Origin of the sequence: Cytobacillus sp. Bac17 (assembly GCF_024519925.1) — a bacterium.
In the GTDB taxonomy this organism is placed as follows: domain Bacteria; phylum Bacillota; class Bacilli; order Bacillales; family Cytobacillaceae; genus Cytobacillus; species Cytobacillus pseudoceanisediminis.
In genome coordinates this window covers 288,358-346,028 of record NZ_JALJRC010000001.1, presented here as the reverse complement: position 1 = coordinate 346,028, position 57,671 = coordinate 288,358, and the positions used below count along the sequence as shown (strand labels likewise).

General features: G+C 40.8%; 58 protein-coding genes, 1 pseudogene and 1 riboswitch (1 of these 60 running past the window's edge). Of the genes and pseudogenes, 46 read left to right on the top strand and 13 right to left on the bottom strand.

The genetic code is table 11. The features are described from left to right. The first annotated feature begins 35 nt into the window (after positions 1-35). Positions 36-142: riboswitch (SAM riboswitch) on the top strand. Positions 143-247: 105 nt separating this feature from the next. Both NR125_RS01745 and NR125_RS01740 read left to right on the top strand, forming a co-directional pair. Next, entirely contained in the window at positions 248-826 is a 579-nt protein-coding gene (locus NR125_RS01745; protein WP_009330520.1) for an O-methyltransferase, read from the top strand. Positions 827-850: 24 nt separating this feature from the next. Further along, positions 851-1,234, top strand: coding sequence for a PH domain-containing protein (locus NR125_RS01740; protein ID WP_009330519.1), 384 nt, complete (start codon positions 851-853; stop codon positions 1,232-1,234). A gap of 34 nt (positions 1,235-1,268) precedes the next feature. On the opposite strand, the gene pdxR is transcribed toward NR125_RS01740, so the two are convergent. Further along, a complete protein-coding gene (pdxR, locus tag NR125_RS01735) occupies positions 1,269-2,678 on the bottom strand; it encodes a MocR-like pyridoxine biosynthesis transcription factor PdxR (protein WP_256814665.1) in 1,410 nt (469 codons plus the stop codon). Between the two features lie 59 nt (positions 2,679-2,737). On the opposite strand from pdxR, the gene NR125_RS01730 reads away from it, so the two are divergent. Further along, complete coding sequence (locus tag NR125_RS01730; RefSeq protein WP_009330517.1) at positions 2,738-3,310, top strand: GNAT family N-acetyltransferase; 573 nt, start codon at positions 2,738-2,740, stop codon at positions 3,308-3,310. A 68-nt stretch (positions 3,311-3,378) separates the two neighbouring features. Next, positions 3,379-4,569 carry an aminotransferase-like domain-containing protein gene (locus tag NR125_RS01725; protein ID WP_009330516.1) on the top strand — a complete coding sequence of 397 codons (1,191 nt, stop codon included), beginning with the start codon at positions 3,379-3,381 and terminating at the stop codon, positions 4,567-4,569. Positions 4,570-4,696: 127 nt separating this feature from the next. Here the strand turns inward: NR125_RS01725 and NR125_RS01720 are convergent, their stop codons facing one another. Genes NR125_RS01720 through NR125_RS01710 form a run of 3 tightly spaced genes read right to left on the bottom strand, consistent with a single transcriptional unit; the run spans position 4,697 to position 5,756 of the window. After that, positions 4,697-4,978, bottom strand: a complete 282-nt coding sequence (locus tag NR125_RS01720; RefSeq protein WP_009330515.1) for a hypothetical protein — start codon at positions 4,976-4,978, stop codon at positions 4,697-4,699. A gap of 10 nt (positions 4,979-4,988) precedes the next feature. Further along, positions 4,989-5,378, bottom strand: a complete 390-nt coding sequence (locus NR125_RS01715; protein WP_009330514.1) for an SHOCT-like domain-containing protein — start codon at positions 5,376-5,378, stop codon at positions 4,989-4,991. 12 nt (positions 5,379-5,390) lie between these two features. Next, on the bottom strand, positions 5,391-5,756 hold the full coding sequence (locus NR125_RS01710; protein WP_009330513.1) for a DUF2089 domain-containing protein: 366 nt from the start codon (positions 5,754-5,756) through the stop codon (positions 5,391-5,393). Positions 5,757-5,984: 228 nt separating this feature from the next. On the opposite strand from NR125_RS01710, the gene NR125_RS01705 reads away from it, so the two are divergent. Beyond that, complete coding sequence (locus tag NR125_RS01705; protein WP_009330512.1) at positions 5,985-6,434, top strand: GNAT family N-acetyltransferase; 450 nt, start codon at positions 5,985-5,987, stop codon at positions 6,432-6,434. A gap of 143 nt (positions 6,435-6,577) precedes the next feature. After that, positions 6,578-6,754, top strand: a complete 177-nt coding sequence (locus NR125_RS01700; RefSeq protein ID WP_019381986.1) for a hypothetical protein — start codon at positions 6,578-6,580, stop codon at positions 6,752-6,754. Between the two features lie 115 nt (positions 6,755-6,869). Here NR125_RS01700 and guaC read toward each other — a convergent pair whose 3' ends face one another. Next, complete coding sequence (gene guaC, locus NR125_RS01695; RefSeq protein ID WP_009330510.1) at positions 6,870-7,859, bottom strand: GMP reductase; 990 nt, start codon at positions 7,857-7,859, stop codon at positions 6,870-6,872. A 347-nt stretch (positions 7,860-8,206) separates the two neighbouring features. Further along, a complete protein-coding gene (locus NR125_RS01690; protein ID WP_009330509.1) occupies positions 8,207-8,605 on the bottom strand; it encodes a nuclear transport factor 2 family protein in 399 nt (132 codons plus the stop codon). Positions 8,606-8,743: 138 nt separating this feature from the next. On the opposite strand from NR125_RS01690, the gene NR125_RS01685 reads away from it, so the two are divergent. Beyond that, positions 8,744-9,196 carry an SRPBCC family protein gene (locus NR125_RS01685; RefSeq protein ID WP_251266612.1) on the top strand — a complete coding sequence of 151 codons (453 nt, stop codon included), beginning with the start codon at positions 8,744-8,746 and terminating at the stop codon, positions 9,194-9,196. 87 nt (positions 9,197-9,283) lie between these two features. Beyond that, positions 9,284-9,934 (top strand): YdeI/OmpD-associated family protein, encoded by a 651-nt coding sequence (locus NR125_RS01680; RefSeq protein ID WP_217025214.1) that lies wholly within the window; start codon positions 9,284-9,286, stop codon positions 9,932-9,934. Positions 9,935-9,988: 54 nt separating this feature from the next. Here the strand turns inward: NR125_RS01680 and NR125_RS01675 are convergent, their stop codons facing one another. Then, entirely contained in the window at positions 9,989-10,447 is a 459-nt protein-coding gene (locus tag NR125_RS01675) for a hypothetical protein (RefSeq protein WP_217025212.1), read from the bottom strand. Between the two features lie 391 nt (positions 10,448-10,838). Between NR125_RS01675 and NR125_RS01670 the strand changes: the two genes are divergently transcribed. The 28 genes and pseudogenes from NR125_RS01670 to NR125_RS01535 all read left to right on the top strand — a co-directional run bounded on the left by NR125_RS01670 (position 10,839) and on the right by NR125_RS01535 (position 41,716). Then, positions 10,839-12,506: a M4 family metallopeptidase gene (locus tag NR125_RS01670; RefSeq protein ID WP_217025203.1), complete on the top strand. Its 1,668-nt coding sequence runs from the start codon at positions 10,839-10,841 to the stop codon at positions 12,504-12,506. A gap of 452 nt (positions 12,507-12,958) precedes the next feature. Then, complete coding sequence (locus NR125_RS01665; protein WP_009330504.1) at positions 12,959-13,555, top strand: TetR/AcrR family transcriptional regulator; 597 nt, start codon at positions 12,959-12,961, stop codon at positions 13,553-13,555. A gap of 43 nt (positions 13,556-13,598) precedes the next feature. Beyond that, entirely contained in the window at positions 13,599-14,516 is a 918-nt protein-coding gene (locus NR125_RS01660) for a macrolide 2'-phosphotransferase (RefSeq protein WP_009330503.1), read from the top strand. Positions 14,517-14,656: 140 nt separating this feature from the next. Continuing rightward, complete coding sequence (locus tag NR125_RS01655) at positions 14,657-14,989, top strand: rhodanese-like domain-containing protein (protein ID WP_034295663.1); 333 nt, start codon at positions 14,657-14,659, stop codon at positions 14,987-14,989. A gap of 105 nt (positions 14,990-15,094) precedes the next feature. Next, a complete protein-coding gene (locus tag NR125_RS01650; protein ID WP_009330501.1) occupies positions 15,095-16,144 on the top strand; it encodes a LacI family DNA-binding transcriptional regulator in 1,050 nt (349 codons plus the stop codon). 96 nt (positions 16,145-16,240) lie between these two features. Further along, the gene (locus NR125_RS01645; RefSeq protein ID WP_009330500.1) at positions 16,241-17,515 is read left to right on the top strand and encodes a Gfo/Idh/MocA family protein; all 1,275 of its coding nucleotides are present in this window, start codon (positions 16,241-16,243) and stop codon (positions 17,513-17,515) included. Positions 17,516-17,732: 217 nt separating this feature from the next. Continuing rightward, the gene (locus NR125_RS01640) at positions 17,733-18,983 is read left to right on the top strand and encodes an ABC transporter substrate-binding protein (protein ID WP_009330499.1); all 1,251 of its coding nucleotides are present in this window, start codon (positions 17,733-17,735) and stop codon (positions 18,981-18,983) included. Positions 18,984-19,039: 56 nt separating this feature from the next. Then, positions 19,040-19,993 (top strand): carbohydrate ABC transporter permease, encoded by a 954-nt coding sequence (locus tag NR125_RS01635; RefSeq protein ID WP_050807781.1) that lies wholly within the window; start codon positions 19,040-19,042, stop codon positions 19,991-19,993. 14 nt (positions 19,994-20,007) lie between these two features. Further along, positions 20,008-20,841 carry a carbohydrate ABC transporter permease gene (locus NR125_RS01630; protein ID WP_256814661.1) on the top strand — a complete coding sequence of 278 codons (834 nt, stop codon included), beginning with the start codon at positions 20,008-20,010 and terminating at the stop codon, positions 20,839-20,841. A 283-nt stretch (positions 20,842-21,124) separates the two neighbouring features. After that, positions 21,125-21,856 carry a GntR family transcriptional regulator gene (locus tag NR125_RS01625; protein WP_009330496.1) on the top strand — a complete coding sequence of 244 codons (732 nt, stop codon included), beginning with the start codon at positions 21,125-21,127 and terminating at the stop codon, positions 21,854-21,856. A gap of 126 nt (positions 21,857-21,982) precedes the next feature. Further along, on the top strand, positions 21,983-22,894 hold the full coding sequence (locus NR125_RS01620) for an ROK family protein (protein WP_009330495.1): 912 nt from the start codon (positions 21,983-21,985) through the stop codon (positions 22,892-22,894). A 36-nt stretch (positions 22,895-22,930) separates the two neighbouring features. Continuing rightward, complete coding sequence (locus NR125_RS01615; protein WP_009330494.1) at positions 22,931-24,100, top strand: SIS domain-containing protein; 1,170 nt, start codon at positions 22,931-22,933, stop codon at positions 24,098-24,100. 20 nt (positions 24,101-24,120) lie between these two features. Further along, positions 24,121-24,594 carry a PTS N-acetylgalactosamine transporter subunit IIB gene (agaV, locus tag NR125_RS01610; RefSeq protein WP_009330493.1) on the top strand — a complete coding sequence of 158 codons (474 nt, stop codon included), beginning with the start codon at positions 24,121-24,123 and terminating at the stop codon, positions 24,592-24,594. 20 nt (positions 24,595-24,614) lie between these two features. Then, a complete protein-coding gene (gene agaW, locus NR125_RS01605) occupies positions 24,615-25,391 on the top strand; it encodes a PTS N-acetylgalactosamine transporter subunit IIC (protein WP_192908521.1) in 777 nt (258 codons plus the stop codon). Continuing rightward, positions 25,381-26,256: a PTS system mannose/fructose/sorbose family transporter subunit IID gene (locus NR125_RS01600; RefSeq protein WP_071156505.1), complete on the top strand. Its 876-nt coding sequence runs from the start codon at positions 25,381-25,383 to the stop codon at positions 26,254-26,256. Before agaW ends, NR125_RS01600 begins: the two co-directional genes overlap by 11 nt. Before the next feature lie 22 nt (positions 26,257-26,278). Next, the gene (gene agaF, locus NR125_RS01595; RefSeq protein WP_009330490.1) at positions 26,279-26,701 is read left to right on the top strand and encodes a PTS galactosamine/N-acetylgalactosamine transporter subunit IIA; all 423 of its coding nucleotides are present in this window, start codon (positions 26,279-26,281) and stop codon (positions 26,699-26,701) included. Then, entirely contained in the window at positions 26,701-27,855 is a 1,155-nt protein-coding gene (gene nagA / locus NR125_RS01590; protein WP_009330489.1) for an N-acetylglucosamine-6-phosphate deacetylase, read from the top strand. The genes agaF and nagA overlap by 1 nt, the downstream gene beginning before the upstream one ends. Before the next feature lie 29 nt (positions 27,856-27,884). Then, entirely contained in the window at positions 27,885-28,715 is an 831-nt protein-coding gene (locus NR125_RS01585) for a tagatose bisphosphate family class II aldolase (protein ID WP_034295910.1), read from the top strand. After that, positions 28,702-29,655, top strand: coding sequence for a 1-phosphofructokinase (pfkB, locus tag NR125_RS01580; protein ID WP_009330487.1), 954 nt, complete (start codon positions 28,702-28,704; stop codon positions 29,653-29,655). Before NR125_RS01585 ends, pfkB begins: the two co-directional genes overlap by 14 nt. 33 nt (positions 29,656-29,688) lie before the next feature. Beyond that, positions 29,689-34,077, top strand: coding sequence for a TIM-barrel domain-containing protein (locus NR125_RS01575; protein ID WP_192908522.1), 4,389 nt, complete (start codon positions 29,689-29,691; stop codon positions 34,075-34,077). Positions 34,078-34,271: 194 nt separating this feature from the next. After that, complete coding sequence (locus tag NR125_RS01570; protein ID WP_192908523.1) at positions 34,272-35,048, top strand: SRPBCC domain-containing protein; 777 nt, start codon at positions 34,272-34,274, stop codon at positions 35,046-35,048. Positions 35,049-35,093: 45 nt separating this feature from the next. Continuing rightward, a pseudogene (locus NR125_RS01565) lies at positions 35,094-35,483 on the top strand (SRPBCC family protein); the annotation flags it as partial. A gap of 391 nt (positions 35,484-35,874) precedes the next feature. Beyond that, positions 35,875-37,056, top strand: coding sequence for a glycerate kinase family protein (locus NR125_RS01560; RefSeq protein WP_192908524.1), 1,182 nt, complete (start codon positions 35,875-35,877; stop codon positions 37,054-37,056). A gap of 1 nt (position 37,057) precedes the next feature. Then, a complete protein-coding gene (locus NR125_RS01555) occupies positions 37,058-38,512 on the top strand; it encodes an SLC13 family permease (protein WP_192908525.1) in 1,455 nt (484 codons plus the stop codon). Positions 38,513-38,697: 185 nt separating this feature from the next. Continuing rightward, positions 38,698-39,114 (top strand): Rrf2 family transcriptional regulator, encoded by a 417-nt coding sequence (locus tag NR125_RS01550; RefSeq protein WP_009330480.1) that lies wholly within the window; start codon positions 38,698-38,700, stop codon positions 39,112-39,114. Between the two features lie 90 nt (positions 39,115-39,204). After that, on the top strand, positions 39,205-40,104 hold the full coding sequence (locus NR125_RS01545; RefSeq protein ID WP_192908526.1) for an NAD(P)/FAD-dependent oxidoreductase: 900 nt from the start codon (positions 39,205-39,207) through the stop codon (positions 40,102-40,104). A gap of 244 nt (positions 40,105-40,348) precedes the next feature. Beyond that, complete coding sequence (locus tag NR125_RS01540; RefSeq protein WP_226280716.1) at positions 40,349-40,720, top strand: class I SAM-dependent methyltransferase; 372 nt, start codon at positions 40,349-40,351, stop codon at positions 40,718-40,720. A 600-nt stretch (positions 40,721-41,320) separates the two neighbouring features. Then, positions 41,321-41,716, top strand: coding sequence for a VOC family protein (locus tag NR125_RS01535; RefSeq protein WP_009330477.1), 396 nt, complete (start codon positions 41,321-41,323; stop codon positions 41,714-41,716). A 116-nt stretch (positions 41,717-41,832) separates the two neighbouring features. Here NR125_RS01535 and sstT read toward each other — a convergent pair whose 3' ends face one another. After that, on the bottom strand, positions 41,833-43,065 hold the full coding sequence (gene sstT / locus NR125_RS01530; RefSeq protein ID WP_192908527.1) for a serine/threonine transporter SstT: 1,233 nt from the start codon (positions 43,063-43,065) through the stop codon (positions 41,833-41,835). 295 nt (positions 43,066-43,360) lie between these two features. Between sstT and NR125_RS01525 the strand changes: the two genes are divergently transcribed. Both NR125_RS01525 and NR125_RS01520 read left to right on the top strand, forming a co-directional pair. Continuing rightward, complete coding sequence (locus NR125_RS01525) at positions 43,361-44,215, top strand: GRP family sugar transporter (RefSeq protein WP_009330475.1); 855 nt, start codon at positions 43,361-43,363, stop codon at positions 44,213-44,215. 19 nt (positions 44,216-44,234) lie between these two features. Continuing rightward, positions 44,235-45,020, top strand: coding sequence for a glucose-1-dehydrogenase (locus NR125_RS01520; protein ID WP_009330474.1), 786 nt, complete (start codon positions 44,235-44,237; stop codon positions 45,018-45,020). Positions 45,021-45,062: 42 nt separating this feature from the next. Here the strand turns inward: NR125_RS01520 and NR125_RS01515 are convergent, their stop codons facing one another. The 3 genes from NR125_RS01515 to NR125_RS01505 all read right to left on the bottom strand — a co-directional run bounded on the left by NR125_RS01515 (position 45,063) and on the right by NR125_RS01505 (position 47,340). Beyond that, positions 45,063-45,692: a hypothetical protein gene (locus NR125_RS01515; protein WP_192908528.1), complete on the bottom strand. Its 630-nt coding sequence runs from the start codon at positions 45,690-45,692 to the stop codon at positions 45,063-45,065. Between the two features lie 442 nt (positions 45,693-46,134). Beyond that, entirely contained in the window at positions 46,135-47,076 is a 942-nt protein-coding gene (locus NR125_RS01510; protein ID WP_192908529.1) for a nucleoside hydrolase, read from the bottom strand. Between the two features lie 138 nt (positions 47,077-47,214). Continuing rightward, entirely contained in the window at positions 47,215-47,340 is a 126-nt protein-coding gene (locus NR125_RS01505; RefSeq protein ID WP_019382015.1) for a hypothetical protein, read from the bottom strand. Between the two features lie 236 nt (positions 47,341-47,576). Between NR125_RS01505 and NR125_RS01500 the strand changes: the two genes are divergently transcribed. After that, positions 47,577-49,226 (top strand): catalase, encoded by a 1,650-nt coding sequence (locus NR125_RS01500; protein ID WP_009330470.1) that lies wholly within the window; start codon positions 47,577-47,579, stop codon positions 49,224-49,226. 132 nt (positions 49,227-49,358) lie between these two features. After that, positions 49,359-50,063: a gamma-glutamyl-gamma-aminobutyrate hydrolase family protein gene (locus NR125_RS01495; protein ID WP_019382016.1), complete on the top strand. Its 705-nt coding sequence runs from the start codon at positions 49,359-49,361 to the stop codon at positions 50,061-50,063. 48 nt (positions 50,064-50,111) lie between these two features. On the opposite strand, the gene NR125_RS01490 is transcribed toward NR125_RS01495, so the two are convergent. Then, the gene (locus NR125_RS01490; protein WP_019382017.1) at positions 50,112-51,005 is read right to left on the bottom strand and encodes a LysR family transcriptional regulator; all 894 of its coding nucleotides are present in this window, start codon (positions 51,003-51,005) and stop codon (positions 50,112-50,114) included. A gap of 142 nt (positions 51,006-51,147) precedes the next feature. Between NR125_RS01490 and ystJ the strand changes: the two genes are divergently transcribed. The 6 genes from ystJ to NR125_RS01460 all read left to right on the top strand — a co-directional run bounded on the left by ystJ (position 51,148) and on the right by NR125_RS01460 (position 57,506). Next, complete coding sequence (ystJ, locus tag NR125_RS01485) at positions 51,148-52,353, top strand: NADP-dependent malic enzyme (protein WP_034295647.1); 1,206 nt, start codon at positions 51,148-51,150, stop codon at positions 52,351-52,353. Between the two features lie 331 nt (positions 52,354-52,684). Further along, on the top strand, positions 52,685-52,981 hold the full coding sequence (locus NR125_RS01480) for a hypothetical protein (protein WP_009330465.1): 297 nt from the start codon (positions 52,685-52,687) through the stop codon (positions 52,979-52,981). A 179-nt stretch (positions 52,982-53,160) separates the two neighbouring features. Beyond that, positions 53,161-54,114, top strand: coding sequence for an ABC transporter ATP-binding protein (locus tag NR125_RS01475; RefSeq protein WP_009330464.1), 954 nt, complete (start codon positions 53,161-53,163; stop codon positions 54,112-54,114). Next, positions 54,111-55,628 carry an osmoprotectant update ABC transporter permease/substrate-binding subunit OpuFB gene (opuFB, locus tag NR125_RS01470; protein WP_009330463.1) on the top strand — a complete coding sequence of 506 codons (1,518 nt, stop codon included), beginning with the start codon at positions 54,111-54,113 and terminating at the stop codon, positions 55,626-55,628. Before NR125_RS01475 ends, opuFB begins: the two co-directional genes overlap by 4 nt. 116 nt (positions 55,629-55,744) lie before the next feature. Continuing rightward, positions 55,745-56,092 carry a hypothetical protein gene (locus NR125_RS01465; protein ID WP_009330462.1) on the top strand — a complete coding sequence of 116 codons (348 nt, stop codon included), beginning with the start codon at positions 55,745-55,747 and terminating at the stop codon, positions 56,090-56,092. A gap of 139 nt (positions 56,093-56,231) precedes the next feature. Beyond that, a complete protein-coding gene (locus NR125_RS01460) occupies positions 56,232-57,506 on the top strand; it encodes an L-cysteine desulfidase family protein (RefSeq protein ID WP_009330461.1) in 1,275 nt (424 codons plus the stop codon). Positions 57,507-57,556: 50 nt separating this feature from the next. Here NR125_RS01460 and NR125_RS01455 read toward each other — a convergent pair whose 3' ends face one another. Continuing rightward, a protein-coding gene (locus NR125_RS01455) for a LuxR C-terminal-related transcriptional regulator (RefSeq protein ID WP_226280763.1) crosses the window boundary here: on the bottom strand, positions 57,557-57,671 show its 3' portion. 23 nt of this gene lie beyond the right edge of the window; the window shows 115 of its 138 coding nt (coding positions 24-138); its start codon lies beyond the right edge, outside the window; it ends in the stop codon at positions 57,557-57,559.

The following is a 57,671-nucleotide window of genomic DNA, read 5'->3' as shown; positions in this document are numbered from 1 at the left end:
TGCAATACTTGGTTGAAAATAATATTTTATACAAATTCTTATCCAGAGAGGTGGAGGGACTGGCCCTGCGAAGCCTCAGCAACCCCTGATTATGTCAGGAAGGTGCTAATTCCAACAGAGTTGACGCTCTGGGAGATAAGAGGTCGTTTTTGATAATAAAGGCCTCTTATAAAGAGGCCTTTTTTTGATGTTCTTTTTAGGTTGATCTCGGTTTAGATAATAACGAAGAAAGAGGAGGAAAAACAAAATGGAAAACAGTGTTATACAGGTACCGGAAGCATATTCGAGAATATTACAGGATTCTGATGTGCTGGGTTTCGGGCAATCATGTGATCGAAAAACAGGGTTTTTACTAAAGGGGCTGGCTGCCTCCAAACCAGGAGGAAGCTTTTTGGAGCTGGGCACAGGTACGGGGGCATCTGCTTCCTGGATCATAGATGGGATGGATGAAAGCAGTAAGCTAACGACCGTTGACATAGATTCGACAGTTCAATCCATCGCGAAAAAAAACCTCGGGTATGACAGCAGAATTACATTTTGCTGTGAGGACGGAGCAGCTTTTATTCAAAACCTGTCGGAAAGGTTCGATTTTATTTTTGCAGATACGTGGCCAGGGAAATTTGAGCTTCTGGACAAAACCCTGGATCATTTAAATATCGGCGGTTTTTATGTGATTCATGATGTGTTTCCGCAGCAGAAATTGCCTGAAGAATTTCGGATCAAAGCCACTAAACTCCTGAAAACACTGCAGGACAGACCTGACCTGGACATTACAGAATTGGATTGGTCTACTGGGCTGATACTGGCAGTGAAGACAGCGGTTTGATAGTTTATTAAGGGGGGACGTTCCATGAGTAGCGTTAAAAATCAGGTTAAACATGTATTGTATGAAGGTGAAACCATTATTGAATGTCTAAGCTGTTCATTAGTGGCTCATTTCTGTTTAGCACCGCATCCAGGCTTCTTTGCGGCAACAAACAAAAGACTGCTGTTTTATGGAATTCCTGCATCAGGAACAACCAAGGATTTAGTTGAAGAATTTGCGTATATCAATTTAACTTCCATTGAAGAAAAAAGGGGAATCACCGGCAGGCATATTCATATGTACTATAACCAGGACTTGTATAAATTTCAGCAAATCCAGGGGATGAATATGTTTGATTTTATGGCAGCGGTTAAGGAAAAGATGTGTATGTTTGCTGCTTCGGCAAAAGAGCGTTATCCCGTAGGATAAACGCCCTTTTAAATTGTGGAATTTATAGCTTAGCTTAGTTGCTCAGACAACTTTTCCATGATTTAGTGATTAACTGGACTCCTCTCTCAATCTCGTCCATCGAGGGTGCGCCATATCCAATCATCACATGATGGTTTGGCTTGTGCAGCTGATACATAGGCGAAACAGCATCGATTTCAACACCTGCCGACTTTGCCAGTTCAATTGCTTTCGCTTCAGTCAATCCTTCGGGTAATTTCACGATGATATGCAAGCCCGCTGTATCTCCAATGATGTCAAAGTGGTCTCCTAAGTGTTTTGACAGGCTTTCTATTAAACAGCTCCGCTTGGATCGATATAACGTTCTCATTTTTTCTATATGAGATGTATAAAGTCCTTCTTCCATAAATTTTGCAGCAGCCTGCTGATCGATTCTTGAAACATTCGTCTTTTGGTAAGCATTAAATTTTTCAAAGTCTTGCTGCAGAGATACTGGCATAATCAGATAGCTGATCCGAAGTGATGGCAGCAATGTTTTTGAAAAGGTGCCAAAGTACAGTACCCGCCCGGTTGAATCCAAATGGGACAATGCCGGGATTGGTGCCCCTTTGTAGCGGAATTCAGAATCATAGTCATCCTCGATAATATAAGCGTCCTGTTTGATTGCCCAATTTAACAGCTCAATCCTTCTGGCAATAGACATAATTGTACCGGTAGGGTATTGATGAGCAGGTGTCGTATACAATAATTTTATTGGCTCTTCAGCATCAGGCACACAGCATCCATCCTCATCCACAGAAATCGGATAACAAGGCAGCTGTAATTGATCAAAAACAGATCTTGCCCGAATAAAACCTGGATCTTCAATCCCGATGGCTTTCCGCTTAAAAAACAAACAGACATTTAACAGCTGCGGCTGAAATCCGCTGAATAGATACACTTGTTCCGGCTGACAGGCTAGCCCTCTAGCTTGCTGAAGGTATTGTGCAATTTGAACACGCAAAGAATATTCACCCTGCCACGGGCCATTGCTGGCATTGGATTCCTTAAGCTCTTTTCGATAAAGTCTATTCCATTGTTTGTAAGGAAATGCAGAGGCATCTATCTGCCCATTTTTAAAATTAATGAGAAACTCTTGCTGATCTCTTTTCTCCAGGCCCATTGTATTAATCTGACTATAATGCATTTCATCCTGAATTTCAGAAACAAAATAGCCTTTGCGTTCTGCTGAATAACAGTACCCTTCACTCTGCAATTGTTCGTAAGCCATCTGAACAGTTATGATGCTTACGTTTAATTGTTCAGCCAGCCTCCGCTTTGCAGGAAGTCTTGCATGAGCTGACAATTTTTTATCTAAAATCGCCAGCCGAATTTGTTCATAGATTTCTTTATACTTTATTCCATTTTCCGAAAGCAGAATTTGAAGCTCCATCAAATCATTCCCTGGTATTATATTAAAATTCATTTTTGGTTATTTTTATCATACCAGAAATCGGTTTTAATTGATTCAAGGAGAGTGATAGCATGCGAAAATTAGAAAACAATGTTGTGCAGTTAATTCCTATGGAACTTGATCATGTTGAAGGAATTTGTGAAGCAGCTCAGGATAAACGAATATGGGACCATATGTCTGTTGATTTAACTGAGAAAGGCCGGGTCATTCATTATGTCAAAGATGCCATACAAAGACGGGAGCAAGGCACCGATTTTGCTTTTGTCATTATCCATAAAAATACAGGGAAGATCATTGGCGCTACTTGGTTTCTCGATATTTCAGCCCAGCATAAACATCTAGAAATCGGCTCCACTTGGATGAACCCTATTTATTGGCGCACGAATTTCAATACAAACTGTAAATATTTGTTATTGAAATACTGTTTTGAAGAACTGTCACTTAATCGCGTCCAAATCAAAACCGGACATGAAAACATCCGATCACAGAAAGCGATAGAACGAATCGGTGCGGTAAAAGAAGGCATTCTTCGAAATCATATGATAAGAAAAGAAGGGACTATTCGTCATACTGTCCTGTATAGTGTCATAAAGGAAGATTGGGCAAAAGTAAAAAAACTTTTCCAGGAGCACTTGCTTATATAGTTTTTGTGGAGCATCTCAGGCAAGAAGTTTATAATGAATAATAAAACTGCTGGAAGGGTGTGGATACAATGAGTGCTGGTTCTTTTTTTCCTGATAATATCAAAGGGGCGCTTCAGAATACTCCCCCTGGGGAGTGGATTCCGGAGATTCCAGATAAGTGTATACGCCTGCATTGCGGCTATCCAGCTCCTGCCCTTATACCTGATGAAGAGGTAAAGGCAGCTGTTAACAGTTTATTAGAGGAAGAACATGATTTGCCGCTCCATTATATAGGAAGTCCCAAAATAATAAAACTCAAGGAACAGGTTTTAAAGAGGTTGAAAGAGCGGGGGGTATCTGTTACGGAAAAAGAGCTTTTGATCACTTCAGGTGCCTGTCAGGCGATCGATTTGATTGCCCGCATTCTCCTGGATGAGGAGTCAATCGTGGCAATAGAATCACCTACTTATATGGAGGCTTTAGAAATTTTCCAAAATTACACCAAACATATAATTAGTATTCCTGTAGACAAGCACGGACTTCAAACAGGTGTATTGGAAGAGATTCTAGAGGATAGGAAGCAAAAAGGGCTTACTCTGCCGCGTTTTCTTTATACAATCCCAACCTTTCAAAATCCTACAGGCACTACGATGACAGGAGAGCGCCGGCAGCATGTATTGGAGCTTGCCAAAACATATAATTTCCTAATAGTTGAGGATGATGCTTATGGGGAATTATCATTTAATAAAAGTTTCCCCACTTTAAAAGCAATGGATCAAAACTCTCAAGTTCTGCATGTTGGTTCCTTATCCAAGATAGTGGCCCCGGGCATGCGTATAGGATGGATAGCGGGAGCAAGTGAAATAATCCATGCATGCGCCTGGTTTAAAAAAGATCTGAACCATCCGTTTGCTCAAGCTGCCATGGCTGTTTATTTAGCAAACACAGATTTAAATAATAAACTAGTAACCATGAGAGATACATACCGGTCCAAATGCAATGTTCTGACCTCCGCACTGGAACAGTACTTTCCTGAATCAGCTTCCTGGTATGTGCCCGAAGGGGGGTACTTCGTGTGGATGAAAATTCCCGGTGCCGATACATCGGAACTGCTGACACATGCCCTGGCAAAGGGGGTATCTTTTATTCCTGGCAAGTACTTTTTCAAAGATCAGGCAGACGGAACGGAATTTCTGCGCCTTTCCTTCAGTTATGCGGATGAGAAGGAAATAACTGAGGGGATTCGCAGGCTGGGAAAAGCCGCAGAGGCCTATCTTTAATGAAAATATTTCTATGGAACTTTTAAAAATGAAGAGGAATAAAGGAAACAAAGCCTAATTATCTTGGTATTGTAAGCCAGAAATTAGGCTTTTTCTTTAAATCCAGTCAGTGATAGATGTAAATAAATTATAGTCTTACCCGAACCTCAGAACCGTCCTTAGCTTTGACATCTACTATCACGAGCCCCTTTTGATTTTTCAGTTCCTTGACAATAGGCTTTAGCGCTTCTTTATCTATTAATGGAAATGTAAAGTCCAGTCTTTTTCTTTCGAAGTGCACTTTTGTCCATTTGTTTACATTTTGATGAAACAATTTTGAACAAAAAATGGAAATAGCAATGTTTAAAATTGCATATGGAATTGGGATGGTTAACCGAACATCTTTTGCTTTCACTTTTACATGCAGCATAATCAACTCACTAATCAATGATGACCGAAACGGTATCTCCGTTTGCCGATTTAATATCAACGATTTGGCCGTCTAATTCATTTTCGATTGCTTCGATAATAAGGCTTATGTCTATATCTTTAACGTATTTTTCTGACTGAGGGATACTCGCTGCGATGCTGTGTCCAGCCATTAATACTGCCTTAACAAGTTTTATTGGCAAATTGACCGTGACGTTATCATTTTCGGCGGATACAACACGGATTTTTAAAGTTTTATCTAAATATTTATTTGTTTTTAATGCTGGCTTATTACCTGTTTCTTCTTTATCTTTTAATATTTGGATCAGTTCTGATCCCTTATCTGCATCAATCTTCCCTTCTTGAACCATTGTTAACACTCTCGTAATTTCTTCTTTCATGATAAATCCTCCCTATTCCTCTTTTAATAGCTTAATGGCTTCTTCTGGTGTGATTTCGCCATTTTCCAACATGGTGACAACTTTTTTCTCATCTGCTTCATTCTTCTTCTTCTGTACATATCCGAGGGATGATATGATGTCTGTTAGCTTGCCTCGAACCGTTGGATAGGATATCCCCAGTTCCTTTTCAACTTCTTTGATATTTCCTCTGCATGTTAAAAATACTTCCACAAAATGAAGCTGATCCTTTGATAATGATGCCAGTTTAGATAATTCAAACTCATTTTCAATCGTTGTGTGACAATGAGAGCACTGCAGCTTTGTAATTTTCAATGTTTTACTGCAAACAGGACAATCTGTGATTAATTTATAAGCCATAATGAAATTCCTTCCTTTTATTTGAATTGATTATATAATAATGAATCAAATAAATAAATAATTAAAATGAAAAAAATTAATAATTTTAATTAAAAATTTAAATTTATTGATTTTTTAGGTGAAATGCAGAGGTTTTGTGAAAATATCCTAATAAAGGGAAAATAAAATATTCATAGAAAGTAATCAGTGATGCATTTAAATATTTTCTAGCTGAAGGAGTGATTTTCAATGCATTTTCGAAATGCAGATGAAAAAGATTTACAAGCTATTGTCCGCTTGCTTGCCGATGATGAATTAGGAGCAAAGCGTGAAAGGTATGAAGACCCGCTGCCGGATTGTTATTATAAAGCATTTAAGGCAATAGAAGCACAGGCGGGAAATCAGATTATTTTGGCGATAGACGGTCAGGCTGTGATTGGCTGCCTTCAATTAACAATCATTCCTGGGCTGGCACGTCAAGGGATGAAACGAGCACAAATTGAAGGGGTGCGTGTTGATCAGCACTGCCGTGGTAAAGGGGTGGGGGAAGCCTTGTTTAAAGAAGCGATTGCCATAGCAAAGTCTGAGGAGTGTGGTCTTGTTCAATTGACGACTGATAAGGAGCGTGATGATGCACATCGTTTTTATCATAAGCTGGGGTTTATGGCGAGTCACGAAGGGATGAAACTAATCTTTTAATCCGGAACCTTATTACTTATTTAGTCGCGATTTTTGTACAAGATAGAATACTAGCTAAATACGGAAGAATCATTTTGAAGGAATACTGAATAATTTTTCGTCATATGGAGATTATATAGTTGAATTCAAAAAGGAGGAATGATGTGGAAACAAGCATGAGTGTTGAAGAAGTATTGACCGGGATCTCTGAACTGTTGGAAAAAGAAGGGCAGCCGCCCCGAAAGAAGCAAGTAAAAAAATCAAACCCAGAGTTAATGAAAAATGCATTGTATTATTTTCCGAGCTGGGAAAATGCAGTAGAGCAGTCTATAGGATCTTAACCTCAAAGTGTACATAATATGTGTTTGTTCAATTTAAAAGAGAATGCTGAGACCACAGAAGATGCCTTCCTTATGGGAAAAGGAAGGCATCTTCTGTGGTTTTATAAATTAGGGGTTAAAAAACCCTGTCACCATTAAAAATCGAATTTTTAACAATAACGTAATCGACATGGCGGATGGCATCCAGCCTGTTGCCGCCTGCATAAGAAATGGAGGACTGAAGATCCTGCTCCATTTCTTTCAGGGTATCTGCTAAAAATCCTTTGTGCTCTACTAAAATTCTTTTGCCTTCAACATTTCTCTTTTCGCCTTTTTGAAATTCAGAGGCTGAGCCAAAGTATTCTTTATAGAGCTTTCCGTCTTTCTCATTCTCGATGGTTTTTCCAGGAGATTCCTCATGTCCTGCAAATAAGGAACCAATCATCACCATTGTTGCACCAAATCGAATCGATTTAGCGATGTCACCATGGGTGCGAAGACCTCCATCAGCTATAATCGGCTTGCTTGCTGCCTTTGCACACCAGCGAAGTGCAGCTAACTGCCAGCCGCCCGTCCCAAATCCAGTTTTAATCTTTGTGATGCACACCTTGCCAGGTCCTATGCCAACTTTTGTAGCATCAGCTCCAGCATTCTCTAATTCTCTGACGGCTTCGGGGGTGCCGACGTTGCCGGCAATCACAAAGCTTTGAGGAAGGTATTTCTTAATATGCTGGATCATTTGGATGACAGCATTGGAATGGCCATGAGCTATATCAATGGTAATGTATTCGGGTGAAAGCTTTTCATCAGCAATCTGCTGTATAAATGCATATTCGCCTTCTTTGACCCCTACACTGATCGAAGAGTATAGCCCTCTCGCCTTCATGTCTTTTATAAAAGAAATTCGCTTCTCCGGTTCGAAACGATGCATGATATAGAAATACCCGTTCTCTGCTAAGTATATGGCAATTTTCTCATCTACAATCGTCTGCATATTAGCAGGCACCACCGGAAGCTTAAACGCACGTCCCCCCAGGAATGCCGTTGTATCACATTCAGATCGGCTATTGACGATACTTTTTGCGGGAATTAATTGAATATCTTCATAATCGAATACATTTTCCATAGTAATCCTCCTATTGAAAACAAAGCTGATACGCACATCCATTGCAAGGATAGGTTTTTCAGTTTCAATTGATCTTATACAAGCACCTATGGAAGCATCATTAAAAAAGAGCTTAGAAAATTCCTAAGCCCAATGGATAATAGGGGGTCGAATTGTGAGGGTTCGACCAATTTAATTTTATACAATTCAGAATGTAATTTCAACTAATTAAAGTGAAAACGCGTAAAAGTGATAATGTGCTAAAATTTTCAGCTGGGGTAAGCAAAAGGTTATAAGAGCATTGTCCGGCTCATAAATTATTGGATTCTTGGATGGGCACCTATTTTCTGGTAGTTCATAAAAATAGATTAAAACATGCCATTCTCATTAGGTGAGTCCTCAGGCACAGGCTGCCCAACATCCCAAAGCTCAGCCACTTGGCCACCTTGAAACCGGAAGATATGTACGACGGCTCCTCCGCGATCCTCTGGATTCTGCTTCACATGGGAATGAACCACGACGGTTTCATTCTCCTGGATTGCGAGTCTGACTTCAAGTATTTTGTCAGGGTTTTTCTCTGCATTCTCTTCCATCGCGAGCATGAGTGTATCTGCATCGCCTTTGAAATAGGGATTATGGTGAGTAAAACCAGGGCTGATGTAACACTGGTAGGCTTCGCGGACTTGGCCTGATGCCACGAGCTGCAGGAAAGATACTGCTTTTTCTTTCAGTGATAGGCTTGAAGTCGATTGCTGCTCCGCACTCATTTTCATTCATCCTTTCATATCACAGAAATTACTTAATTTAATAGAAGTATAAAATATACTAAAAGTAATGACAATTATATAATAAAATATTAGTGTGAAATGGAGATTCTTATTAGTTATTGAGAGGGGGCAGTTTGCTTGAGTATCCGTTTTGAAGTGAAAAGAACCATTCAGGTATCTGCACAAAAGGCCTACTACGGTTTAATTGATCTTGATTCGGCCAAGGACTGGATGCAAGGCCTAGTTGGAATAGAGCGGTTCGAAAGCGGGCCATTGAAGGTGGGGAGTCAGTGGAAAGAGACAAGGAAAATGTTTGGAAACGAGGCTACTGAACATTTTGAAGTTATTGATCTTGATGAGCCCTGCAAAATTGTCCTTCGCTGTGACGGGACCAAAGGGACAACAGGAAAAGGAGAATTTATATTTACCTACATAATCGAATCAGCAGGTGATGCTTCAGAGGTTACTTTAGTAGGTGAGATAAAGGGGCTTACTGGTTTGTCAAAGCTGTTTGGAAAGATGATAGCTGGTGCTTTTAAAAAAGCCTGTGCGAAAGATCTGGATTCCTTGAAAAGCTATTTAGAGAAGTGATGATTTTAGTAAAGTCGAACCGCAAAATTAAACACTGTTTTGAGATAAGTGTTCGGTCTAAAGACCAAAGTTAAAAAGGAGCAAGTTATGACAATCATAGATAAATTAAAGCTGAGCAAATATAAAAATATGGCTGTGCTAAATCAGCCAAGTGATTATGATATATTTAATGGATTTAAGACGGAATTATCAGGAGAGCATGATGCCATTTTCATTTTTGTTGAAACGATTGATGAAATGGTGAAGCATACTCAAACAGTTATCCATGAGGATCAGCTTCTTGATAAAGGATATTTATTTTTCGCTTACCCCAAAAAAGGGAACAAGCGGTATGATACCTTCGTTCACAGAGATGAGATTTTTCCAGCCATGAAAGTAGGCGAAGATGGATTTGTGGGGAATAGCGATGTGAAATTCTCACGGATGGTGAGTATGGATGATGTCTTTACTGTTGTTGGATTAAAACGGGAGAAAAAGAAAGAAAAAAAGTCATCCGCCCCGAGTCAATGTGTAGCTGATTACGAGGATAACGTGAAAGACATTGAAAAGCTATTAGAAAATTATCCAGATGAATTGAAATTTTATCTGGAATTAACCCCTGGCTATCAAAGGGATTGGGCCCGTTATGTCTTTTCTGTTAAGCAGCAGAAAACACGTGAGAAACGCGAAGCCCAGATGGTGGAGATTTTATCACAAGGGTATAAATCGGTGGATTTGTTTAGGCAGAAGAAGAAATAAGCAAGGTGCCTGCCCCAGACTTTTGTAATTTGGGGGCAGGCACATTGAAAAAAACTATAATTTAGTTAACTCATCTAAGAATACATCTAATTCCTCAACGGATAAAAATTTAAATGCATAACCATAGCAAATCGGTCCATTTCCTGTGTGTTCCCTTTTAGGGAATTCCCTGAGAGCAGTACTATGACTAAGACCTGTGGATTTTTCCTCCAGTTCCTTATTTCCTTCAACTTTTTTCGGGTTTAAAACGATCGTAATTTCTTTGTTTGGAAGTAGATAAATGACTTCACCGTTTACGATATTTCTAAATTCCACAGCTTTTGATGTTTCTTTCATTGTTTTGAATTTGTTTAAACCAAACGTATTATGTATGTTTCCCATATGATCTTTCCCCCTTTCGAAGTAATTAAATCCCTCAATACTTTTATAAGGTAAAATTTCATACCAACTATTGTTTAATAGATTAATAGGCATATCTTTTTTAGAAAAGGGTGCTGTCATCCAGCAATCCATTAATAGGATTTATCCTTTTCTTTTCTTAATGTTGTCGTATATTGCTTTTCACTGCGTTACCTCACCATTTCTTTGATGCAGCCAGGTTAACTTAGGTATGTACTGGTGATATGTACGTTTCGCTTCATGACTGAATATCTGCTGCAAACTGCCAACCTTATGCTTTTGAAGAGTAATAGAGAAACTGTTTGTAAATATATACTATTCAGTGGTATAAGAGTCTGTGCAATAAATTAGTTGATGAGTTGAATCCTGTATTAAGATTCAATTTGGTAAATTTTAACTATTTAATCGACAAAATTCATAATATAAAAATAATTCGTATTATTCATTTAAATTATACTCTCCTATTCTATAATTTAGAGTATCTAAATAATAGGAGGTCAAAAGTTTGAAAAAAAAGCTGATTTTACCGGTATTACTGTCGTCCGCTCTACTGGCGGGGTCGATCCCTGTAAATGTTTTTGCCAAGCCGGCAGATTCAGCAAACGACCATCATCAACAAGCTTTAAAGGAGTGGAATGAGAATGCAAGTGTCCCATTGTTTGTTAAGGAGCGATCTGCAACAAAATTCTCTTCCAGCAGCCCTTCAAACGCGTTAAATTATTTGAAGAAAAATCAGGATAAAACAGGAATTAAAAATCCGGATAAAAACCTGAAATTGAAAAATGTTCAAAAGGATGAACTCGGAATGACTCACGTCCGCTTCAAACAGGCAGTTAATGGCGTGACTGTTGAAGGGGCTGAAGTGACTGTCCATTATAATGAGAAACATGAAGTAGTATCCGTTAATGGAAGAGTAAATCAGGCAATTGCCGATGATGCAGTGGACTCGTCTGTTTCCTTAAGCAATGATGCTGCAATAAAAGAAGCCTTATCCGCTGTCAGTGCTCCAAAAGAACTTACATATACCCCAACTTCCGAGCTTGTTGTCTATCCATTTGAAGGAAAGAATCATACAGCTTATAAAGTAAATGTGAACTTCATGGGGGAAGAGCCTGGGAACTGGTTTGTGTTTGTTGATGCAAAGACAGGCCATGTTATTGATAAATACAATGGCATAATGCATGCTGAAGAAAACAAAACACAAAAAGGTTTTGGTAAAGGGGTACATGGTGACCACAGGGAGCTGCATATTACCCGAGTAAAGGAAGAGGCCTCAGGTACAAAGTTTGCCTTGGCAGATTATTCTCATGAAAATCTCGGTGGGATTCTTACCTATGATGCTAAAAATGATGGAAATTCTAGTAATGATACTCTTTATGTTGGGAATTCCGCTGCCTTTATTGGCGATTATGATCGTGCTGCTGTTGATGCCCATTATAATTCTGAAAAGGTCTATGATTATTTTCTAAATGAGCATGGCCGCAATTCCCTCGATGGGGAAGGAATGGCTATTAATTCGTATGTTCATTATGGCAGCAATTACAACAATGCATTCTGGAATGGGCGTTTTATGACCTATGGGGATGGAGATGGTGAATTCTTTATCCCATTATCAGCGGGACTTGATGTTGCGGCACATGAAATGACGCATGGTGTTATCTCCCATACTGCTAATCTGGCGTACCGGAATCAATCTGGTGCACTGAATGAATCATTTGCCGATGTCTTTGGTGTACTTGTTGATGATGAAGATTGGGAAATGGGTGAGGACATTATGGCCCCAAGCGCCAAAGCTGATGGTGTAACGAGATTGCGCAGCTTAAGTGATCCAAACAGTGTTGTAGTAAGTAACCCTCAAAGAGCAGCCTATGGAAGCGGAGTATATCCGGATCATATGGATGAGTTTTATAATATGCCGCTTAATGTGGACAATGGCGGTGTACATGTGAACTCCTCTATTACCAACCATGCTGCATACTTGATTGGTCAAGAACTTGGAAGGGAGAAATTAGGAAAAATTTACTACCGTGCTTTAACGGTTTACTTAACCTCAAATTCTGATTTTAGTGACGCGCGACAGGCAATCGTTCAGTCCGCCATTGATCTATATGGTGAAGGCAGCGTGGAAGAAGCAGCCGTTCATGCGGGATTTGATGCAGTGGGGATCAACTAAGTAAATACTTGGGGAGTCAGGCATTATTCAATTGAATAATGCCTTTCCTTTTACTTTTTTGGTCCATTCGTTAGTTCCCGTATATGTTAGAGAATATATATGTGTTTTTGTAAAACTAATAACTTTCTGGATAATATCCTCCTTCAGAATTGAATCCATGTTAAATTCAATTCTGAAGGAGTCCTAAAAGCCGTAGACTACGTTTAAAGTAATCTATATTGACCGGGATAATGTTAATTGTCCGAATATAAATTGTCCTTATAGATTTTTAGAATTGCTTGTGCTTGTATCTGACAGCTTTGACAGCGGGCAATGGAGGATTGCGTAGAGTTCTTCCTGTTCTTGTAATCCTATATTCTATTTGACATTTATTTTGAGTTTGCATATTATAAAAACAAATAATCAAATTGTTTTTATGTTTATGAGAATCTTTAAGCCGGAGGTGTAAAAAAATGCCGAAATTTTCTGAAGCAGAAAAGGAAAGAATCAGGCAGGATATGCTGCGGAATGCACATCAGCTTTTTATAGCAAAGGGGCTGAAAAATACATCCATTGAAGAAATAACATCTTCTGTATCTATAGCAAAAAGCAGCTTTTATGTATTTTTTGAATCAAAGGAAAAGCTTTACCTTGAGTTATTAACTTTAGAAGGGGAAAGTGTTGAAAGACAGGTATGGCCAAAAGTGAAACAGGAAAAGGATACAGGCAGAGCCATAAAAGTTTTGCTTGATGAAATGTCTTCTGCACTGGAATCAAATGTATTAACACAGAGATTAATCACCAATCTGGAAGAATACAACCTGGTTTCCCGAAAGATAAATCACGAATATACAGCAACGAATACTTTAAGAAGCATTGTTCCCCTTATGGAATTTATAAAGGAGAATAAGGAACTTAACAAAATCATAAATAAAGATGTAGAAGTAATCGCGGGTGTAATACGAGCATGTTTAGCAATGGTTATTCATAAAAAAGATCTTGGTGAGGAGATTTATCCAGCAGTTCAGGAAATTCTTTTCAATGCTGCAGCAAAAGAACTTACAAGATAATCTTTAATACCAGTATTATTTTTAAAAGTTAGGTTGTGAAAAAATGAGTAGAACGAAAAAGCAAGTGATAGAAATTGCAGAACGTCATGGTCTGATGCTTAAGGGAGACACGTTAGTATTTAATGAATCAGGGATGGACTTTCAGGTAGTTTTTGCATTTGATCTGGAGGAAAATGAGTGGGTGCTTCGATTTCCCAGACGTGATGATGTTATGCCAAGAACGAAGGATGAGAAAAAAGCATTAGATTTGGTGAATAAGAACATAACGAATTACCAGGCACCAGACTGGTCCAATTATACGAATGAATTGATTGCATATAAGAAGTTAAATGGAATACCTGCCGGGACAATCGACCATGAAATTCAAAACTATGTTTGGGAAATTGATATCAATAATGTGCCGAAGAGTTTTCATGAAACCCTTGGAAAGGCATTGGCTGATATTCATAGTATTCCAAAGGATCAGGCGGCCGAAGCTGGATTGGTGGTTCATACACCAGAAGAGCTGAGACAGTCAATGAGAGAGCGCATGGATGCAGTAAAGGCAAAATTCGGAGCAGGTGAATCGCTGTGGAGAAGATGGCAGGCCTGGTTAACCGATGATGAGCTGTGGCCAATGGAAACGGGGTTTATTCATGGTGATGTACATGCAGGCCATACTTTAGTTGATAAAAACGCAAATGTAACAGGTTTAATAGATTGGACTGAAGCAAAGGTCTCAGATATATCAAATGACTTTGTATTCCAATATAAAGCATTCGGTGAAGATGGGCTTGAATCCCTCATTAAAGCATATCGGGAAGCAGGGGGATACACCTGGCCTAAGATGAAAGAGCACATCATTGAATTGGAAGCAGCATTTCCAGTTGCCATAGCAGAGTTTGCTATAGTTTCCGGGGAGGAGGAATATGTGGAGATGGCAAGACAGGTGTTAGGTGTGAGTGGGAATAATAAAGCTTAAAAATGAAAAACAAATGGGTCTGTCCATACTGTAAATGGTATTGTGCAGCGTGGACGTCCTATCTTAATTCTTTGAATCGTGAGAAATCCTTCCATCTGTCGTAAAATTAAATTAAAGTTAAATTGAAGGAGCAGATTAAATTGGCACTTAACAAAATTACTCCAAAAGAATTATATGAAAAAATGAAGCAAGAGAATGTCACCTTATTAGATGTAAGAGCAGAGGAAAAATACAAAGCGTATCATTTAGAAGGTTCTAACATCGAAAGTTTAAATATACCAAAAACACATATCTTAAATCACACTTTCGATGCCAAAACTGACTCTTTGCCACAGGGGAAAGAAATAATTGTTGCATGTACAACAGGAAATTCAGCTGCTCGGTGTGCAGCCGTCCTTTCTGAAAAAGAATTCAATGCTACTGTTTTAGTGGGTGGGATTACAGCCTGGAAGGAGTTTATTAGAAATAAATAAATATTAAAAGCTATTGACTTAAAATAAATCCAGGTGCTATAGTCTATTTAAATTCAAAAAATTCCGGCGATTACTGCAGGAAGTTACAGCCTAGAGGTGTGTTTTGTGGTTAGATTAAAGGATATTGCGGAGTATGTTGGAGTTTCTATTTCTACTGTTTCCAGAGTCATTCAGAATGACCAGACACGGAATGTTAACCAGGAAACGAGAAATAAAATTTGGCAGGCTGTCAAAGAGCTGGGGTATACACCTAATCAGCATGCAAGAAATCTCGTTAACAACAGACAAAATAAAAGTGATGCCAGGACAATGAAAATTGGATGGGTTGCCAATCCTACACAGGCTGAAATCAACCCATACTTTTCTAATATCTATACTGGTATTCGTGATACTTTAACAGAAAATGATTATACATTGATAAGTATTACGAAGGATGAGATTGAGAATGAAGCACTTCTTCTTAAGACCATTCATGATCTGGGTATTGAAGGACTGCTGCTGATAGACAGTATTGATGAGAGCTTAATTGATTACATACAGCAAACGATTCCTGTTGTGGGACTTGACTTCTACTATTCCGATAAAGATATTGCCATAATAGATTATAATCGTGTGGCCGCATTGGAAAAAGTTGTACAGCATTTAGTGAGTCTGGGGCATCGTGATATTGGGTTTATCGGCGGTGGAATAAATGAAGCCTTCCAGGACTTAAATGAAGAATTACGATTTAAAGGTTATCAATCTGCTATGAAAGAAGCAGACCTTTCTATTCGGGATGAATGGGTTATCAATACCAGATGGAAAATGGAAAACAGTTATGAGGGAATGAATCAGCTCATTAAAAGCAGTCCGGGAGATTTGCCGACAGCTATGGTTTGTGCAAGTGATTTAATGGCACTGGCCGCAATGAGAGCAGTTATAGAAAATAAGTTAAGAATACCCGAAGATATTGCTTTCTTTGGAGTGGATAATATTGAAATGGGGAAATATTCATCACCGCCGCTTTCAACAGTAGAAATCCCAAAATATGAAATGGGGAAAATGGCCGCGAAAACGATTATGGAAATGGTAGAGGAAAAAGTAGTACTGCCAATCAAAATTATTTTACCATTTGAGTTAGTTATTCGTGAATCATCTTCTAAAAAACGGACCTAATCGGTTCTTTTTTTTAAAAACGCTTGGAAAACGTTTGGATAAAAAACGGAAAATTTCCGGAAGATTTATTTGGCTCAATAGAGAGGAGAAATTTACATGAAGACAATGACAGCGCTCCTTATAGGAGCTGGAGACAGAGGGGCGAGAGCATATGCACCGTATGCGCTCGATTATCCGCATGAACTAAAGATTATTGCTGTTGCAGAACCAAATAAGGAAAGGAGAGGGAGAATCCAGCAAGAACATCAGATTCCAAATGAAAATTGCTATGAATCATGGGAAGAGATCTCACAGCTGGACAAACAAATTGCCGATATTGCCATTATCTGCACCCTGGATAGAAATCACTTCAAAGTTACCATGAGAGCTTTAGAGCAAGGGTATCATGTCCTCTTGGAAAAACCAATGTCACCAGACCCGGTGGAATGTATATTAATGGAACAGCAAGCTAAAACATATGACCGGCAGCTGACCATCTGCCATGTGCTCAGGTATACCGACTTTTGGAAAGCTATTAAGAAGGTAATTTCCAGAGGGGAGATCGGTGATGTTGTATCTCTTCAATTAAATGAAAATGTTGAAGTTATGCATATGTCACACAGCTTTGTAAGAGGCAATTGGAATAACAAAGAAAAATCAAGTCCGATGATCCTCCAGAAGTCCTGTCATGACATGGATATCATTTCATATATACTGGAAAAACCATGTAAACGATTAAGTTCGTATGGATCCCTGATGCATTTTAAAGCGGAAAATGCCCCGGAAGGAGCCCCATTGCGATGCTTGGATGGTTGTCCTGCCGAGCTGGAGTGTCCATTCCATGCAGGACGGTATTATCTCGGTGAAGGAAGAGGATGGGCAAAAAAATTCACAGAAGACTATACAAATGAAGGCATAATTGAAGCCTTGAATAAAACCCCTTATGGAAAGTGTGTATATCGTTCAGATAATAATGTCGTTGACCATCAGGTCGTCAATATGGAATTCGATGGCGGGGCAACTGCAACCTTCAGCATGTGCGGCTTTACAAGAGAACAAACTCGAATCGTACAAATAATGGGAACCAAAGGTGAAATCCGCGGGAACATGGAAGAAAATAAAATCACAATTTATGATTTCCTAACCAGGCAGGAAACTGTGATCCATTTTGGTCAGCCAATAGGCGGGCATGGCGGTGGAGACCGCGGAATTATGAGACTTTTCCTAGAAGAAGTCCGGAACGGTAATAAAAATGACAGTGTTACTTCTGTTTCCGCATCTGTAAGAAGTCATCTAATGGCATTCGCGGCGGAAGAGTCACGATTAAACCAGGGACAATCTATCAATATAGATGAATATTATCTTGGTTTAATTGGCAATATACAAGTTTAAAAGTTTGTGAGCACAGCTCTTTAAGTAGTGTTGTAATATATTTGGCCAGTTAAGATTGTTCTTAATGCAGAAAAATGGGTGTTTGGAAAACGTTATCCAAGGAGGTGGTGAACGTTATAAAAGTCATATTGTCCATAACATTTTGATTCATCTAGAGATAAACCCCTTATGTTTAGAGTTAGGTTAACAAAAAACTTTAGGAAAGAAGGGAAATGGGATGAAGAAATGGATCATCATGCTGGTAACCGTTGTATTAGGTTTGATTGGTTTATCTGGCTGCAGTGATAGTGATGCAGCATCCGGCGGAGAAAAAGATGGCAAGGTTGAGATTACGTATGGTTTTTGGGATAAAAAGCAGGTTCCTGCGATTGAAGAAATTATTAAGCTATTTAATGAAAAATATCCGGATATTAAAGTGAAAACAGAAATCACTCCTTATGGCCAATACTTTCAAAAGCTCGAAACAGCGGCAACGGGAGGTGCTTTGCCAGATGTTTTATGGATGAATGGTGCACACGTTGTTCAGTATGCAGAAGGGAAGGTCATTCTCCCATTAAGTGAAATGGCGGAAAAGGACAACTATAGCTTAGATAATTATCCGGAATCATTGATTGATCTGTACACGGTAGATGGAGATATTTATGGGATCCCTAAAGATTACGATACAACTGGGCTATGGTATAACAAGAAAATCTTCGATGAAGCTGGAGTGTCCTACCCGGATGAAACATGGGATTGGGAGAAATTGAAGGAAGCAGCAAAACAGCTGACTGACAAAGAAAAGGGAATTTGGGGCTATGCGGCATTGATGGGGAATCAAGGCGGATATTATGATTTCATTTGGCAGAATGACGGCTATATCATTTCTAAGGATAGTAAGTCTGTAGGGTTCGACCAGCCTGAAGCAATCGAGGCATTAGAATACAATGTCAGCTTTATTAAAGAAGGACTCTCTCCTACTCAAGCACAGATGACCGAAACGGCGGCTTCTGAATTATTTTCTTCTGGAAAGATAGCGATGATGTTTGATGGTCCTTGGATGGTTCCTGAATATAAGAAAAATCCCGATTTAGATGTAGCGGTGGTTCCACAAGGGAAAAAACGTGCCGTTTCTATTCACGGGCTTTCCAATGTAATATCTTCGAATACAAAACATAAAGAAGAAGCCTGGAAGTTTCTTCAATTCCTTGGTTCTAAAGAAGCAGCAGAAGTCTATGCCAAGACAGGAACCGTTATTCCTGCATTTAATGGTACACAGGATGCATGGAAAGAATCAGTCCCTAATTTAAACCTTCAAGCATTTATTGATGGAGCAGAATATTCAGTGCCTCTGCCAAGTGTGGAAAACACGGGGGAAATCTGGCAGTACGAAACAGATGTACTTAAAAAGGCGTGGAGTGAGGAAATAAGTATTGAAGAAGCAGCAGAAGAGCTGACAAAGAAAGCAAATGAGGCATTGTCCAAGTAATTACTAATTGAAGAGAAGGATTTTGCTATTCTTCTCTTCCATTCTAATAAGGAGGGATGACTTTGAAGGAAGTACCTCTTCAGACAGAAGTAAAATCAGCCAAAAGGATAAAGGTTTCGAGCCTCGCCAAAACAAGGAAGCGTTCAGACTATTTTTGGGCTTATCTTATGATTGCACCTACAATGCTGGGATTGTTTATTTTTTATCTCTGGCCCATTGTTCAGAATTTTTACTTTAGCTTCACCGAATGGGGTGCATTTGGACAGTATGAATGGACAGGCTTAGACAATTATAAGAGATTGCTTGAGGATGCAACTCTCCTGCAAGCATTTAAAAACACAAGCATCTATATCATTTTTACCGTGCCGATTGGAATTTTCCTTTCCATTATTGTGGCAGTTCTTTTAAATCAGAATATCAAAGGTAAATCTATTTACCGTACTTTATACTTTTTACCAGTCATCACTATGCCAGCTGCCATTGCGATGGTCTGGAAATGGCTATATAACGCAGACTATGGGATGTTTAATTATTTATTATCATTGGCCCGAATTGAAGGTCCACAGTGGGTAAGTGATCCCAATATTGCTTTATATTCGATTATCGCAGTAGCGATTTGGAGCGGTATTGGCTACAATATGGTCATTTTTCTTTCAGGGCTGCAAGGTATTCCAAAGATGTATTATGAGGCAGCAGAAATAGATGGGGCAGGCCCTGTCACTGTATTTTTTAAAATTACACTGCCGCTGCTTTCACCGGTTATTTTCTTTGTGTCCATTATGTCACTGATTGGTGCTTTTCAAGTATTCGATTTGATTTTCATGATGATTGGGAAAAGCAGCACCGCGCTTGAAAGTACACAGTCTATAGTCTATTTGTTTTATCAGCATGCATTTGTATTAAATGATAAAGGATATGCTGCGGCTATTGCCGTTCTTTTATTAGCGGTCATTTTAATTATTACAGCCATCCAAATGGTTCTTCAGAAAAAGTGGGTTCATTATGATTAAAGGGAGTGGTGTTGATGGACAGAGCAATTAAGCTTATTACAAGTAAAACATTCCTTTTCCATTTCATCCTGATTATTGGGGCTGCAGCAATGGTTCTGCCCTTCCTATGGATGATCCTTACCTCGTTAAAGACATATGCTGAGTCGATTCAAGTCCCCCCGGTTTTGATTCCCGAAGATTTTCAATGGGGAAATTATAAAGAGGTATTTGGACTCCTGCCCTTTTTCAAATTTATGTACAATACCGTAATTATTACAGTTCTTCGAACAGCTGGCCAATTGTTCTTATGTTCATTAGCTGCATATGCATTCGCCAGAATTGAATTTCCGGGAAGGAACATTCTATTTTTGTTAGCGCTTACTGTTTTAATGGTGCCTGGGCAAGTTTTTCTATTGGCGCAATATATGATAATGGTGAAATTAGGCTGGCTCAATTCCCTTCAGGCCGTCATTGTACCGGGTTTATTCAGCGCGTTTGGCACGTTTCTATTGAGGCAGTTTTTTATGGGACTGCCAAAAGAATTGGAGGAAGCAGCCAGACTAGATGGCTGTAATCATTTCCAAATTTATTGGAAGGTGATGCTCCCGCTTGCAAAGCCGGGTTTAATCGCTCTTGGGATCTTTACAACACTCTGGAGCTGGAATGAATTGATGTGGCCGATGATTGTCAATAGTTCTCCTGAGTCTATGACTCTATCAGTGGGATTATCCTCACTTCAGGGTCAATTTTTGACTAATTACCCAATTCTTATGGCTGGATCATTCTTAGCCATCTTGCCAATGCTAATCTTGTTTATCTTCCTGCAGAAGCAGTTTATTGAAGGGATTGCTGTTACGGGAGGAAAATAAAAAGAAAATTATTTTATATTTTTTCAGATTCAAAAAACTCCTCTTTTGGTTTTCTATAAGTTTTATTTGAATCCACTTAACCCAACAATCCATCTTCGAAGAGTCTTTATTGGAGGCGGGTAATAGATTATGGGCTAATTTCAGACTATTATCGAAAATGCCCATTAATTGATACCATATAAAACGGGTTGTTGGGTTGACACGGTAACTTGAAATGGTATAATTTAATTAAATTTTCAAATAATTAATATTGCTAAAGCACGAACTGGAGGAAATGGATTCAATGAAACAATTGCAGCACGATAGTATTATCCCGCTTTACCATCAGCTTAAAGAGATATTAAAGGATTCGGTAGACAATGGTAATTGGAATACTGGAGACAAAGTTCCTTCTGAAAATCAATTAATGGAAGAGTATGGGGTAAGCAGGAATACAGTAAAAAAAGCGATCGAAGAGCTTGTTCAGGATGGGGTTCTGTATAGAATCCAAGGCAAAGGCACTTTTGTTTCAAAGCCCAAGTTTCAGCAGCCATTAATGGGTTTTTATAGTTTTAGCAAAGTCCTTAAAGAACATGGAATGAATCCTAAAGACATTATTATAGATATTCGGGAAGTCAAGCCTGGTGCCAAAATTAAAGAAGGGCTGCAAATGAAAAATGACAGCAATGTCATTGAATTAAAACGCTTGAGATGTGCGAATGACGAACCCTTTATTCTGGAATCATCTTTTTTTACAAAAGAGACGGTCCCTGATATGACCAAGTTAAATGAAGTTGGTTCGATATCACTATATGATTTGCTCGATCAGCAATTTAATGTTGTCGTTACGCGAGCAAAAGAAGCTTTTGAACCAGTTCTAATCCGGGGAGATGAGAGCAAGTTTCTTCAAACCAAGGAAGGTCTTCCTGCATTACTATTAGAAAGGACAGCATTTGATAAAGAAGGTAGGCCTGTAGAGTTTTGCCGATCTATTGTCCGCGGTGACCGCTGCCGTTTCTATACTGAACTGACCTAATAAGTATTAATGACTCATAGTGTCAAGGCTATGAGTTAAATTTTCCGTTAACTTGTACCAACAACCCATCTTCCTATAGACGGGTTGTAATGCAATTGTTGAAACCATTCAGAAGGGAGTAGAAATATGACAGCATTAGTAGCTGACATCGGCGGTACAAAGATCGCAGCTGCCTTTGTTTCTGATAATGAAAAGACATTAAAACAACGAGTACAGGCTGGCAGTATATCACTTGATGCAAATGCGCTATTTGAACGTATACTTGCCTTGTTTTTTCAAATAATGGAAGCCGAAAAACTAAAACCGGAAGAAATCAGCTTCATTGGATTGGGGATTCCAGGAAAAGTGGATTCAGTTAATGGGCTTGCTGTTTATCAAAATAATCTGCCATGGAGGAATTTTCCCCTTAGAGAAAAGCTCAAGATATTTTTTCCTAATGTAGAAATAGTGATGGATAACGATGTGTATATGGCTGCTTATGGTGAATGGACTGAATGGAAAATGGCAAAGGAGACTTTTGCCTATGTAACGATTAGTACGGGTATTTCCTCATGTCTGCTATCTGAAGGTAAGTTTTTGCGAGGAGCAGGAATTGCTGGAGAGATCGGACTCACCCTATTGGATAATGGGGATGAACTCATAAGCTTAGAGAATCTTGCTTCAGGAACGGCCATTGGAGTAAAAGCAAATAAAATATTTAACCCGGGATTCACCGTTGCTGAAGTGATGGATCTATATCATCGTGAAGACCTTCAGGCCTCTGAGATGATTCATAGAGCTGCAAGGTGTATTGCAAGAGGATTACATCAGCTATTTACCATAGTCGATCCACATTTGGTCGTGGTTGGTGGAGGGGTTATTATTAACCAGCCTGAATTTCTTGATCTTATAAAACAGGAACTTAAAAATATAGTGCAAAACCCGCTCCAGGAGGGGATTGAAAAAAGGGTGCATTTAAGCAAGTTAAAAGCGGATGCCGGATTATTTGGATGTCTGTATCGAACTTCGGTAAAAAGGATGGGAAACAGCCCTTTATAAGAAAGTTAATAGATATCAAGAATGGAGTGAATTCCTATGGGTTCAGTAAAAAATTTACACGAAGAAGAACTAAAAGGCGCGCAGCACACTGTAAAAGAAATTCTTCAACAGCCGGAACTCTGGCTTCAGACAGTTAGTATTATCGAAAAACAAAAAGCGGTCATTAAGGATTTTATCAGTCGAAAGCTGATTGCCAAACAGGCACGGATTATTTTTACTGGAGCAGGTACATCGGCATATGTTGGGGATACTTTAACACCTCATTTAAGAAAAGAACTCCCTTATCAAATTGACTCAATTTCGACTACGGATATTGTTACAAACCCGCTGAATTATTTGAAGCCAGAGGTTCCCACCGTTTTAGTATCATTTGCCAGAAGTGGAAATAGCCCTGAATCAGTTGCTACTTACAGTTTGGCTAAAAAGCTGATCAACAATGTTAGCCAAATAATCATCACATGCAATCCAGATGGACAGCTTGCAAAGGAGGCTGGAAAAGACGAAAATTCTTTGCTCCTTTTAATGCCGAAAAAAGCAAATGACAAGGGGTTTGCGATGACAAGCTCTTTCAGCTGTATGTACCTTTCTGCTCTCCTTACTTTCCAGTTAAATCGATTCGAAGTGTTAAAGAAAAAAGCAGAAGCTGTTTCCAAAAACGCTGAGAGCATTTTAACCACGAAATATGAAACGTTAAAAAGTATTGTCAGCCTCAATAAGAAAAGAGTTGTGTATCTTGGTTCGTCAACTTTAAAAGGCTTGTCCCAGGAGGCGAGCTTAAAGCATTTGGAGCTTACTTCCGGGAAGATACCAACATTTCACGAATCGGTTCTTGGGTTTAGACATGGCCCGAAGTCACTGGTTGATGACGAAACCCTGATTTTCGTTTTTATTTCCAATGATCCTTATACCAGAAAATACGAGATTGATTTATTGCAAGAGTTAAAGAATGATGGCGGCAGTAAAACAGTGGTAGCAATTGCAAACACCATTGATGAAGGAATTGATGAATTATGTGACTGCGCCTTTATTATTCCGGAACAGGAGAATATTTACCTAGAAGACCACTTGATTGCATTGAATTACTTAATTATCGGACAGTTATTTGCGTTGTTTAACTCCATCCACCTGGGTGTGACACCTGATAATCCTAGCCCAACCGGAATAGTTAATAGGGTTGTTAAAGGAGTTAACATATATAACTTTTAAAAAAAGAGGGGGAATACAAAGTGCCAAACATTTTATTGACACGAATTGATAACCGGCTTGTCCATGGTCAGGTAGGTGTTACCTGGGTTAATCACCTTGGGGCTAACCTCATTGTTGTAGCAAATGATGAGGTAGCTGAAGATGAAGTACAGCAAGACTTAATGGAAATGGTAGTCCCTGAAGCAATCGGTGTCCGTTTTTTCTCGATCCAGACAACTGCAGACATTATTCATGATGCATCAGAAGATCAATATATCTTCTTAGTTTCTAAAACTCCTCAGGATGTCCTGAGGCTTGTCGAAGGAGGTGTTCCGATCGACAAAGTGAATATTGGAAATATGCACTATTCTGAAGGGAAGACACAAATTTACTCCACCGTTTCTGTTGATGATGCTGACAAAGAAGCATTTCGCAAACTAAAAGAACATGGTGTGAAACTCGAAGTGCGCCGTGTTCCTGATGAAAGGCCAGATGACATTTATAAATTCCTTTAAGGGAAAGGATGGTGTGAAGGATGGATCAGGAAATATTGCTTCAGGCATTGTTGATTGCCATTTGGGCAGGTATTGCCGGCATCGATTTGTTTAACGGTTTGTTACACATTCACCGCCCTATTGTAACTGGAGTCATTGTTGGGTTAATTCTAGGCGATTTGCCTACTGGTGTGATGACCGGGGCTGCAATTGAATTAGTATGGGCAGGAATGGTACCGCTTGCAGGAGCTCAGCCTCCAAACGTTGTAATCGGCGGAATAATTGGTACAGCATTTGCGATTTTAACTGGGCAGGAGCCTCAGGTTGCAATAGGAGTTGCCGTTCCATTTGCCGTTGCAGTCCAGGCTTGCATCACATTAATGTTTACGGCCTTTTCACCTGTCATGCATAAAGCTGACAAATATGCCGAAGAAGCAAATACAAAAGGCATCGACAGGATTAATTACCTTGGAATAGCAACACTATTCGTTTTCTATTTTGTGGTTGCATTCCTTCCAATCTACTTTGGAGCTGATGCAGCCAAGAGTGTAGTCGAATCACTTCCTGCCTGGATCATTGCAGGTCTCGGTACAGCTGGCGGTATGATGGCAGCCATTGGGTTTGCCATGCTTTTAAAAATTATGCTTAAGAAACAGTATATTGCCTATTTTATAGTTGGATTCATCCTTGTTACTTATTTACAAATGCCGATTATTGCTGTCGCGCTAATCGGTCTGGCAATTGCTATGTATGACTTTTATAAAACATCTGGCGGCCAGGGAGCTGCTATGAGGGGGGCGAGGGGCCGTGGCATCTGAAAATGCAGCGATTGAACCGGAAATTTCTGTTCAGGCAAACAATCCTGAGTTTTATGAAGATTCTTCAGCCGAACAGTTAATTACAAAAAAAGACCTCAACAAAATGGTCTGGCGCTCACTATTGCTTCAGGCATCTTTCAACTATGAAAGAATGCAGGCAGCAGGCTGGCTATACTCTATTCTTCCAGGACTAAAGAAGGTTCACAAAAATAAGCATGACCTTAGTGAATCAATGAAAAGCCATATGGAATTCTTTAATACCCATCCTTTTCTAGTAAACATCATTATGGGAATTGTCCTCGCAATGGAGGAGAGAAAACAAAACCGGAATACCATACGTGCTATCCGGGTTGCCATGATGGGTCCCCTGGGTGGTATCGGGGATGCCTTGTTTTGGTTAACACTTCTGCCTATTTGTGTTGGTATAGGTGCTTCGCTCGGAGCAGATGGCAATCCAATAGGTGCACTTGTGTTCCTTATTATATTCAATGTCGTCCATTTTGGACTGCGCTTCGGTCTTATGCGATATGGCTATAATGCTGGAACCAATGCCATCAGCTCATTAAAAGAAAACACCAAGAAAGTGTCTCATGCTGCCTCTATCGTTGGCTTGACAGTGGTAGGCGGGCTTATTGCCTCATTTGTGCAGTTAAAGGCAAATCTGGTCATTCATGCAGGCAAAGCTGAAATTGCCCTGCAGGAAGATTTGCTGGATAAGATCATGCCAAACATGCTGCCGTTAGGCTATACCTTATTAATGTATTACTTGCTAAAAAGAGGCTTGTCCCCTGTTATTTTAATTCTGATTACAGTTGTTATTGGCATTATTGGTAAGATACCATTCCCATTCGGCACCATTCTTTAAACGGGAGTGAGGAGGAAAAATAATGAACGGTTTAATTGTTTCAGGGCATGGTTCCTTTGCTGCAGGTCTTCACTCTTCAGTGAAGTTGATTGCAGGGGAACAGCCACGTATAGAGTATGTTGATTTCTTAGAATCAGAATCTACATCAGATCTTGAAGTAAAGATGAAAGCAGCATTGGCAAACTTAAAGTGCTGCAATGGGGTACTCGTTCTGTGCGACCTTGTGGGAGGTTCGCCCTTTAAAACGGCTGTTTCTCTAACAAACGACAAACAGGATACTGCTGTTATTGGCGGAGCAAATCTGGCAATGGTTATGGAAACCGCCATTATCAAAGACAATGTCTCCATAGACGAACTAAAAGAAATAGCCATCACTTCAGGAAAAGAAGCGATAAAATGTTTCCAGAAATCTGATCGCCTCAAGAGAGATGGAGCAGGCATTTAATGGAGGCTATTTGTGCAGATAAAATCTATGACCCTAACAGCAGAATACATTCAGGATTTGTGATTTATAAGAATGGATTCATAACGGATATTACGGAAGAGGAACCAGACTGCCAGATACATGATTTCTCGGGATTTTCCGTTATCCCTGGTCTTATTGATATTCATATCCATGGCATTTCAGGGAATGACACGATGGATGCAGCGCCGGAAGCTTTGCAGGAGATTTCTATATCACTTGCAAGGCATGGGGTGACGTCCTTTTTGCCTACAACTCTTACGCATGATTTTGAGAAAATAAAGGCTGCCGTTAGCGAGATTGGCAGACAAATAGGAAAGACAGCTGGAGCAGAAATCCTCGGTTCGTATGTTGAAGGACCTTATTTAGCCTCTGAGCACAGAGGCGCGCATCCTGTGAATTACATGCGAGAAATATCAATGGAAGAAATTGATGAGTTAATTAAAGCATCCCAAAATACGATTAAAATTCTAGCGCTGGCACCGGAAAAGGAGATGGCTTTAAAGGTTATTCCCTATCTGAAAAGTCTGGGAATTCTTGTCTCACTGGGACATACCAATGCAGACTATGAAACTGCCAATCTGGCAATAGATAGCGGGGCTAGTATTTCAGTTCATACGTTTAACGGAATGCGTGGATTCACCCATCGTGATCCGGGATGTCTGGGAGCTTTCCTGACAAATGAACATATTTTTTGCGAGTTGATAGCTGATTTGGAACACGTGCATCCAGCAGGTATTCAACTGCTTCACAAAGCAAAAGGAGCAGACCAGATTCTATTAATTAGCGACAGTATGGCCGCAGCGGATTTACCGGATGGGAAGTATAAGCTTGGAAGCCTAACTGTCAGAGTAAAAGACGGAATAGCCAGAACAATGGAGACTGGATCCCTGGCAGGCAGTACTGCAAATTTAATGAGCTGCTTAAGAAACACAAAGGAGGTTCTAGGGCTGCCGCTTGAATCCATTTTGCCGATGGCTACTATAAATCAAGCTAAATTGCTGGGTGTTGATCATGAAATCGGCACCATTGAAATTGGAAAAAAGTTAAATGCAGCTGTTATTGACGATGCATTCAATGTAATAGCCACCTTTGTTAATGGAAAAGTTGCTTTTATGGAGGAGAAAATAAATTGAGTAAAAATAACATTGTAAACACCATTGATATGTTCAGAAAAGCCCAGCAAGAAGAATATGCGATTCCTGCCTTTAATATCCACAACCTTGAAACATTCCAAGTGGTGGTGGATACTGCAGCAGAATTGAACTCACCTGTCATACTGGCTTCCACACCAGGTACCATTTCTTATTCAGGCGGTGACTATTTGGTGTCAATTGGAAATGCTGCAGCAAAAAGATATGAGATTCCGATCGCTCTCCACCTTGACCATTTTGAGAGTTTTGAAGAAATCAAGAAATATATTGAATTTGGTTTTAAGTCTGTGATGATCGATGCCTCCCATCATCCTTTTGAAGAAAATGTCAAGATTGTAAAGGAAGTTGTCGATTATGCCCATGAATATGGGGTCTCTGTTGAGGCTGAATTAGGCCGTCTAGGGGGAGTAGAAGACGACCTCGTTGTGGATGAAAAGGACGCGAAGTATACCAATCCGGAGCAGGCTGGAAAATTTGTGGAGTTAACCGGGATTGACTCTTTGGCAGTTGCTATTGGAACTGCACATGGATTATACAAGGGTGAGCCTAAAATTGACTTTGATAGGCTGGATGAGATCCGCTCCATGGTTTCTATTCCTCTCGTCCTTCATGGGGCTTCCGATATCCCGGATACAATGGTGAAGAGAACAATAGAACTCGGTATTTGCAAGGTAAATATTGCAACAGACCTAAAAATCCCATTTTCTAATGCGGTCAAACAATACTTTATCGAGAACCCGGATGCAAATGATCCCCGAAAATATATGACTCCAGGCAAAGACGCGATGAAGAAGGTAGTCGAGGAAAAAATTCTTATGTGTGGCAGCAATGATAAAGCCTAGCATACTAACCGTTACCCTTAACCCCGCTATAGATACTGTCTACCGCCTGGAATACCTTAAGATTGGAAGAAGCACACGTACGAAAAGTCCCCTTAAAACTGCAGGAGGAAAAGGACTGAACGTTACAAGGGTGTTGAGCATTCTTGGAGAAAGTGTGACGGCAACCGGTTTTTTAGGGGGGAGCAACGGGGATTTTATCCGGAATGAGCTGGTAAACCTTGGTGTCCGTGATGAATTTGTGAAGATTGCAGGGGAAACAAGGCAGTGTCTTGCCTTTCTTGACAACAGAAATAATCAGACAGAAATTCTTGAGGAAGGGCCCTTCATATCCGTCTTGGAGCAGGAAGAGTTAAAACAGCGCTTGCGCATCTTAATACCTGAAGCTCAAATCCTTATAGTAAGTGGTTCAATGCCCCTTGGAGTATCATACAGCCTCTATCAATGGATGATAAAAGAGGCTAAAAATCATGGAGTCAAAGTTCTCCTGGATACCAGTGGAGAGGCACTAGCCGAATCTCTGTCTTATGGACCTTATTTAATCAAACCTAATCGTGAGGAACTTGAAGGGCTTCTTGGCCGTCCCTGCCGGGAAGAAACAGAAATCTGGAAATCGATGGAGAAGATAGCTGAGAACGGCATAGAGATTGTAATTGTTTCAGACGGTGAAAGGGGATCATTCGTTCATTATAAAGGGGAACGGATGAAAGTGGCAACTGCAGAAATTCGGGCAGTTAGCCCTGTGGGGTCCGGAGATTCATTTATTGCAGGTTTTGCCGCTGGACTTTCAAAAGGATATTCAGTAAAGGATACTCTGATCCTGGCTTCTGCTTGCGGCTCAGCAAACGCAATGGAAGAGAGGACTGGATATATAAATCTCCAAAACTTGAATACATTGATTGAACAAATTTCAATAAACTCAACTTGGTCAGGCAGTTTATAAAAATTTTTCAAAAGATCGCGGAGGTGCCGGATATTGTTAAGAAAGCGAAATAAACAGAAAAGATTTGCCTCTATATTTCTTTCATTCCTTTTGGTCATATCGCTTATTCCACTCAGTGCGGCTGATGCTGAAGAAAATTCAGATACTTCTTCCATCGGCAAAGTTAGTAGGATACAAAAAGAAGGCAGTGATATTTATCTTGATTTCTCTTCTGGAAAAGGAATTAAATTAAGCTTTCTGAAAGACAATGTTTTCAGGCTTCATCTGGATCCGAGCAGTGAATTTCCTGAATACCCAACACCTAACAAGCCTGACCATGTGACGAAAATCGTGGATAAAGATAAAAACGACTACCAAAAAGAATATGGAACCGTAAACGTAAAGGTAAAAGAAGATTCCGATTTTTATAGGATATATACAAAAATATTGGAACTAAAAATCTCCAAAACTGACTCCAAAATGAGCATGATTAATAAACAAAATAACAAGGTTATCTGGAGTGAGAAGGAGCCGCTTTCTCTTGAAGCGAATAGCGCAGTTCAGACACTTAATACAAAAGATGGTGAATACTTTTACGGTGGAGGACAGCAAAACGGCTACTACTCTCACAAAAATAATAAAGTAAATATCTCCATCGGAGGCGGATGGGATGCAGGTGCAGCATCAAGCCCTGTTCCGTTCTACTTGAGCACTGAAGGATATGGAGTGATGAGAAATACGTTTAAGCCGGGTGTCTATGACTTTTCCAAAACGGCAACTTTTTCACATGAGGAAAATAGATTTGACGCTTATTACTTTGTTGAAGACTCCATTCCGGAAATTATTAACGAATATACCGAGCTGACTGGAGAAGCAGCATTAATGCCGGAATATGCGTTTTATTTAGGGCACGCAGATTGCTTTAATGGCACTCACAACGGTCATAAAGACCAGAGAACCCTCCTTGGCAAAGGCTTGGATACATTAAATCAATATGTGGAGAAGGATATGCCGCTCGGCTGGTTTTTGCCGAATGACGGTTATGGATGCGGCTATGGTGGATTAGAGAATTTGGAGAAATTTGCAGATGAAGCAAATGAGAAAGATGTTGAAGTAGGCCTCTGGACACAAAGCAATTTATACCCAGACCCGAGCCTGCCTGAGGATAGCCCATTGCGAAGGGATCTTGATGGTGAAGTGAAGGCGGGAGTAAGAGCTGTTAAAACGGATGTTGCATGGGTAGGACAGGGCTATTCCATGGCTCTTAACGCAACACGCCAGGCTGCTGAAGGAATCGAAAAGCAGGAAAACTCAGGCGGAGCACGCCCGTTTGTGATTAGTCTCGATGGATGGGCAGGCACCCAGCGTTATGCCACTCTTTGGTCTGGTGACCAGTATGGAGGGGAGTGGGAATACATCCGCATGCATATCCCAACATACATTGGAGCGGGATTATCCGGCAATCCGAATGTTGGTTCGGACATGGATGGTATTTTTGGAGGAGATCCAGTCATCCAGACAAGAGATTTTCAATGGAAGGCTTTCTCGCCAATTCAAATTGATATGGATGGATGGGCGTCATCCGGAAACGATTACAGCAAATCCAAAAACCCGTGGAATTATGGCGAACCTTATACTTCCATAAACCGCATGTATCTGAAGCTAAAAGCGCAAATGATGCCATACATTTATACGATTGCAGAAGAATCCACTTCTACCTCTATGCCTTCTGTCCGGGGAATGATGCTGGAGTATCCAGAAGATCCATTTACGTATGGCACTGATACACAGTACCAATATATGTGGGGGCCAAATTTACTGATAGCGCCTGTCTACAATGAAAAGGATCATGCAGCTGGTGTAAGAAACGGAATCTACTTACCGGATTCTGAACAGGTTTGGATCGATTACTTTACAGGTGAGCAGTATCAGGGCGGAGCAGTTTTAAATAATTTTGACGCCCCATTGTGGAAGACACCAGTCTTCGTGAAAAATGGAGCTATCATCCCAATGGCTCCTGAAAACAATGCGATTAATGAGCTGGATGGATCTGAAAATCGAATTTTTGATATATATCCAGCAGGGAAATCTGAATTTACTCTTTATGAGGATGACGGTAAAACAACTGATTACAAATCTGGGAAGAATACAAAAACCAGGATTTCATCTGTCGTAGCAAATGATAAAGTAAAAATTACCGTTCATAAAGCAAAAGGAAAAGGCTACAAAGGAATGGTCAAGGAAAGAGGAACCGAATTCCTCGTTAATACACGAAAGCAGCCTGAATCTGTAACTGTAAAGGTTGGCGGCAAAAATAATAAACTGCGAAAAGCTTTAACAGAGGAAGAATACAGCCGCTCTGAAAATGTTTATTTCTACAATGAAAGTCCGAATCTTAATAAATATTCAACGGAAGGCTCTGAGTTCGCCAAAACAAAGGTAACTACTGCACCGAAGTTATTTGTAAAGATTGCAAAAACGGATATAACCAAGAATCAAGTGATGCTTACGGTAAATGGATTTAACAACACGCAAGAGAAAGAAGTAAAAGATACAGAAGTGCCTGATGTGCCTTACGGACTCGGAGCCGCAGATGAAAATATTACAGATAAAAGCATAAAACTTAATTGGAATAAAGTTGAAGGTGAAAATCTTTCCTATGACCTTAAAATTAATGGAATGATATACAAAAATGTTTATTTCGAAAAAGAAAATGAGAAGCCGTTTTTCGAGCACGATAATCTAAACTTTGACACAGAATACAGATATAGTATCCGGGCAGTTAATACAAAGGGTGCATCAGACTGGAGTGATGAAATAACCGTAAAAACCAAGCTTGATCGATTCAGAAACGTTCCGAAGAATATGACAGCCAATGCCTCAAGCAATCAGCCTGGGAGCGAAGCATCGAGAGCAGTAGACGGAGATGAAAAAACACAATGGCATACAGCTTGGGGGTCAGGAAACGTTCTTCCTCATACCTTTGAGATTGATATGAAGCTTGCCTATCAATTAGATAAGCTGGAGTATGTGCCTAGGCCGGATGCAGGGAACGGAACAATTCTTAAGTATGACCTGGATGTCAGCCTTGATGGGAAGACATACAAAAATGTTATTACCGATGGCACTTTTATTAGGAGCAATGAGACAAAAACGATTCAATTCAACGAAGAGGTAACTGCACGGTATATTAAATTAACGATTAAGGATGCTGTGGGAAAATTCGGATCTGCACAGGAATTCAGGCCTTACAAAAAGGATAAAACTGAAGGAATGGTAGTCGGTGAAAATATACCTAATGGTGCCATAGACGAAGAGGACCTGCTTTTCTTTGCCAGTTATATGGGTGTGGACACCACAGATACTTCTTGGGATCAGGTGTCCAAAGTTGATATTAACTATAATGGCGTGATTGATTCTTATGATTTAATGTATGTAGCAGGACAGCTTGGTGAGACACAGCTCCAGCCGACTAAGCGTCCTGCAGCAGGACTGCTGAGCATTCGTCCTGATAAGCAGCAATTAAAAGCAGGGGAAGAGTTTGCAGTAGAGGTAATAGGTGCAGGGATGAAGGATATTAATGCCTTCAATCTTGAACTTGAAATTGATCCAAATAAGTATGAAATTGTAAAAGAGTGTTTAGAAGGATCTGAATGTGGGGAGAGAATTGCCGACTCTGCTGCTTCTACCGCGAATATGCTGAATTATTCAATTCTTGCAGGAATAGGCAATGAGAAGCAAAGAATTATGGCTGCTTTTTCAAACAAAGGTTCTTTTGAAACGTTAGAAGGCACATCAACTCTGGCAGTCATTAAGCTAAAAGCGAAGAAAGATTTAGAGTTTGATATACCGATTACGAGATCCTTGCTTGTGAATACAAGCTTTGATACCATCGATGAAATCGGTCAGGTTTTAAAGCCTGGAGAAGAGCCTGGAGAAGTCGAGCAGCCTGAAGAGCCGAAGGAACTGCTCATGACGGCAAGGGATATCGCTGTATCTGGTGAAGCAGATAAAATGCAGGATGGTGCTGAAGCCTTCCCGCGGTTAATTGACGGTGAAATAAGTGAATCTTCCCTGGCTGAGCTTAAGTGGAGCATTACGGAAGCCGATGGTATTTCTCTTCCATTAGAGGTTGATTTCAGCTTTAATAGTCCAACAGAACTTACCAGATTTGAAGTATTCAACAGACCGCTTTATACCAATGGGAAAATAAAAGCCCTTCGTGCAAAAGCTTTTGATGAAGAAGGGAATGAGTATGATTTGGGTAGAATGGAAGTCGGGTCAAGCGATAAATCTGTAACCTGCGATTTAACTGAACATACTCAAATGCCATCCGGCAAGAAAATGGTTAAGTTCAAAATTATATTTGAAGAATCTCATAGTGGGCCGCTTATGCTTTCAGTTGCAGAAGTACAATTCTGGAAGAGAAACGCTGCCAATTGAGAGCAATTAAAAAAGAATTGAAGAAAGCCATGGATAGTTCCATGGCTTTTCTTCGTTAGGATTTAAGAAATCAATTTATAAGTAACAACGGATTTAGATAGAGGGGTTTTCATGGTTATCTTGACTGGTGATGATCAACATGTTACCATAACGTCACATGTTAAACTTTTATTTATAACGAAAGGGCCGATGTAATGAGCGACGAGCTTTCCACCGTTTTTAAGGCATTGGGACATCCAATCCGCAGGGAAATTCTCGATATTCTTAAGAAATCGCCAAGAACGACCGGAGAACTTAACGACTATTTTCCTGAAGTTACAAGGTATGCCATTATGAAGCATCTAAATATTTTAGAGGAAGGCAAATTAGTTTTGGTACGGAGAGAAGGAAAATATAAAAGGCATTTTCTTAATGCAGTGCCCCTTCAGGAAATGCATGAGCGCTGGGTAGGTAAATACATGAAATCCGCAGCCAGCTCGCTGTTGAATTTACGGAGGGCCGTTCAAGATAAAGGAGGAGACAAACCGATGGATTCAGCAAAGGAGTTTCGCATTGAACAGGAGATATTTCTTGATGCACCACGAGAAGAAGTATTTAGGGCATTAACCGAAAAGGTGGAAGAGTGGTGGGAGTTTCGCATAGCTCCAAAAGGAGTAACATCCCACTTTACGTTTGTGCCTGTTCCAGGAGGGCAATTCACCGAAAAATGGGGTGAAAAAGAAGGCGCAGTCTGGGGGAATGTATACTATGTGAATGCGCCTGAAGAAATACGGCTGCACGGCCATCTGGGCATGCATGGAGCGGTAAACAGTGCCTATACGTATCGTCTTCTTGAGAAAGAAGGAGGGACGCTGCTGCAGCTTTCCCATACAGCCTCTGGTGTTATTCAGGAGCAATGGGAAGAGGAGCATTCCAAGGGATGGGAATACCTGCTTGGAACCCTGCTAAAAAAATACGTAGAATCGAACTAATTCTGGAGGACAAGATGGTAGATGTAATCACATTGTCCTGCTTCACAAGTGTCAGAGTATGCTTCAAATCCCGATCATGCTCCTGAATGGTATGTCAATATACATGCTGTTGAGTGGAAGACACCAAAACCGCTTCAACTAGGATCACAGATTGCTTTTAGAGCGAAGTTTCTTGGCCGGGAACTTGCTTATGTTTACGAAATTACTGATTATATTCCAGATGAAATATTGGTAATGAAAACTGCAAATGGACCATTTCCAATGGAGACTATCTATACATGGCAAGCGATCGATGAAAATCATACCCTCATGACATTAAGAAATAAAGGGAACCCAAAAGGGTTTAATAAGGTCATGTCTCCATTGATGGAACCGATGATGAGAAGAGCAAATATGAAGGATTTAAAAAAAATCAAAGCCATACTTGAAAAATAATTTTTATCATCCATCCGGCAGGAAGGTTTTTCTGTGGGTTCACATAAGGTGTATGCCCTATGCAGCTTTAAAAAGGCTGTTTAACGGGCTGGGCACCTTATTAATAAGCTGCAGTTTTCACCTTAAAGCATACATATGGCGATACTAATGCCTCATTATTCAATTAGCAATTTTAAAACCGTCCAATCCCTATCAAATCAAACTAAGCCGTCCTATTTAGGGCGGCTTAGTTTGGTTATGTTCCCCTTTTTTATAAAACTAATTTATAGTAGATGCTCCTTTTAGCAGATAGGGGCAGCGCCATTCTCATCATTTTTTAATGATATTTTAAAAGAATTCTAGTTTTTGGAAGGTACATTACAATTACTAACTAATTTAGGAGGAAAGCTAAATGAAAATTGTGATTATACCGTCTGGTTTTAAAGAGTGCCTGGATGCGGAGGATGTGGCGCTGGCGATGGAAAGGGGAGCGCAGCGTTATAACGGGGAAGCCGACATTGAAATAATTCCTATGATTGATGGCGGAGAAGGGTTTGCAAAAACCATTACGAGATTAAAAGGCGGTCACTTGATTTACGTAGATGCGACGGGTCCTGTCGGCAAAAAGGTAAATGCCCATTTCGGCATTTTTGCAGAAAATGGTGAAATGACTGCTGTTATAGAGATGGCTGCAGTGGCAGGTCTGAAGCATGTTCCCCTGCAGGAGCGCAATCCTTTACTGACGACTACTTATGGGGTAGGGGAACTGATTCTTGCTGCTTTGGATTTTGGAGCTGATCGTATTTTGATCGGCTGCGGCGACTCCGGCACTTCAGATGGGGGGGCAGGGATGGCCCAGGCACTTGGTGTCCGGTTTTTGGATGGTAATGGAAATGTAGCCGAAATAAAGGGAGGTGCTGATTTATTAAGAATAAAGCAAATAGATGACTCAGACATGGACAAGCGAGTCAGGCAAATTGAAATTGACGTGGCCTGCAATTGGAAAAATGTTTTATGCGGGGACAATGGAGTAGCGAGGATATTTGGCCCGCAAAAGGGTGCAACCAAAGAGCAGGTAAAAATATTATCCGAAGCCATGGAGCACTATGCGAATCTTTTAGAAGAAAGTTATAGGTTCGATGTCAGATACCTCGAGGGAAGCGGTGCCTCAGGAGGGCTCGGGGCAGGTTTGGCTGTTTTTGCTGGGGCAGTGCTTCATCCTCGTTTCAGCCTTATAAGAAAATACATAAAGATAGAAGAAAAAATTGCTTCCGCTGACATCGTGCTGACAGCGGAAGGGAGTATCGATTTCCAGACTCCAAATGGAAAAATACCGACTGAAGTCGCCAGAATTGCCAAAAAATACGATATACCCGTCATAGCCATCACAGGTTCGGTTGGAAAAGGGGCATCCTTGAATTATGATGCCGGCATAGATGCCTTTTTGAGCATAATTCCAAAGCCGACATCTCTGGAAAAAGCAATTCTGTATGCTCCTCAGTGGATTGAGGACAGTACAGAATCAGTCATGCGGCAAGTGGACATTGGCTATAAAATGGCCAGCAGAAACCGGGTCAATGAAGGGGCAGTCTAATATGCAGACTAGAATGGGAAAGCATGGGCAATCCGGCCATCCATTAATTATGCTTATAGACTGTATTTCCGGGAGAAGCCTGGCCATAATCAGCGCCCATGTCTTCTTCTTTCTGTTGATTGCGTTCGCTGATGGGGTTGATTATAAAGCAAAGTTATCGATTTTCATATTTCTCTCCGCTGTAACACTATGGATTTCAACAAAACTCCCTGCTGGATTCATTGCATTTGCCAGCATCGTATTCATCATTTTAATGAATGGAGCGAGTCAGGAGCTATTATATCTGTCCCTTTCGGAGGAAGTGGTATGGCTGATGGTGGGGGCATTTATCATAGGGGAGGCAGTTGAACAATCAGGTTTAACCGGACGGTTCATTCAGTTTATCTTAGGAAAAAGCCGGACGCCGGCAAAGCTGAAAAGTGGGATGATATCCTTTCTTTTCGCCTCTGTTTTTTTTATACCTTCAACATCCGCCAGAGCTGCCATGGCAAGGCCGGTCATTATTCATCTGGCAAGCAGGCTGACCGTAAAAGAGAAAAAAACTCTAACAATCACTATACCTATTGTCATTTTAATGAGTACATCGGCAGCACTTATTGGTGCTGGTTCCCATGTCATTGGTGTTGGTCTTTTGGAAACTGGGGCTGGCCAATCCATCTCTTATTTGCAGTGGCTAATGTGGGGACTGCCTTTTGCATTGATCATGACAATCGTGAGCTCAATAGCCGTTCAGTGGATGGTGAGGAGCGATAAGGAATTGGAAGAATCACCTTTTATACCTAATATACAGGATACGCCACCTCAAATGCCGCTTACAGGAGCGGAAATTAAAACTCTAATAATAGTTTCTCTTCTGATCATAGGATGGATGACTGACAGTTTCCATGGATATGATCTTGCATTTGTTTCCATAATCGGGGCAATTGCGCTGACCATGCCGAATATGGGTGTAATTACCTGGAAACAGGGGCTTAAAGCAGTTTCTTGGAATTTGATTCTTTTTGTTGCAGCAGCATCCGCACTAGGAAAAATTCTTGTTGAAAATGGTGTGGCAGATTGGATGGAAGGAAAGATTACAGGTTTTCTTCAAATCTTCACTGATGCTCCGGATTGGATTATGGCAGCAGTAATTCTTATCATCACCGTCACCAGCCATTTATACATTACATCCCATACAACAAGGGCAATTATTTTGGTTCCAGGGATCATTCTGTTTAGTCAGTCAATGGGAATGAATCCATACGCAGCCGTCTTTATCAGTTTAATAGGCATGAACTACTGCATCACTTTTCCAGTAAGTTCTAAGGCACTGCTCCTTTTTTATGAAGATGATGAATTAAGTTATGATGCAGGTATTTTAGCTAAGTTAAGTGCAATCCTAATGCCCCTTTACATTGCCATTGCAGTTATTTTCTACTGTACTTATTGGCAGTGGACGGGTATGAGTCTATATTGACTGAAATACTTACCGCATTTTTAAAAATGCGGTTTTTCATTTGAATTGGAAATATATTTAATTAGGATGAACCGAACGAACTGGTTAGGGAAAATTAGATAGTGTGCTTGAATGTTACTTAAATTTAGGGTAAAGTTAATTGTAGACATTAAAGATCTTTAATGTATTCATAAAGGAGATAGGAAATGAAATATTCAAAAGCCACCAACTATGCATTGCACACAATGGTATATTTAACTTTAACACCCAAGGGGAAATCTGTTGGCGTTGAACAGCTGGCTAAAATCCAAAATCTTTCCCCGACCTACCTGTCGAAAATTCTCACGAAACTTGTAAAGGCAGGCCTTATTGAATCAACTCCTGGTGTTAAGGGCGGATACAGCATTGTAAGCCATTCGCGTAAAACTTCCTTTCTGGATGTCATTCATGCCATCGAAGGGCACACCACCTTGTTTCATTGTTCTTTGGAACATGATGATTTACAAAATGAAGATTGCTTAATTGAAAAGGTAATGTTTGAAGCTGAGAAAAAGATGAAAGATGAGCTGAATACAAAATATATTTCTGATATTGCAAAAGAGATTGATTCCACAAAAAAATAAAAAAAGAATTGTAATCAGTCTAAGTAATTTTTTTGTGATAATCATAGATATTAAAAGTCTATAATATATTTAATTGAGGAGGAAATAAATATGCTGTTAGATTGTGTCATTATCGGCGGAGGGCCATCCGGATTAAATGCTTCACTTGTTCTTGGAAGGGCAAGGAAAAAGGTTATCCTTTTTGATGAGAATAAACCCAGAAATGCGGTAACTCACGAATCTCATGGTTTTATTACAAGGGATGGCATCAAACCTTCTGAGTTTAAGAGAATTGCCAGGGAAGATTTAATGAACTATCCTGACATCACAATGGAGAACCAGCGGGTTACTGATATAAAGAAAGAAAATGATGCTTTCATGGTTCGTGCAGAAGACGGCAGAAGCTTTCGCTCCAGAAAGGTCCTTTTGGCAACAGGTCTAAAAGATGAACTTCCAGCAATTGAAGGAATTCACCAGTTTTATGGCAAAACCTTATTTAGTTGCCCATTTTGCGATGGCTGGGAATTAAGAGACCGCCGATTAGTTCTAATCTCAGAGGATAACCGTGCTATCCATATGGCAAAAATGATTTCAAATTGGAGTAATAATCTTGCTGTTTGTACGAATGGCAATTTGATATTTTCGGAAGAGCAAAAAGAAATATTAATAAGAAAACAAATAAGGGTATTTGATGATGAGATAGCTGCTTTAGAAGGGGAAAGCGGGCGCTTGGCCAAAATAAAATTTAGAAATGGCAATGAACTTTTTAGGGCTGGAGGCTTTGTCACAACGGGTTTAACCCAAGCTGCGCCATTTGCAGAAGTATTAGGATGCAAGATGAATAATATGGGAGGAATTGAAACAGACACCCTTGGCCGAACAAATATTGAAGGTGTTTATGCCAGTGGTGATAATTCTATCCTGGCACCTTCACAATTGATTATTGCTGCCAGTGAGGGAAGTAAAGCGGCTATAGGAATCGTTCATGATTTAGTAAATGAAGATTTTTAAAAGGTGTTGGAAGTAAAACTTTTTTTTACTATAATTAAAGAGTATGTGTGTCTTTAATATCCATTAATATTATTTGGTGAGTTACACATTGTCCAAAGGAAGAGTTGATCAATATGGAAGAAAAAATGGAACGTGCAGAAAGAAAAATAGAATTTCTGGAAAATCCAAAATAAGAGGTGATATTCCACTAAAAAACTGCTGTGAATGATCCCTATTAAGAATACGTACACGATTTCGGATATAGGTGCTGGCACTGGTTATATTACAGTCCGCAGCAAGAGCCACAGCTGGAATGGTTTATGCATTAGATATTGATGGAGATATGCTGGATGTGATCAAACCCAAAGCGGAAAAGGAAAAAAATGAAAATATCATAATACTAAAAGAAAGTATTAATCATATTCCATTACCCGACAATAGTATTGGTCTTGCACTTGCATCATTAGTTCTCCATGAGATGCCATCCTTACTACGTGCACTGGGGCAAATAAACGAGTGTTTATGCCTGGCGGCTATTTCGTATGTATCGAAATTGAAAAGAAAGACTTTCCAAAAGAAAGACATCCCAGAATTGCTTCATCTGAAATGGAAGAAGCAATTAAACTTGCAGGGCTGAATGTATCCATGAAGCTTTTTTAACAGATGCCATCTATATGATTATAGCTAAAAAATTATAATTGAAAAATGAGGAAGAGCTGTGAACTTCTCCATTTCTTTAGCGGGCAGTAAAGACTAAGGAGTGAGACATGGCTATGAAATCAATCTAGCGATAATTGGAATCAATACTCGAGCTGGAGTACTCATCAATTTTGGTTTCATATGCTTCTTATTTTCATACTTATAAACGTTGTCGGGTTTGCACAAGACAGGCGAGGTAAACGTTCACCTGCACTGATACTATCAGAGAACGCTACTCGCTTTAGTTCCGGTGCTGTATTTGATTTTGTACAAGGGTGTTTATAAATAAATTTTGAGTGCTATTTTTACTTTTGTATCAAGCGTATCCTTTTCTCCTATTTATCCTGCAAATAGGAACCGTCTATTTTTACTTGTATCTAACCTATTTCTCTGTAGCACCCGTATCAATTTGGTTAACGAATCTTTTTGTTAATTTTCAGAAACAAGAGGAATAAGAGGTTAAGAAGGCGCCTTGTACTTTTTTCCATAGGCATTATAATAGATTTGTAAGCGATTACGATATTAAAAGGAGGAGACTATGGGCAGATTAGTTCATTTTGAAGTTCATGTGGACGATATGGAGCGCGCCAAGAAGTTTTATGGCGAGGTATTCGGATGGTCATTTCAGGATTGGAGTGAGTATGCCGGAATGCCTTATTATGGAGCAGTGACTGGAAATGAAGAAGAACTTGGCATTAACGGTGCTCTGTTGCAAAGACAGGGACCGCCACCAGAAGCTAATCAAGCCTTAAACGGATATGCCTGCACGATGGGTGTGGAGGACTATGATGCAGCCGAAGCCAGAATTATTGAGAATGGCGGCACTGTCGCATTGCCGAAGTATGCTCTTCCTGGAATGGCTTGGCAGGGTTATTATAAGGATACTGAAGGGAATATTTTCGGAATTCACCAGCCGGATGCAAATGCCAAGTAAATCTATCTAAAACTTATATCATTAAATGGAAAAATACATAATTGAAAAAAGCCTTCTCCATGAGAGGGCTTTTTTGTTTAGGAGCCAGTCAAAGGGCTGGCAACTGTATTTCGTAATCAGGCACTGATTTTTACAATTTTGCCTTCTTTGCGTTTCTTTGCATATTCAGCAGTTGCGGTAAATAGTACATCTGATGACGAGTTAAGGGCCGTTTCACAAGAATCCTGAAGAACTCCTATGATGAATCCTACACCTACAACCTGCATCGCGATGTCGTTCGGTATTCCGAATAAGCTGGCTGCTAAAGGGATGAGAAGAAGCGAACCGCCTGCAACACCTGATGCACCTGCGGCTGATACTGCTGCTAATACGCTAAGGATAAGAGCAGTTGCAAAGTCCACTTGAATGTCTAGTGTATGGACAGCAGCAAGAGTCAGAATAGAAATTGTAACAGCTGCACCTGCCATGTTAACCGTTGCGCCTAATGGGATGGATACGGAATAAGTATCTTCATCCAGCCCAAGCTTTTCGCATAAGCTCATATTTACAGGGATATTCGCTGCTGAGCTGCGCGTAAAGAATGCTGTCATTCCGCTTTCTCTCAGACATTTAAATACTAGAGGATATGGGTTCCTGCGAATGTTTAAGAATACGATAAGCGGATTCACAACAAGAGCAATAAAGAACATAGAACCGAGCAGGATTGCAAGCAGTTTTCCGTAATCAAGCAATGCTGAAAGACCATTGGTGACTATCGCATCAAACACGAGACCCATGATCCCGATTGGAGCGAAGCTAATTACCCATTTTACTAAAGTTGAGATTGCATCTGAGAAGTTTGCGAGCATGTTTTTTGTTGTATCAGCAGATTTTCTTAAAGCAATGCCGAGGAGAATTGCCCAAGTCAGAATACCGATATAGTTACCATTAATCAGTGCATTGATCGGGTTGTCCACTACGTTAGTCAGAAGGGTTTGAAGAACTTCTGCTATCCCTCCAGGAGGTGTTACATCCTCAGCTCCGGGAGCAAGTGACAGGGTAACCGGAAAAATAAAGCTGGCAACAACTGCTACAAATCCAGCCAGAAAAGTACTTAATCCATAAAGGGCGATAATAGATTTCATATTCGTCTTATGGCCGCTTCTATGCTTGGAAATGGCGTGCATTACCAGGAAAAATACCAATACCGGCGCTACAGCTTTTAATGCACCTACAAAAAGAGTGCCGAAGATAGTGATCCATCCCGCTGCTTTAGGAATGGTCAAAGCCAGGGCGACACCTGCGATGATGCCCAGCAGAATTCTTTTGACCAGGCTTATTTGGTTCCACTTGCTGATTGCGTTTTTCATAGAATTCCCTCCGAAGTGATTATTATATAAAAGAGAATAATTGCTTGTCACTGTTATTTGACAGTGATATTTGTTAGTTTAACACAAATATTATAAATTGTGCGATAAATTATTATATTGAAATATCTGTCAAACAGCTTTTATTAAGATAGATTGCTGATGCTATTGGTTTCACTTGTTTATTTTTGTGGAAAGAATAATAAAGAATTTAATACTTTTTTTGCTTGTGGAATAAGAGCCTTTCTATAGCCGCAATCTAAAAATGTACATAAAATCGAAAGATGAGGTATACACCATGACTGGAATTCTACTAGCCCTCATAGCAGCGGTTTCCTGGGGCAGCATTGTATTTGTCAGCAACAAGCTTGGCGGTGACGAGGACAGCCAGACACTTGGTACGACAATAGGTGCCCTGTTATTTGCCATCGCTGTCTATCTTTTCAAGAGGCCGGATCTGTCCAATATTGTTTGGGCAGTCGGCTTTATTTCTGGTTTGTTCTGGTCAATCGGGCAGAAAAATCAGTTTGGGGCAGTCCGCTATTTGGGAGTTGCCAAGACAGCTCCGATGTCCACAGGTCTGCAGCTTATTGGAACAACTTTTTTTGGGGTATTCATTTTTAAAGAATGGGAAACAACGATGAGTATTATCATCGGGGTCTCCTCTCTTGTCTGCATCATTGTTGGTGCCGTTCTGACTTCTCTGAAACAGGGGGATGACAAGGAACAGGGGAAAAGTCTCAAGAAAGGATTGCTTGTACTGCTTTTATCGACGGCAGGTTTTGTGGGGTATGTCGTTTTAATACGCTGGTTTGATATTGACGGCTGGTCTGCGATTCTGCCGCAGGCGATTGGGATGGTAACAGGAGCATTCCTCATAACTCTGCGCCGCAAGCCATATAACAAATTTGCTATAAGGAATATCATTACGGGACTGATTTGGAGCACCGGGAATCTGGGATTGCTGCTTTCACTGCCGAAAATCGGCGTTGCCACCAGCTTTTCACTCTCCCAGACCGGAATTGTCATATCGACGATTGGCGGGCTTTTCTTTTTAAATGAACGCAAAAGCAAAAAGCAGGTGTTTATGGTTCTCCTGGGCTGTTTGTTTATTATCGCAGGTGGAGTTTTGCTGGGCTTTACGAAAAAATAAAAATAAGGGAGCGGATCTTATGTATCCAAGTCTTGAAGGCAAAGTTATCGTCATTACCGGCGGAGCTACCGGGCTCGGGAAGGCAATGGCTGAGCGATTCGGTGCTGAAAAAGCGAAGGTTGTCATCAATTATTTTAATGAGGAACAGGAACTGCAGGGAATCATTGAAACGATTGAAAATGCAGGCGGAAGTGCATCTGCCATCCAGGGGGATGTTACAAAGGAAGAGGATATTAAAAGAATGATTGCCCATGCAATTAACACGTTCGGTTCCCTCGATGTCATGATCAATAACGCGGGAATCGAAAATGAAGTCCCATCTGAAGAACTCACCCTTGAGGATTGGAATAAAGTTATATCGACGAATTTGACGGGACAATTTCTTGGCTGCCGGGAAGCCCTTGATTATATGCTGGAAAACAAAATAAAAGGCTCGATCATTAATATGTCATCTGTTCATCAGGAAATTCCCTGGCCCCATTTTGTTCACTATGCCGCAAGCAAAGGCGGGGTCAAATTGATGACCGAGACTCTCGCTCTTGAATTTGCCCCGCACGGAATCAGGGTGAACTGCATTGCCCCTGGTGCTATTGATACACCGATTAATGCTGAAAAATTCTCAGATCCTGAATTGAAAAAAGGTGTCCTTGAGCTCATTCCTATGGGCTACATCGGGAAGCCCGAAGAAATCGCAGCTTGTGCAGTGTGGCTGGCTTCCACAGAAGCGAGCTATGTCACCGGACTGACATTATATGCTGACGGAGGCATGACACAATATCCCGGATTCCAGGCGGGAAAAGGATGATGGAAAAATGCCCTTCTCACTAATGAGAGGGGCTTTGAAGTTTTATTTCAAATCAAAAAACACGGTATTTCCTACCCAGGAATCATATTCCATTTTGGCATCCTCGCCGGTTTTTACTAAACCGGCTATATACCCTTCCTTCTCGTTTCCTTTATACATTTCAAAAGAAAAATCAGGTTCTGCTGTTGCGACAGTATCGCCGCTGTATACATCGCCGCTCTCGCTGACAAATTTAAAGTTCATGATTCCATCGATCGTGAATGGATGGTCCTCTGTTTCAGAGTCGGCAACTATTACTTTGCTTTTTACAAGAACCCATTCATATCCTTCAGGTGCATCCTCGTTAAACTCATTCATTTCCTTCAGTTTGACCTGTGCATCCTGTCCGCGAATGACCTCTTCTACTGACAGCTCAATCTTTGTTTTATATTCATTTGATGAATCATCGTATGTGACCGTTTCAATCGCAGCCATCTCATTTACTTTTATCGGATTGGAGCGGGAGCCAGCCTTTGATTCTTCTTTTTTCTCCTCAGGCTTTGCACTTTGCTCCTCGCCATTCTCCTCTGTTTTGCTTTTTGTTGATACACCCTTGCTTTCACCGCACGCAGTTAGAAACAATGCAGACACCAAACCTGCCACAGCTAATTTTACTAATTTCCTATGTTTCATATTAATCCCTCCAGTTAGTTATCTTGATCTCTACAAGTAAAATAGTAGCATGAAGGCTGATTAAATTTTTGGAAGGGTGAAAGACATAAATAAAAAAATCCGGCCTCTTAATAAGGGCCGGACCTGAAGGGGTAAAGAAAAAGGGCTGTATGATGTTTCGGTACAAATTCATTGTAATACGTAAATGTTAACAAACTATGAACGGGATGCGGACAAAGTATTAAATATTTCCTTTCGATATAAGAGTGAAAGGTCCATTTGTTAAAATTATTAAATGAGTATACAATCAGGCTGGACAAAAAATCCTGCAGTAGAAATCGGGTTAACATTATCTATAACTTTGCAGTTAACTTTTCAATACATGAGGAATTTGAACCTGCAGGGGGGACATACAAATTGCTAAGGGAGTCAGCAGCGAAGGCGGCATCAGACATTCATAATTTTAGGCAAGCATAACTTTGAGAAACTCATTGATAAAGCCATCGTAGTCAAGTTTAACGGCTATTCTGGTCTTTCCCTTCTGGCTGCCGGGCCGGATATCAATGTATGATAAACCCTTTCCTTCTACAGTTCCATCTATAACACTTACGTCGTAATAAATGTATTCTGCTATAGCAGGATTATTGATGATCATGATGGTAAGCAGATCGTGAATAGGTGCTCCTTTAATGCCGGGAACCAGCTTCTGATAAGCCTTATAATAGTACTCGAAAATAGGTTTTAATAAAATGGTGAAAGGGTTTGTAGCTGTTTTTGTTACATATTCCACTGTTTCCATGGTCAATAAGGCGAATTCTGTTACATTTAGAGGGGTAATCGTAAGGTTATTGGCATATTTACAAATGTAATTGGAAGAGGTAGGGTCACCATAAAAATTGGCTTCTGCAAGAGGTGTAACGTTCCCGGGAACAAAGAAAGCACCGCCCATGATATAAAAAGCTCCCACTTGCTTGATCTGTTCGTCAAAGAGTATAAAAGCTATCGCCAAGCTAGTAGATCTTCCGGTATCAACAATAATCAAGTCTTTCTGATACTTTTCAATAAGGATACCTATTGTATCAAATGGATAGGTTTGATATTTCATATCAGCAGGAGGCTGAATAGGTCCAATCCCTTCGGCTCCATGGATATCCGGATAGTACGTAACTTTTTCCTGCTGAACAGGCTGAGCAGCACCAGGAATAATAGGAATATTTTTTTGTCCAGCCAGATCTAGCAGATAATAAGCATTTGATGTTGCCTGGTCCTCAGTTACATTCCCATAGCTTGTAACAAGTCCGACCAGTTCAAGATTCGGATCCAGCAATGTATAAATGATCGCTAGAGAGTCGTCAATTCCAGGGTCACAAAATAATAAAATTTTCTTCGTTTTTCTTTTCGCCATTTAAACCCCTCCCTAAATTGCTTATACAAAAATATTCATAAATGACTTTTAATATGTTGTTTTAAGAAAAGGTCTAAAAATATAAAAAGCGCCTGTTCCCGTAAAAGTTGAAGGGAAAAGCGCGTGTCTTCTTTTCTTCTATTTTCTTTTTTGAGCCTTCATTTTGTTCTCTTCCAGTTCAGCAGCATACTCTTCGTATGTTTTACCCTGCTTCTGGCTTTCCGATTGAATTTTTTTGAACTTGTTATCATTTAGATTAGGCACGTCTTCACCCCCCTTTGGACAAGAGTATTTTTTTACAAAGGCAAGAACATTATTCGAACAAATAAACGAGGAGCATTTTTCGTAAAAAGGTTTCATTTCAGCCACACAGGGTATGATAACACCTGAAGTAATTGTGTTTTGGAAGAAACCCCATCACCTAACAATACAGGAAAATCCAGGTATAAATTTCTAAAACCGAGGTAAAATATCGTCATAAAATATTAGGAGGTCTGATTTTGGCAAAGAATAATGATAGGAATTCAGCAAATGATCAAGATGTAAAGCGTGAGACGCTGACGACTCGGCAGGGACATCCTGTTACTGATAACCAAAACATCCGTACGATAGGCAATCGGGGACCAGCGACCTTGGAGAATTACCATTTCATTGAGAAGATCTCCCATTTTGACAGGGAAGAAGTACCGGAGCGTGTGGTTCACGCAAGAGGAGCAGGGGCATTCGGTTACTTTGAGACATACGGAAAAGTTGGGGATGAGCCGGTCGAAAAGTATACACGCGCAAAGGTTTTTTCTGGTGCAGGGAAGAAGACGCCATTGATGGTACGCTTTTCTACCGTTGCAGGGGCAAAAGATTCACCGGAAACGGCTCGTGATCCGCGCGGCTTTGCAGTAAAAATGTACACAGAGGATGGAAACTGGGATTTAGTCGGTAATAACCTGAAAATCTTCTTTATCCGGGATGCGATGAAATTCCCTGATATGATTCACGCCTTCAAGCCTGATCCTGTTTCAAATGTGTCAAATCCCGAGCGGATGTTTGACTTTGTATCCAGGACACCTGAGGCCACACACATGATTACATTCTTGTTTTCACCTTGGGGAATACCCGCTACATACCGTCATATGCAAGGCTCCGGCGTCAATACGTATAAATGGGTGAATGAAAAAGGGGAAGCGGTACTGGTGAAATATCACTGGGAGCCGAAGCAGGGCATCCGCAACCTGACACAGGAAGAGGCAAACGAAATTCAGGCGAAAAATGTAGGTCATGCCACACAGGATTTATTTGAGTCAATTAAACGGGGAGATTATCCTGAATGGGAGCTATTTGTACAGATTATGGAGGATGATTACCATCCTGAACTGGATTTTGATCCCCTTGATGATACAAAGCTTTGGCCGGAAGATAAGTTCCCTTGGCTTCCTGTTGGCCGTATGGTTCTTGATCGCAATCCAGAGGATTATCATGCAGAGATTGAGCAGGCTGCCTTCGGTACAGGGGTACTCGTTGACGGAATGGATTTTTCTGATGATAAGATGCTTCAGGGCCGGACATTCTCTTATTCCGATACACAGCGCTATCGCGTAGGGGCAAACTATCTGAAATTACCGGTGAACGCGCCGAAAGCACCTGTTCGCACAAACCAGCAGCGCGGCCAAATGGATACTCGTGACCCTAAAGAATCGGGAGAAAATCCGCATATTAACTATGAGCCATCGATGAAGGGCGGCTTCAAGGAAGCACCTGAGGAAGGGCGCACACCGCATCGGCCAACCTATAATGCTGCAGCCATGAGCGCACCTATCGATCGTCCAAATAATTATGGTCAGGCAGGCCATACATATCGGAGCTTTGAAGATTGGGAGCGCGAGGAATTAATCAAAAACCTCTCTGAAGCACTGGCGGTATGTGACAAACGTATTCAGGATGCTATGTTTGAGCATTTCACACAGGCTGATGAAGATTATGGACGCCGTGTGAAGGAAGGAACCGAGAAAGTCATGAAAGAATTGCTGGCAATGAGCGGGGAAGAGCAAGTGCCTGGCCGAGACGCTGGAAGATCCAAATATGGCCAGGGTTCGATTGCTGAAAACGAGGCAGCAAAGGAAGCTGTTGAGAAAAGCCGTGAAACGGATCCATATTAATTAAGAAGCTAGGGCTGTCCAAAGGTGGACAGCTTTTTTTCTTTGTTTTTTCCATTTTTTAATTGCAGGCAGGTAGGACTTCCTCCCGGTTTTGTAGAATAATCTCCTAAACTATATAGCCAGAGGTGCCGAATGAAACCAATTATAGGGGTTACATCGAATTTAGATGACAAGCAGCTTTCCGTTTCAATGGATAATATCCATTCATTAGTAAACGCAGGGGCCGTTCCAATTGTTTTGCCTAATCTGCTGGAAGATGGCAAAATTGAAAAATTAGCTGAAGAGATGGATGGGCTGCTTCTTACGGGTGGAGGGGACATCGATCCCACCCTATTTGGTGAAGAACCCCATCAAAATCTGGGAAGCATCTGTCCTGAAAGAGACACGTTTGAACTCAGCATTATTAAAAAAATGCTGGCTCTTGATAAACCAATTTTAGCCATATGCAGGGGCTGCCAAATCCTCAGTATTGCTGCTGGGGGTGATATGTATCAAGACATCTATTTCCAGATGGGCGTCCCTCTTTTGCAGCATGCCCAAAAAGCACCCCGGTGGCATGCGTCCCACTTTGTAAATGTAAAAAGAAATTCTCTTCTGCACAGAGCCACTGGTGAGCTGAGTTTTAAAGTAAACAGCTATCATCATCAGGCTGTCCGCAAGATGCCTGAAAACTTTGAGGTATGTGCCGAGGCAAATGATGGAGTCATTGAGGCTTTTGAGAGTAACAAGCATAGCTTTGTATTAGGGGTACAGTGGCACCCTGAATGCATGACACAAAAGAACGATCACCCATCCTTAGCTATTTTTGATGCATTTATAAAGGCTTGCAAACAATAAAACTAGAAATAAAAAGCCGTCGCATTTTTCATTTTTGCGACGGCTCTTTCATAGTCCATTCTCTAAATAACTCTCTGAACAGGCGATAAACTCCCGAACCGCAAACGATAAGTACTTTTCCTTTTTCCAGATCATCCCCAGCTCCAAATTTATAGCAGATTCAGAGATTGGCAGAACAACAAGGTCTTGGCTGTATATATTCTGACAGATTTTACTTGGCAGCATAGTGATCCCCAGTTTTCCTTCAACCATCCCCAGCAGGAAGTCCTTTTGTGAGCTTTCACAGACAATATTGGGATGAAATCCGCTTTTCGAGCACTCCTCAATGATCAGGTCGTAAAGGGTGAAATCTTTCCGGTAGAGTATAAAGGGCTCATTCGCCAATTGTGAAAAGTGTACCTCACTATTTGAAGCCAGCGGATGTTCACGATGGACAATAAGCATTAAGGGGTCCTTTAAAACATTAATAATTTCAAAGCTGCTGCCTTGTGCAGGCACCGTACAAATAAGGCCAATATCCAATGTTCCATCGTCTACGCCCTTTTTAATTTTCTTTGTGCCTACCTCTGTTAATTTAATTTCAATCAATGGGAATTTTTCTTTATACTGGCTGATGAGCTGCGAAAAAAAAGCGGCACCTACAATAGGAGGGATGCCAATTTTGATTTCACCGCTCTTCAGCTCCGTCACATCTGTTAACTCCAAAGTCAGGTTTTTAAATGCGTCCAGCACTTTCTTTGCATTAATCAGCACCGCTTTTCCCGCATCCGTTAATTCAAGCTGCTTCGATGACCGGTAAAAAAGCGGCACCCCCAGTTCGCCTTCGAGGTTTTTTATGGCTTTGCTGATGGATGGCTGGGTGACATGCAGGGTCTGTGATGCTTTTGTGAAACTTAAGTGCTGAGCTACTTCAGCAAAATATTCCAAATGCCGTATATCCAAACAGATCCCCCCTTCATATAACCAAAAGGCATAATGTTTATAGATTATATGTATTTCATTTATGGATATCATTCATTATATAATAATCTACAACAATATGATACTGAAAATTAACAATATTCAATTTGGGGAGATGGTTAAGATGGATTTGCAGAAAGAATCTTTATTGCTTCATGAGAAGTTTCGAGGGAAGTTATCAATTGATGTGAAAATGCCGCTGAACAGCATGAAGGATTTAAGCTTAGCCTATTCCCCAGGAGTAGCAGAGCCATGCCGGAAAATTCATGACCAGCCTGAGAAAGTCTATGATTATACAATAAAAGGCAATTTAATCGCGGTTGTCTCTGACGGAACATCGGTGCTGGGGCTTGGCGATATTGGCCCTGAAGCCTCCATGCCCGTCATGGAGGGGAAGGCTGCCCTATTTAAAGCTTTTGCAGGAATTGATGCCGTTCCAATTTGCCTTGATACGAAGGATCCCGAAGAAATCATTAAAACAGTCAAGCTGCTGCAGCCTTCCTTTGGAGGCATCAACCTGGAAGATATCGCGGCGCCTAATTGCTTTTACATTGAAGAACGCCTTAAGCAGGAAATGAACATTCCCGTTTTTCATGATGACCAGCATGGAACAGCCATCGTAACGGCTGCCGGTTTAAAAAATGCTTTAAAGCTTGTTGATAAACAAATGGAAAAAATAAAAATCGTAATCAATGGGGCAGGTGCCGCAGGAATCGCGATTATCAAGCTGCTCCTTAATATGGGTGTAAAAGATATCATCATGTGCGATACAAAGGGAGCGATTTATGAAGGAAGACAGGAGCGTATGAACCCTGTCAAAGAGTCTGTGGCGAAAATCACCAATCCAGACAAACGGCAGGGTCCGCTTGAAGAGGTTATTATCGGCGCTGATGTGTTTATCGGGGTTTCATCTGCAGGAGCCTTAACAAAGGAAATGGTCCAGACAATGAGTCAGGATTCCATTATTTTCGCCATGGCAAATCCGGTTCCAGAAATCATGCCGGAAGAGGCAAAGGAGGCAGGAGCCAAAGTGGTAGGAACAGGACGCTCTGACTTGCCTAACCAGGTGAATAATGTCCTCGCATTCCCGGGGATTTTCAGAGGGGCTTTGGACGTCAGGGCTACTGAAATTAATGAAGAAATGAAGATGGCAGCTGTCGAGGCCATCGCCGGATTAATCGACGCTACAGACTTATCACCGGATTATGTAATACCAGGACCGCTCGACAGCCGAGTTGTTCCGGCCGTAAGGGATGCCGTAGTAAAAGCCGCCCAGAAAACCGGTGCTGCCCGGATCGAAATCCTGCAGAGCGAGACGATAAGCCAATAGACTGAAATTTGCATGCGGAGGCATGTTCAAGCGAAGTAAATCATAGTATCCAAAGTATCAGGATGCTGGTTTTGCCAATGGGAATTATTTTATCACTTTCGTCACTCTGAATTAATGGCTGTTTTCTTAAGGTTCTATGTTTCTAAGCGGATAACTAAGTTTATCAGCTGAGTTGATTAAAGCGGAGGAAACTTGACTCCTGCAAAACCGAGGAGGCTCCCGTTCCTCCCCGCGGAAAGCATGTGTCCGTAGCGGAAATCAGCGGACAGCCTTATAAAATTTCCTATCTTTAGAAAAGAGCAAATTAATTTTATTAAGGAGATTGATACCGATGAAAGTATACGAAGTAATCGAGACGCAGGAAATGTTCCGTGGTGAAATCATCGAAGACTATTATATTATTTATGAGCAAACAGAAAACAAAATCTATGAAAATCGAAACAATCATCTGTTTCAGCAGGAAAGATTTTTAGAAGAGACAGTTAATGTCTTTAAAGGAAACCCGCACTCCACCCTAAAAAAAGTAAAAGCATATCCCATTCGCCATCTTGCATTTGGAGATATCCGCGAAACAATCAGAAACGACTTTCCGGATCTCTTTAAGAAACTGAACAGGTCTCCGGCATAATAATAACAGGCAGCCTCTATTTGATGGAGGCTGTCCTTTTTTATAGAACCCCATAATGGAAAAATAACCTATCTATCTGTATGATGGTATAACGGTAAAAAGAAAACTTCTGCACGGCTGTTTTTCCGTAAAATATTTAGGGAACAATCCAGATGTGAACTTATTAGAGGGGTGGAGCAATGATTCGATTTGACAATGTGTCAAAACAGTATGGGAATGGAACCAAGGCTGTTGATTCAATTAATTTACATATAAAAGAAGGCGAGTTCTTCGTTATTATCGGTCCGAGCGGTTCTGGAAAAACAACCGTTCTGAAGATGATTAATAGACTGATTCCTTTGACATCAGGAACGATATCCATTAAAGGCAAACGGATAAGTGACTATGACATTCATGAGCTCCGCTGGGATATCGGCTATGTCCTCCAGCAAATTGCCCTTTTTCCTCACATGACAATTGCGGAGAACATCGCATTAGTACCCGAGCTAAAGAACTGGGAACAGGGAAAAATCCAAGAACGGATTGATGAGTTATTGGGAATGGTCGGATTGGAGCCTGACATCTACCGCAGCAGAAGGCCACATGAACTCTCAGGGGGACAGCAGCAAAGAGTCGGAGTAACAAGAGCCCTGGCCGCCAATCCGCCTATCATCCTGATGGACGAGCCTTTTAGTGCGCTGGATCCCATAAGCAGGGAAAAGCTTCAGGACGACCTAATCCATCTCCAGAAAAAAATAGAGAAGACAATCGTCTTTGTCACACATGACATGAAGGAAGCTTTAAAGCTTGGTGACCGCATTTGTGTCATGAAGGACGGGAAAATCGTGCAAGTTGGCACTCCAGAGGAGCTTCTTGCTAACCCGGAGGATGACTTTGTCCGGCAGTTTGTCGGGGAAGAGCGGGGTCCTTACATGGAGGGATTCAGCCTTCAAGATATCCTCCAGCCGATTTCAGAAACCGAACAGAACGGGGCAGTCATTTCCGTCTCGGCTTCACTGGAAGAAACTCTTAACTTATTGGCAGCTCAAGATGAACTTGCTGTGGAAGAGGGCGGAAACATCATTGGAATGGTTAACAGGCAGGCCGTTATTCGTAAGCTGGCTGGCAGCATGAAGAAAGAGGTGAGGTCATGAACACCTTCAGCTCTGTTTTTAATGAAAGGAAAGGGCAATTATTAAGTGTACTTATTGAACATATACAGATTTCGCTTATTGCTTTGTTTTTCGCAGTCCTGATTGCGATCCCGCTTGGAATTTATCTGGCTAACAAACAAAAAATAGCAGAAGGGATCATTGGAGTGACGGCAGTATTGCAGACTGTGCCCTCTTTAGCTTTGCTTGGTCTTTTAATTCCCTTATTCGGCATTGGGAAAGTTCCGGCAATTATCGCACTAGTCGTATATGCACTTCTGCCCATACTAAGAAATACATATACAGGCATAAAGGAAGTGGATGATTCCATTATCGAAGCGGCAAGGGCAATGGGAATGAACAGGCGGAAAAGGCTCTTGAAGGTAGAGCTTCCTCTCGCCATGCCGGTGATAATGGCCGGAATCCGGACAGCTATGGTTTTAATTGTTGGAACGGCTACACTTGCAGCATTAATTGGAGCAGGAGGACTGGGAGAACTGATCCTCCTTGGAATCGACCGGAATAATACGGCACTGATCGTTCTTGGGGCCATACCTGCAGCCATATTGGCAATCCTTTTTGACATGCTGCTGCGCCGCTTCGAGCATATGTCATTTAAAAGATCGCTCACAGCGCTGGGGATATTTATTTGTGCGATGATACTGGTTATGGCCATCCCTTTAGTGACAAATAAATCAGAAGAGAATCTTGTCATTGGCGGGAAGCTTGGTTCAGAACCGGAAATCCTTATCAATATGTACAAATTACTAATTGAAAATGAAACCGACCTTAACGTTGAGTTACAGCCAGGATTAGGAAAAACGTCGTTTGTCTTCAATGCGCTGAAATCAGGCAGCATCGATGCGTATCCTGAGTTTACCGGTACGGCCATTGCTGAATTTTTAAAAGAGACAGCGGTAAGCACCGACAGTGGAGAGGTTTATGAGCAGGCGAGAAAAGGAATGAAAGAACAATACGACATGGAGCTGTTAGAACCGATGGCATACAATAATACCTATGCTTTGGCAGTTCCTAAGCAATTGGCCGAGGAATTTGGCCTGCAATCTATTTCAGATCTAAAAGCTGTCGAGAAAAACATAAAAGCTGGCTTCACCCTTGAATTTTCGGATCGGGAAGATGGTTATCGTGGAATCCAGGAGCTATATGGCGTGGAATTTCCAACTGTTTTAACCATGGAGCCTAAGCTGCGCTATGGAGCAATCGAAAAAGGCGAAATCAACCTAGTGGATGCTTATTCAACAGATAGTGAAATAGCAAGATATAACCTCACTGTCCTGGAGGATGACAAGAATCTGTTCCCTCCGTATCAGGGTGCACCATTGCTAAGAGCTGAAACAGTCGAGGAACACCCCGAATTGGTTAGAGCCTTAAACAAATTGAGTGGTAAAATTAGCGACGATGAAATGCGTGAAATGAATTATAAAGTCAATGTGGAAGGGGCAAGTGCAGAAGAAACTGCCCGGGAGTATTTGGAAAAGGAGGGGCTTCTGAAGTAGTACTCGAAAACCGTCTGGGGAGAATCCAGGCGGTTTTTGCATGGTGAACTGTTTTAAATTATGCCCGACTATCATACACATTTCTTAATCGCACTTGTGCTTAAGGAGATGTTGATATGCTATTTGAGATGGAAAAGGCTAACCTGCTCGCTGAAAATATTAAGGACTTTCTTGACTTTCTCGATAAAAATCTTGAAAGAAATATCTTTTATATGGACACTGACAAAATACATCAAATCAAATTGATTGCTGCAGACTTTAAGTTTCATATCCTCGCAGATGAGCTGTTCAGAATCAATCGCTTTGTCTGGGACCCAAAGTATACAAATTATTTGGTGGACCGGTTTGTAAAAGGGCTCACCATTATAGATGAATATGTACATAGAAACTATAACAGCCTGTTTATGGTGACTGGAAGATTATATACGTTGAAGAATCTCAGTGCATTATTCAGCAAAGATTAAGCAGACAGAGCTGCTCCTATTTTTCTGATTCCTAAGAGTTTTAGCGTGGAAGGAAATATTGCCTCTCTTAATTTTTAACTATTTGGATTATAATAGTTAAAGTTTATTCTTTTACTTTAAACAATTAGGGGTATGAAAAATGGAGAAGCACAAGATCTTAAGAATTCTGGAAAAAGAATTAGTGGTTGCCCTTGGATGTACGGAACCTGTTGCGATTGCACTTGCAGCAGCCACTGCAAAGAGCCATGCAAAAGGGGAAATAAAAGAGCTTTGCTTAAAAGCGAGCGGAAATATTATTAAAAATGCTAAGTCAGTAGGAATACCCGGCATGAGTTCCTATGGTCTTGATTTCGCAGCGGCAATCGGCGCTGTGGCAGGGGACCCTGCAAGAAAGCTGGAAGTATTAGAGGGAGTGGGGCCAGAAGATGAACTTTTGGCGCTGAAACTTATTGAAGAAGGAAAAGTAATTTCCCTTCAGGCGGAGACGCCAAAAAGGCTGTTTATCGAAGCGGAATTAAAAACAGATATGCAGACTGCCAGAGTGGTAATCTCTGATAACCACAGCAATATTACTTTAATAGAGGTTGATGGCAAGGCTATCTACCAGGGCGGATGTGAAAATATAGGAATTCAATCGGAAGAAGATGAATTAATTGCACTTTCTATTGATGAGATATATGAATGGGTGCTTAATGCTGAAATCAGTTCTTTATCACTTGTCAAAAAGAGTATCGAGCTCAATCGGGTCATTGGAATGGAAGGCCTTTCAGGCGAATATGGCTTAAAGGTAGGGAAAACGATAAAGAAAAATGTGAAAATGGGCATCTTGTCTGATGATATTGCCACTGCGGCAATGTCTTTGGCAGCAGCTGGATCAGATGCGAGAATGGCAGGCTCCACTCTGCCTGTCATGGCAAATACCGGAAGCGGCAACCAGGGAATCGCAGTCACACTTCCAGTTGTTGCTGCTGCAGAAAGACTAAAGGTTTCTGAGGAAAAAATGATTAGGGCAGTGGCACTCAGTCATCTGATAACCATTCATATTAAATCTAAATTTGGCCGGCTTTCAGCATTATGCGGTGTAACAGCTGCAGGAATGGGGGCAAGTGGAGCCATCGTATATTTGCTGGATGGAGAGCTTCAGCAAATTAAAGCAGCCATACAAAACACAATTGGGAATGTTTCCGGAATGATCTGTGACGGAGCAAAAGCCGGCTGTGCCATGAAAGTATCTACCTGCTCCAATGTAGCTGTGCAGTCTGCCCTCCTTGCGCTCAACGATCAGGAAATCAAATCAACCGATGGATTTATTCACGATGACGTTGAAAAGAGCATCGAGAGTTTTTGTAAATTAGGGAATGAAGGAACCCGTCATACGGATGAGCTGATTTTAAAATTGATGATGGAGAAATAAACTGAAAAAAAGGCCCTCTCTTTAAGAAAAGGGCCTTTTTGGTGTGCTAATTACGAAATCATCCCTCGTCGAAACATCTCCGCAATTGCCTGTGTCCGGTTTTGAGCTCCCAGTTTCCTAATAGCTGTTTTAATATACTGGTTGATGGTGACTTGACTGATAAAC

What these genes read in the sequence shown, in the direction of transcription:
- NR125_RS01545 (WP_192908526.1), top strand. Translation starts at nt 39,205, where the DNA reads ATGCTGTTAGATTGTGTCATTATCGGCGGAGGGCCATCCGGATTAAAT.
- pfkB (WP_009330487.1), top strand. Translation starts at nt 28,702, where the DNA reads ATGATAAAGCCTAGCATACTAACCGTTACCCTTAACCCCGCTATAGAT.
- pdxR (WP_256814665.1), bottom strand. Translation starts at nt 2,678, where the DNA reads ATGAATTTTAATATAATACCAGGGAATGATTTGATGGAGCTTCAAATT.
- NR125_RS01705 (WP_009330512.1), top strand. Translation starts at nt 5,985, where the DNA reads ATGCATTTTCGAAATGCAGATGAAAAAGATTTACAAGCTATTGTCCGC.
- NR125_RS01740 (WP_009330519.1), top strand. Translation starts at nt 851, where the DNA reads ATGAGTAGCGTTAAAAATCAGGTTAAACATGTATTGTATGAAGGTGAA.
- NR125_RS01720 (WP_009330515.1), bottom strand. Translation starts at nt 4,978, where the DNA reads ATGCTGCATGTAAAAGTGAAAGCAAAAGATGTTCGGTTAACCATCCCA.
- NR125_RS01730 (WP_009330517.1), top strand. Translation starts at nt 2,738, where the DNA reads ATGCGAAAATTAGAAAACAATGTTGTGCAGTTAATTCCTATGGAACTT.
- NR125_RS01515 (WP_192908528.1), bottom strand. Translation starts at nt 45,692, where the DNA reads ATGAAACATAGGAAATTAGTAAAATTAGCTGTGGCAGGTTTGGTGTCT.
- NR125_RS01680 (WP_217025214.1), top strand. Translation starts at nt 9,284, where the DNA reads ATGACAATCATAGATAAATTAAAGCTGAGCAAATATAAAAATATGGCT.
- NR125_RS01525 (WP_009330475.1), top strand. Translation starts at nt 43,361, where the DNA reads ATGACTGGAATTCTACTAGCCCTCATAGCAGCGGTTTCCTGGGGCAGC.
- opuFB (WP_009330463.1), top strand. Translation starts at nt 54,111, where the DNA reads ATGAACACCTTCAGCTCTGTTTTTAATGAAAGGAAAGGGCAATTATTA.
- NR125_RS01745 (WP_009330520.1), top strand. Translation starts at nt 248, where the DNA reads ATGGAAAACAGTGTTATACAGGTACCGGAAGCATATTCGAGAATATTA.
- NR125_RS01665 (WP_009330504.1), top strand. Translation starts at nt 12,959, where the DNA reads ATGCCGAAATTTTCTGAAGCAGAAAAGGAAAGAATCAGGCAGGATATG.
- guaC (WP_009330510.1), bottom strand. Translation starts at nt 7,859, where the DNA reads ATGGAAAATGTATTCGATTATGAAGATATTCAATTAATTCCCGCAAAA.
- NR125_RS01675 (WP_217025212.1), bottom strand. Translation starts at nt 10,447, where the DNA reads ATGGATTGCTGGATGACAGCACCCTTTTCTAAAAAAGATATGCCTATT.
- NR125_RS01460 (WP_009330461.1), top strand. Translation starts at nt 56,232, where the DNA reads ATGGAGAAGCACAAGATCTTAAGAATTCTGGAAAAAGAATTAGTGGTT.
- NR125_RS01660 (WP_009330503.1), top strand. Translation starts at nt 13,599, where the DNA reads ATGAGTAGAACGAAAAAGCAAGTGATAGAAATTGCAGAACGTCATGGT.
- NR125_RS01625 (WP_009330496.1), top strand. Translation starts at nt 21,125, where the DNA reads ATGAAACAATTGCAGCACGATAGTATTATCCCGCTTTACCATCAGCTT.
- nagA (WP_009330489.1), top strand. Translation starts at nt 26,701, where the DNA reads ATGGAGGCTATTTGTGCAGATAAAATCTATGACCCTAACAGCAGAATA.
- NR125_RS01630 (WP_256814661.1), top strand. Translation starts at nt 20,008, where the DNA reads ATGGACAGAGCAATTAAGCTTATTACAAGTAAAACATTCCTTTTCCAT.
- NR125_RS01620 (WP_009330495.1), top strand. Translation starts at nt 21,983, where the DNA reads ATGACAGCATTAGTAGCTGACATCGGCGGTACAAAGATCGCAGCTGCC.
- NR125_RS01585 (WP_034295910.1), top strand. Translation starts at nt 27,885, where the DNA reads ATGTTCAGAAAAGCCCAGCAAGAAGAATATGCGATTCCTGCCTTTAAT.
- sstT (WP_192908527.1), bottom strand. Translation starts at nt 43,065, where the DNA reads ATGAAAAACGCAATCAGCAAGTGGAACCAAATAAGCCTGGTCAAAAGA.
- NR125_RS01510 (WP_192908529.1), bottom strand. Translation starts at nt 47,076, where the DNA reads ATGGCGAAAAGAAAAACGAAGAAAATTTTATTATTTTGTGACCCTGGA.
- NR125_RS01520 (WP_009330474.1), top strand. Translation starts at nt 44,235, where the DNA reads ATGTATCCAAGTCTTGAAGGCAAAGTTATCGTCATTACCGGCGGAGCT.
- NR125_RS01570 (WP_192908523.1), top strand. Translation starts at nt 34,272, where the DNA reads ATGAGCGACGAGCTTTCCACCGTTTTTAAGGCATTGGGACATCCAATC.
- NR125_RS01465 (WP_009330462.1), top strand. Translation starts at nt 55,745, where the DNA reads ATGCTATTTGAGATGGAAAAGGCTAACCTGCTCGCTGAAAATATTAAG.
- NR125_RS01725 (WP_009330516.1), top strand. Translation starts at nt 3,379, where the DNA reads ATGAGTGCTGGTTCTTTTTTTCCTGATAATATCAAAGGGGCGCTTCAG.
- NR125_RS01710 (WP_009330513.1), bottom strand. Translation starts at nt 5,756, where the DNA reads ATGGCTTATAAATTAATCACAGATTGTCCTGTTTGCAGTAAAACATTG.
- agaF (WP_009330490.1), top strand. Translation starts at nt 26,279, where the DNA reads ATGAACGGTTTAATTGTTTCAGGGCATGGTTCCTTTGCTGCAGGTCTT.
- NR125_RS01635 (WP_050807781.1), top strand. Translation starts at nt 19,040, where the DNA reads ATGACTTTGAAGGAAGTACCTCTTCAGACAGAAGTAAAATCAGCCAAA.
- NR125_RS01495 (WP_019382016.1), top strand. Translation starts at nt 49,359, where the DNA reads ATGAAACCAATTATAGGGGTTACATCGAATTTAGATGACAAGCAGCTT.
- NR125_RS01550 (WP_009330480.1), top strand. Translation starts at nt 38,698, where the DNA reads ATGAAATATTCAAAAGCCACCAACTATGCATTGCACACAATGGTATAT.
- NR125_RS01615 (WP_009330494.1), top strand. Translation starts at nt 22,931, where the DNA reads ATGGGTTCAGTAAAAAATTTACACGAAGAAGAACTAAAAGGCGCGCAG.
- NR125_RS01715 (WP_009330514.1), bottom strand. Translation starts at nt 5,378, where the DNA reads ATGAAAGAAGAAATTACGAGAGTGTTAACAATGGTTCAAGAAGGGAAG.
- ystJ (WP_034295647.1), top strand. Translation starts at nt 51,148, where the DNA reads ATGGATTTGCAGAAAGAATCTTTATTGCTTCATGAGAAGTTTCGAGGG.
- NR125_RS01690 (WP_009330509.1), bottom strand. Translation starts at nt 8,605, where the DNA reads ATGAGTGCGGAGCAGCAATCGACTTCAAGCCTATCACTGAAAGAAAAA.
- agaW (WP_192908521.1), top strand. Translation starts at nt 24,615, where the DNA reads ATGGATCAGGAAATATTGCTTCAGGCATTGTTGATTGCCATTTGGGCA.
- NR125_RS01560 (WP_192908524.1), top strand. Translation starts at nt 35,875, where the DNA reads ATGAAAATTGTGATTATACCGTCTGGTTTTAAAGAGTGCCTGGATGCG.
- NR125_RS01475 (WP_009330464.1), top strand. Translation starts at nt 53,161, where the DNA reads ATGATTCGATTTGACAATGTGTCAAAACAGTATGGGAATGGAACCAAG.
- NR125_RS01640 (WP_009330499.1), top strand. Translation starts at nt 17,733, where the DNA reads ATGAAGAAATGGATCATCATGCTGGTAACCGTTGTATTAGGTTTGATT.
- NR125_RS01480 (WP_009330465.1), top strand. Translation starts at nt 52,685, where the DNA reads ATGAAAGTATACGAAGTAATCGAGACGCAGGAAATGTTCCGTGGTGAA.
- NR125_RS01645 (WP_009330500.1), top strand. Translation starts at nt 16,241, where the DNA reads ATGAAGACAATGACAGCGCTCCTTATAGGAGCTGGAGACAGAGGGGCG.
- NR125_RS01535 (WP_009330477.1), top strand. Translation starts at nt 41,321, where the DNA reads ATGGGCAGATTAGTTCATTTTGAAGTTCATGTGGACGATATGGAGCGC.
- NR125_RS01555 (WP_192908525.1), top strand. Translation starts at nt 37,058, where the DNA reads ATGCAGACTAGAATGGGAAAGCATGGGCAATCCGGCCATCCATTAATT.